This is a genomic window from Nocardiopsis alba, from assembly GCF_000710955.1.
Classification (GTDB): Bacteria; Actinomycetota; Actinomycetes; order Streptosporangiales; family Streptosporangiaceae; genus Nocardiopsis; species Nocardiopsis alba.
Window position 1 is genome coordinate 519,045 of sequence record NZ_BAZE01000003.1, and the last position, 57,671, is coordinate 576,715.

Consider the following 57,671-nt stretch of genomic DNA (forward strand, 5'->3'; position numbering starts at 1 on the left):
GCGTGGGGACTACGTCGTCGAGGTGGCCTTCCGCGACATCGGCTCCTACCACCTGCTGCCCGGGCGCATCCGTTCCCTGGGCCTGTACGACCGCACCGGACGCCCCAAGCTCTTCCCCTCACTGGCCGGCCGCCGCACCGCGCGCCGCTACCTGCCGCTGACCGGCATCACCAACCCGGCCAAGGTCGAGACCTTCATGTCCGCCGCCGGGATCCCGCCCCACCAGCGTTCCCTCTCCGGCTGATCGCCCGCCTCGAAGATCCGGGAGATCCCGCGTGCCCCCTCAGAGCCACTGAGCGAACGCGGATCGATCGGACATTCGTCCTCAATCGCCACACACACCGCGCAGGACATACCACCACAAGAGCTGTTCCTTTACGCTCAACAGTGTGAAGCAGTCCAGAATCACCGCCATCCTGACCGTAGCGGGGATGCTCGCGGCCATGTGGGTCTTCGAGATCCTCGACACCCCTCTCGGGGGCCGACTCGACCAGCAGTTCGGGGTGCGCGCATGGGACATGGGCGCACCCTGGACCGTGCTGACCGCGCCGTTCATGCACGGTAACTTCGCCCACCTGATCGGTAACTCCCTGCCCTTCCTGGTCCTGGGGTCCCTGGTGGCCTTCAGCGGCCTGGGCCGGTTCCTGCTCACCACCCTGATCGTGGCCGTCGTCAGCGGCGTCGGCGTGTGGCTGCTCACCCCCTCCGGGGTCGTCACCGTCGGAGCCAGCGGCCTCGTCTTCGGCTATTTCGGCTACACCGTCCTGCGCGGCATCATCGAACGCAGGACCGTCGACATCGTCATCATGATCTGCGTGGTCATCTTCTACGGGACCATGATCTGGGGCGTCCTGCCCCAGCATCCCGGGGTCTCCTGGCAGGCCCACCTGTTCGGCTTCCTCGGCGGCCTCCTGGCCGCCTACGCGCTGCCCAGGCGCGAGAAGCCCGGGCGCCGGGTCGACCAGTGGAACACCGGGGCCCAGGGCGGCTACTACGCCCCCTGATACCGACCGCGCCTTCGAACACACGACGGGGCCCTCTCCAGAGCGGAGAGGGCCCCGTTCCCGTTCATCGAGGTCCCCTAGAACTCCAGGCCCTCGGCGTCCTCGCCCAGGGTGCGCTCCAGGAACAGGGGGTTCTCCGCCAGCCAGGCGCGGGCGCCCTGCTCCGGATCGGTGACGTCGGGGCCGACCGTGAACGCCTCCAGCGAGGCCAGCTCGTCGTCGGTCATCGTCCAGTCCTCGATCCAACCCGACAGCTCCGGATAGTCCGCGCCGAAGCCCTCACGTCCGAGCGCGTGCAGGCTCTCCACCCCGCCCATCAGCCCCTGGGGGTCCTCCAGGTCCTTCAGGCCGTACTGGGCGTAGGCCGGATGCGGACGCCACAACGTCACCACGATCGGCTCACGCTCCGCGATCGCCGCGTCCAGTTCGGCCATCATTCCGGCGCCCGAGGAGGTGACCAGTTCGAAGTCCTCGTCCAGGCCGTAGCCCGGCATGGTCTCCTCTCGGGTGACACGGGTCAGACCGGCGCCCGGGTCGATACCGACGATCCGGTTGCCCAGCTCGTCGGCGATCCCCGGGAGGTCGTCGATGGAGTACACGTCCTCCATGTAGTCGGGGACCGTGAGGGTGAGCACGGCGTTCTCGTACCAGGAGCCGAGGCTCTCGGTCCGGTCCCGGATCTGTTCCATGTACTCGTGATGGGTGACCGGAAGCCAGACGTCCAGGTAGAGGTCGCTGTCCCCCTCGGCCACGCCCTCGAAGGCCGTCTCGACGTCGACGTCGGTGACGGTGACGTCGTAGCCCTTCTCCTCCAGGATCGCCCGCCACATGTGGGTGACCGCGACGTCCTCTTCCCAGGCGATCATCGCGATCTCGATCTCGTCGAGGTCCTCGGCCCCCGAGCCGAGGCCGCCGATGAGGTTCCCGTCCCCACCCGCGCAGGCGGTCAGCAGGAGCAGACCGGTCAGACCGGCGGCGACCGGACCGACCACACTCTTACGGCCGTACATCGTGGGTTCTTCCTTCCCTCGTGCTTGTGTGGCACCGGCCCATGCCGAGGGACGACCCCGGGCCCACGGACACGTGACGACGGCCGTAGTCAATTCATCCTAATCCGGACGAAAAACCCAAAAATCCTGAGAACACACGGCTTCCGCCACCCCAGGGCGAAACCGTTCCCCCGAACACGACCACCCGATATCCGATGGCCTCGGCCTCTCGTCCGGAACCCCCGTCCGTGACCTCGAACGATGCGCGAAGCCTCCCAGGACCGCCCCCCCGAACCTCCCCGCCCTCGATCCGCCCGACCGTGCGCAAGAGCACGCCGGGGCGTGCCGACCTCCACTCCGATCGACGCGCCCCGGCGAGAGGTCGTCCAGAACTCCAGGCCCTCGCCCAGAGTGCTTCCCACACGAAAGCCGGGGTGTGCCGGCGTCCGCCACGCCCTGGAACCTCACGGCTCCAGGTACGGCGGACACGATCGGCACACCCCGGCGAGAGGTGATGGATCGGGCGACCGCGGCCGCTCCGGGAGAGGCGATCACCCGATCCGAGGAGGGAAGGTCCTAGAACTCCAGGCCCTCGGCGTCGTCGCCCAGGACGCGCTCCAGGAACTCGGGGTTCTCCGAGAGCCACACGCGAGCACCCTCCTGGGTGTCGTCGGCGTACTCCTCCAGGGCGAGCGCCTCCAGCGAGGCCAGCTCGTCGTCGGTCATCGTCCAGTTCTCGAGCCAGGCGGACAGCTCCGGGTAGTCCGCGCCGAAGCCGTCACGACCGACCGCGTGGATGGTCTCCGCGTCGCCCATCAGGCCCTCGGGGTCCTCGAGGTCCTTCAGGTCGTGCTTGGCGTAGGCCGGGTGCGGACGCCACAGCGTCACGACGATCGGCTCCTCCTCCGCGATGGCGGAGTCGAGCTCGGCCAGCATCGCGGCGGTGGAGGACTCCACCAGCTCGAAGTCGTCCAGGCCGTAGCCCGGCATGGCCTCTTCCTTGGTGACGCGGGTCAGACCGGCGCCCGGGTCGATGCCGATGATCTGGTTGTTCAGCTCGTCCGCGTACTCGGGGAGGTCCGCGATGCTGTTCACGTCCTCCATGTACTCGGGGACGGTGATGGTCAGCACCGCGTTGTCGTACCAGGAGCCGAGGTCCTCGAGCTGGTCCCCGTAGTCCTCCCAGTAGTCGGCGTGGGTGGTCGGCAGCCAGGTGTCCAGGAACAGGTCCACGTCGCCGTTGGCGGCGCCCTGGTACATCGGGGCCACGTCGACGTCGGTGACGGTGACGTCGTAGCCCTTCTCCTCCAGGATGACCTCCCACATGGCGGTGGTGGCGATGGCCTCCTCCCAGGCGATCAGCGCGATGTTGATCTCCTTGTTGTCCTCACCGCCGCCCTCGGAACCGCCGGTCAGGTCCTCACCGTTGCCTCCGCACGCGGTCAGCAGGAGCACACCGCTCATGCCGGCGGCGGCCAGGCCCGTCATTCGCTTACGGCTGTACATCGTGGGATTCCCTTCCCTAGTGCTTCTGTGGAACCGGCCTGCCTCGGGATCAAGCACCGACGCGGGCCTGCGGGCTGTTACGGGTGACGGCGGCGGTGAGGCGGTCCAGGAAGATCGCCAGGATGACCACGGCGATACCGGCCTCGAAACCGAGCGCACCGTCGTTGCGGGTGATGCCCTGGTAGACCTGGCTGCCCAGACCGCCCGCGCCGACCATGCCCGCGATGACGACCATGGACAGGCCCAGCATGATGACCTGGTTGACACCGGCCATGATCGTGGGCAGGGCGAGCGGCAGCTGGATACCGGTCAGGATCTTGTGCCTGGGGGCACCGAAGGACTCGCCCGCCTCCACCAGCTCCTTGTCGATCCCGCGGATGCCGAGCTCCGTCAGACGCACGCCCGGGGGCATCGCGAACACGATGGTCGCGACCACACCGGGCACCGTGCCGATGGAGAAGAAGAAGATCGCGGGGATCAGGTAGACGAACGCCGGCAGCGTCTGCATCAGGTCCAGGACCGGCTTGACGATCTTGCTGAGAACGTCGTTGTAGGCGGCCAGGATGCCGATCGGGATCGCGATGACCACGGCGATGAGGCTGGCCACCAGGACCAGACCCAGGGTGTCCATCGCGTTGGACCACTGGCCCACCGAGGCGACGACGGTCAGGGCGATCAGCCCGAAGAGACCCATGCGCCAACCGGCCACCGAGAGCGCGAGCAGGCTCAGCACCAGGATCATCAGCAGGGACATCGGGTTGGTGACCAGCATCGGCAGGAACAGCCAGCCGAGCAGCACCAGGACCAGCCAGCCACCGGCGACGATCCCCGTACGGACGCGGTTCGCGCGGTCCACGAACCCGAGCGCGGTCACCGCGATCAGGAAGACCAGGGAGATCACGAAGTAGGGCTCGACCGTGGTGTCGAACAGGTCCATCGCCCACAGGAACAGCATCGGAACGCTGTTGATGATGGTGGTCGCGAGCTCGAACTGCGCCTGACAGATGTACAGGACGGAGACCACACCGATGATCACCATCAGCGGGATACGGCGTGAGCGCACCAGCGGAACCGCGATGATCACGGCGGCGATGAAGGCGAGCTGGCCGGCCGCCGGGTCCACGAAGAACCCGGACAGGACGGAGACCGCCCAGCGGATGAAGTCACCGGTCAGCTCGAAGAACAGACCGAAGTTGGACTTGAGCCAGGCGTTGAACGCCTCGAAACCGGCCCCCAGCGGAAGGCTCGGCGGGAAGTCGACGGGTGTCACTTGTCCTCCTCCCCGTTCGCGGTGGCGCCGAGAGCGGCGAGCACGGATTCACGGGTCACCATGCCGAGGGCCTCGTTCTCCTCGGTGACCACGCGGAGGCGGTCGGCCGAGGAGATGCTCGGGTACAGGTCGGCGACCAACGTGTCCGCGGTGACCGCGGGCGCTCCGGAGTCGACGGCGAGGTCGGCGTCGATGACCGACGAGGCGGTGAGCACCCGTGTGCGGTCGACGTCCTCGACGAAACGCTCGACGTACTCGTTGGCCGGAGCGTTCAGGATCTCCTCGGCGGCGCCGATCTGGGCGACACGGCCGTCACGGAGCACGCAGATCCGGTCGCCGAGGCGCATGGCCTCGTTCAGGTCGTGCGTGATGAAGATGATCGTCTTGCCCAGGCTCTTCTGGAGCTCCAGGAGCTGGGTCTGCATGTCGCGGCGGATCAGCGGGTCGAGCGCGCTGAAGGCCTCGTCCATGAGGATGATGTCGGTGTCGGCCGCCAGGGCGCGGGCCAGACCCACGCGCTGCTGCATGCCACCGGAAAGCTGCTGTGGGAGCTTGTCCTCCCATCCCTCCAGCCCCACCAGGGCGAGGGTCTCCTTGGCCTTCTCGAAGCGCTCGGCGCGCGGGAGGCCGCGCAGCTCGAGGCCGTAGGCCGCGTTCTCCAGCACCGTGCGGTGCGGAAGCAGGGCGAAGTGCTGGAAGACCATGCTGATCTTCTCGCCCCGCAGCTTGAGCAGGTTCTTCCTGTTCAGGGCGGTGATGTCCACCCCGTCGACCTCGACCGTACCCGCGGTGGGTTCCAGGAGGCCGTTGAGCATACGGATCAGGGTCGATTTACCCGATCCGGAGAGTCCCATGACGACGAAGATCTCGCCGGGTCGGACCTCGAAGGACACGTCGATGACCGCCGCGGTCACGTCGAGGTCGGCGATGGTGTCGCGGTGACTTCCGTCGGCGAGCCGTTCCACGGCCGCCTTCGACTGTCTACCGAACACCTTGTACAGATGGTCTGCGCGTACTGCTGGCACGGTCTCCTCTACGGGGCTTTCCCAGCCGCTAAGGCGCGCTGGGGAAGTTCGCCCCCACCGTCTGCCTGGCGGTTCCCACAGGTGAGTGGTCCGCGCAGAGCCCCCCGTGCGCGCCCAGAACGGGCTAAACCACCACCTGGTTCACGTCGGGAGGCAACCTTACCGAGATATGAACGCACAGCTCGGACCGCATGTCACTAGCAGATAACATGTTTAAGCAAGGTAAAACGTGTCTTCCGACCTATGACACGGGTTGCAGAGTCTGCAAAACCTCGCAATGTGATCTATGCCACAGCACTTTCTCGGGCGACAAGGGTCACAATCGGATGACAGGCATGATATGCCACAGAAAGTGTCAGTCCATGACCGTACCGTAAGGCCTTCTCGGGGGCCGGGCCGCCCCCGATCCGGCTTCGATCAGGCGTTCTCGCCGTTGACCTTCGTCCGCACGAAGTTCTGGAACGAACGCGACGGCGTGGGGCCGCGTTGCCCCTGGTACCGGGACCCGTAGGCGGCGGAGCCGTAGGGGCGCTCCGCCGGAGACGTCAGCTGGAACATGCAGAGCTGTCCGATCTTCATCCCCGGATAGAGCTTGATCGGCAGCGTCGCCACGTTGGACAGCTCCAAGGTGACGTGCCCGGAGAAACCCGGGTCGATGAAACCCGCCGTGGAGTGGGTGAGCAGCCCCAGGCGCCCCAGGGAGCTCTTCCCCTCCAAACGACTCGCGATGTCGTCCGGCAGGGTCACCACCTCGTAGGTGGAGGCGAGCACGAACTCCCCCGGGTGCAGGATGAAGGCCTCGTCCCCGTCGGTCTCCACCAGTCGGGTCAGGTCCGGCTGTTCCGCCGAGGGGTCGATGTGCGGGTACTTGTGGTTCTCGAAGACCCGGAAGAACCGGTCGAGCCGAACATCGATACTCGACGGCTGGATCAGAGAAGGGTCGAAGGGATCGATCCGGACCCGTCCGGCGTCGATCTGCTTGTTGAGGTCACGATCGGAGAGCAACACGCTCCGAACCTACCGCCTGCGAGAACAGCCGGGACGGGCTTCGCCCACGGCCACCGTCTCGCGCCGACTTGCCCAGCCGCCCCGAAGTTGGGCTAGGATAGCCATCGTTGGCCGCCACACCCCCGGCGCGACCCACGCGGATGTAGTTCAATGGTAGAACTTCAGCTTCCCAAGCTGATAACGCGGGTTCGATTCCCGTCATCCGCTCCACGACACACAAGGCCAGGTAGTTCGAGGCGACTCGGACCCTGGCCTTTCGCGTTCCCGAGGCACCATGGGTCCCACGAGCCCTTCGGCCCGAGCCGCCCTACCGGCGAGGACCGGGCCTCACCACATCCCCCGGAAGGACGCCGCCGTGCCCGGACCAGAGCGAATCCGACGTCCCAAGCTGAAGATCAAAGCCCTCCAGATGGGCGGGCTCTGCCTGCTCTGGTTCGCTGTGTCCGCGGCCCTGCTCTTCTCCTTCGGTCAGGGCTGGAGGGCACTCGCCGTGGTGAGCCTGCCCATCCTCGGTCTCTTCGGCACGTCCCTTCTGGCGCTGTACTTCGGTCCCTTCGCGAAGGAGACTCGAGAAGCCCCCTCGAACGAAGGCCCACAAGAGCCCACCACGTAGCCCGCGATCACGGCGATGTCGTGCCGTTAGAAGAAGCCACGACGACGACCCGAACGAGACACTCTCCAGCCGACATCGGTGCCACACCTGACCACAGAGCGGGAGCCCCCACCTCATGTCTTTCTCGTGGGCGTCACGACCTTGGTTTCTGGCTGTGAGTGTCCTCCTCACCCTGGCCGGAGCCGTAATGCTCTGGCTGGATCCCGACATCATGGTGCCGTTCCAAATGTGGATGTTCACGATCGTGTGGGCGATGAACGTGGTGGGCTGGGTCGCCCTGTACGTGCTCCATCGAGTTCGTTCCCGGGATCGTCAGCAGGTCTCGTCTTCCAGCGAAGAGCCTGATCTGTAGCCCTCGGCCATGGCGGTGTCATCGATGCCCGACGGGGTCGTGACGAACGTCTGGACGAGTTGCTCTCCGGACGTGTTCCGGCCGCCCTGCCGGCGAAGCCGAGTGGATCACGAACGACGCTCCCCCTTCGTCGGCCGTGGGCACGGAAGGGAGCGAACCCGGGAGGGGGTCGGCGGCCGGGGCGGGCGGGGTCGGTGGAGAACCGCCGGCGGAGGGAATCGAAAATCTGCATCGGCCACAGTAGACATAGCCCTGTGGCCCCGGTATATTTTCTGTCGTAGCCGCAGAGATACACGGCTGGACCACCGGATACGCCGGTGGAGAGCAGGACGGCTCGACGGTGTGCACGTGCTTCAAGACACCGGGGGTCGGCAGTACAGCAGTCAGTGGTACCGGTCTCTCGCTCGCACAGGGGGGACCACGGCAGGAGAAGTACGCGGTAGGGCTCGACCGACGCATGGTTGTTCGGTGTCGGGAGCCGGTAGGACCGCAGTCGAAGGTAACGCGCGAAGTGAGAAACGAGAGGAGTAGATGCCATCAGGATCGCCCGAGCGAGGAAAGGTTCCGCTCGGGTACCGCAGGCCCCTGATTCGAAAGAAGGTGGTCCACGGTCACACAACCGCGATCCCCGCGATCCCGTTTCGGCTTTACCTCGGGAAGCGGAAGACCGGCAGTCGCCGGTAGGTGGTATTGAACTCTCGGGCCCCGGTGCCGTACGGCACCGGGGCCCTCGATGTGCGTTCAGGAGAAGAAGGACACGCACTTGCCTCATCCCGAGACCGGCAATCGGTTCGACGATGACGACTATCCCGCTTACACCGTGGGCGCGGCGGCGGAGATGATCGGCGCCACGCCGGCCTTCCTACGCGCCCTGGGACAGGCCAAACTGATCGAGCCCTTGCGTTCGGAGGGCGGCCATCGCCGCTACTCCCGCTACCAGCTCAAGATCGCCGCCCGTGCCCGCGAACTCGTGGACGAGGGCACGCCGATCGAATCCGCCTGCCGCATCATCATCCTCGAGGACCAGCTGGAGGAGGCCCTGCGCATCAACGAGGAGTTGCGCGCCGGCGACCCGCCCCAGAGCTGAGGCCGAATCGACGCCTGTGATGGAGCGGGACTCGCGTAGGTGTCCGCCTGGGGAGATCGCGCCATATGCCCTGGTATGGGACGTTCAGGCGCGGCTTCGGGGGGAACAACCGTGGAAGAGACCACGCTGGTGAGTTCTTCGGGAAGGAGGGCCACGCCATGACCCTCTCCATCACCGCATACGTCGGATACAGCCACCTCTTCCCCGGGGCCCGGTTGTGGCTCGAGACCTCCGGAGGGAGGATCGAACACGTGCCAGAGGTGTTCGCCTTGGAGTTCTCCGACGGCTCCTGGTCGAGCGCGCACCTGTTCCACGAGCCGGGAGACGGCTCCTGGGAACTCGTCGTGGAGGGTTACTCCACGAAGCGAGGAACCCCGGTCGACGAACGGGTCTGGACCGTCACGGAGGCAGAGGCCCTCGAAGGAGGCATCGAGTTGAAACTCGGCTCCCGTCTCCCTTCGGGGTGATCGCCCACTACGACTCGACCCCGACCGGTTCTCCGGCGGGGTCGAGCCGTGTGAACAGCCAGGACATGAACGCGCGGTAGTCGGCGGACGCGCTGACGCGCACCGGGGTCCCCCGGTCTGCCTCGGTGGTGCGACCGATGTCGTCCACGGCCAAGGGCATGGGGGTGAAGTCCACGAAGGGCTCCCCCAAGGCGACGCTCAGGGTCAGGGCGTCGTGCTGCCTGGTGGACGGATGGAACCCGGCGAACCATCGGTCGAGGTGGGCGACCAGCAGGGACGCCCATGCGGGGGCGTTCGGTTCGCTCAGCGCACGGTACAGAGGGTGGTCGACGGCGATCTCGGTGTCGGGGACGAACGTGATCTCGGAGGTGACGAACTCCGGGGGCTCCAGGCGTCCATCGGCGATGGCCTCGAAGACCGTGTGGACCGCGGCCACGTCGAGCCGGAAGTTGTGCTCGGCGCGTTCGGGCGCGCGGTAGCGCAGGGCTCCGCCCATCTGGGTGACCCTCAGTCTCGGGACGACGTCGGGGGCCCGTTCGAGCAGGAGGGCGAGGTTGCTCAGAGGCCCCATGCCCACCCAGTGGATCGGCCCGGGGCGGGTCGCCGCGATCGCGCGGACCGCGGCCACGACGTCGCTGTCCTGGGACGGGATCGTGTCGGGGACGAGGTCTCCGACGCAGTGGTAGCGGGTGGGCGAGAGCGCGGCCCCGGCGACGACCGGAACGTCGGCTCTACCGATCTCGTTCAGCAGGTGGCGGGCGAACCGCGCCCGGCCTCCCTCCCCCTGATCCCCCATGGTCTCGTCCGAGGTGAGGATCAAGGCCAGGTCGGGGACGTGGCGGGCCGCCGCCGCGACCGCGATGGCGTCATCGGCGTCACCCCCGATGTCGGTGTCGATGATCAGGGCACCTCGTCGAGACCCCATCGTGTTCTCCTTCACCCGGTCCCTCCTCATGGTCGCTACGTCGTTCTCCGGTCGGGACGGGCTCAGGCGATGGAGTCCATGATCTCCTCGGCGACCTTGAGCGCGCCCCCCATCATCTCGTCGCGGTCGGGGTCGCCCATGCCTCCGTAGGCCACCTCCACGAACACCTGCCCGTCCACCACGTCGACCCCGGCACCGTTGCCGCCCATCCCGTCACCGGTGACGGCGAAGTCGCCGAGGTCGACCTCGGGGTCGGCGTCCTCCTCGCTGTAAGAGGCGAAGGTGCTGTCGACGTAGAGGCCTTCGTGGACCTCCATCGAGAAGTGGAGGGTGAGGCCCGCGGCCGACACGAGCATGCAGCGCATCTGGAGACTGTCGAGTTCCTCCAGGTCACCGGGGTCGGGCCTACCACCACTCGTGTCCCCGGGGTCGCTACGCAGGTCCTCCTCGCCGAGGAGTTCGTCCAACGTCTCCTCCGAGAGCACGGTGCACAGGTCGTCGGGCGCGATCTCCATGGGGTCGACCAATTCGACCTCGGGCCGGTCGTCCTCTCGCTCCTGCGTCTCGGGAGCCTCCGCGGCCGCGCTCTCCTGGTCGGCCGGTTCGGAGGTGCCGCCGCAGGCGCTCAGCGTCAGGGCGAGGACGAGTCCTCCGGCGAGGGTCACGGTCGTGTGGATGGGCTGGGGCACGGGGGCCTCTCACGTCGGGGGTGTGGTCCGTGGTCACCCTAGAACCCGGAGCGCCGCGCGGGGCGGGCGGGGTTCGCGACCCCGGGCACCCTTCACGCTCACCGGAGAATCGGCTGGTCACGAACACGCGAAGCGACCCGTCCGCCACCGCACCTCGTTCACCAGCGCAAACGCCGTAACCCCAGTTGAGCGGCGTTTCGCGCGGGGAGCCGGGGGCAGAGAAGGTCGCAGGAGGTACCCCTCGTGGAGACCCAGACCGTCATCATCGTCGTGATATCCCTCCTGATCGTCCTCGTCGGAGGCGCCGCGTTCCTCCTCGCGCGCAGGCTCCTTCCGGCACGGCGGACCGCACGGCTCAGGGAACGCTTCGGCGCGGAGTACGACCACGCCCTTCGAACCCACGGGGATCTCGCGGAGGCCGAGCGCGACCTCTCCGCCCGTCTGGAGCGGGGGCGGGGGTTCTCTCCACGACCCCTCTCCGACGAGGAGAGACGGGACCACGGGGACACCTGGTCCGTGATCCAGCAGGGTTTCGTGGACGATCCGGTCGGCGCCGTGCACGACGCCCGAGGGCTGGTCGAGACCATCATGACGGACCTCGGATACCCGGGCACCCCCTCCGGAACCGATGACGACGAGGGGTTCGAACGCCTGGCCAGAGCCTTGTCCGTGGACCATCCGGAGGCCGTGGCCGCCCTCCGGCGAGCCCACGCGGCCGGGCGTCCGACCATGGCCGGCCGGGAGCACACCGAGAACCTGCGTGAGGCGCTGGTCGCCTACCGGGGGCTGGCCGACGCCCTGCTCGGCGGCTTGCCGACCACCGGAGACACACCGCGTAGGGAGCGGATCGAGGAGGCGGATTGAGCGGTTTCGACGATACCGATCAGGCGGCGCCGGAGCGGCGTGAGGTCCGTTGGACCCTGCGCGCTCGGGAACCTCGGGTGCCCGGGCAGAGGACGGACCCTTCCGCTCCGCCCGAGGGTCGAGGGCCGCGGGACACCGGAGTGGAGCGGGAGGCGGAAGCGGTGGAGCGACCCACGCGTGCGGAGCGGGACGACGAGGGCCCTCGTCCCGGACGGAAGGAGGCGTCCCGTCCTCATGACGGTGGACGGGCCGACGACCGGAGAACCCCGGTACCCTCACCCGGCTCCCCCGGTTCCCGGCCCCTCCGCCCGCACGGGATGGACGCGGCCGAGGTCCGGGAGCGTTGGCGGGAGATCCAGGGCGGCTTCGTCGACGGTCCCGGAGAGTCCGTGCTGGAGGCCGACGCTCTGGCGACGGAGATCACCGAGGCCCTGGTCACCACGTTGGAGCGGCGGCGAGCGGCGCTCCGTGCCGCCTGGGACGGCGACGAGAGGGCCGACACCGAGACGCTTCGGCTGGCCCTGCGCGAATACCGCTCCTTCATCCAACGACTGAACGGCGACGAGGGCTGACCTCTCTCGGTCGGAGGGCCCGTGCCTTGGAGCGCGCGGGCCCTCCGACCGTCGCCCGCCTCCTCTTTCCGGTGTGAGGGCCCGTGCGCCCGCCCGGTATCTCGGGTGGGTGATCGTCCTCCTCCCCGGGGCCGATGGAGGCCTTCCGCGCGTGCCGCTCCGACCGGCCGCACCCGCCCCGAAATTCCTATTTTCGCGGCAATCAACCCCTTTTCGTTCCCCGCTTTTACCTTGAACACGAACCCGATTTTTGATTCTGGCCGCATGCGGCCAGAAAAGAGAAGAAGCGAAAATCCGTGGCAAGACTGGTTTTCAAGGAAGGACGAGAAGGGGTCCTCATCTTCGGGACCCCTTTCACGCCCTCCCGCACGATTCCACAGGAGACCACCACGGAAGGAAGACCACCATGAGGAGGAATCTCCTCGGAGGGTCGATCACGGCCCTCCTCGCCACCGGAGTCCTCACCGGCACCATGGGCGCCGCCCTCGCCGCCACCTCCATCGGAGGCGGAACCTGGCACCACGGCGTCACGGAGACCAGCGTCTACTCGAACTATCACCACCCGTACAACTGCCACGGCTCCACCGCCGTGGGCACCTACACGGACCGTTCCCGGAACACCGAGCCCGGGCGCACCTCCCACGCGGGAGCCCCCAAGGCCTGGACCAATAACCAGTCGTACTACCGCAACGGTTGTTGAACCTGAAAGGGAATCGGTGAAAACCCTAGAGAACCCCTTCCTCGTTCTCCTTCTCTCCATCGGAATCCTCACGGGGGCCTCCGGAACCGCCCACGCCGCCTATTCCCTCATCGGAGGCGGAGAATGGAGCCGCGGGGTCACCGGAGCCCCCGGCGCGGGCACGGTCTACTCCCGCTATCTCCACGGCACCGCCTGCCACGGGGCCACCGCCGTGGGCACCCGTACCGTCCGCGTGGACGAACAACCCGGCCGCTGGGCGCACGCCGTCGCCCCCAGGGCCAACGCCAACAACCAGACCTACTGGCGTAACCACTGCTGACCAGCGAAGGGGTACCTCCGTGTCCATCCTCGAACGTCTCGCCGTCGCCGTACTCGTCACCGCGGGGATCACCGCGGGCTCCGTGGGCACCGCGCACGCGGCGCGCTCCCATGTCGGGGGCGGGGTGTGGGAGCGCAGTCTCACCGGCGTCCCCGGCCAGGGCCTGGTCCGCTCGCACTACCACCATCCGAAGAACTGCCATGGGGCCACCGCCGTGGGCACCCACACCGAACGTGTCGGGGCCCCGGCCGGCACCTGGGCCCGGGCCGAGGCCTCCCGTGCCCTGGCCAACAATCAGCAGTACTGGCGTAACGGCTGCTGATCACGGAAGCACCCGCGGCCCTCGGTCGTGTTTTTCAGATCATTCCTCCCACCCGTCACCCGCCACCACCCTCAACGGACACCTACGGCGCAGCCCGGACCCCACGTCACCCACCACCACCCTCAACGGACGCGCTGACGCGCGCGGTACTTCACACGGAGCCGGGCCTCCTCTCACGGCGCCGCCCTCTCCAAGCAAGCACGGACGAGGACAGCCGAACCCGGACGGGCCCCCGCTGTGCGACACCGCGGAGCCCGCGTAACAGGGCACAGTAGGGGCACCCTCGCTCGTCGTCCGGCGAGAAATCGCCTGGCTGCCGCTCGCCACGGACCGGCTCCGCCGATACCGAGCGAAAGCATCCGAAAAACACTCCCTCGACCCCTCCCGCCCCCATGGACAGGACCGCCAGGTGCCCGACCGGACCCTCTCCTTCGCCTACACGGCGTGCGTCGTGTTCGCCGTACTCGTCGCCTTCCTCCTGGCCGCCACCGCCGAGCGGACCATCTACGTCCTCGACGACGCCGAACTGATCTGGATCACCGAGAACGACGGCACCCACGCGACGGACGAGGTCGCGCGGGCCGTCCAGGAGGTCGCCGACGCCCACGGGGCCGCGATCGGCTACAGCGTCCTCGACGTGGACGAACCCTCCTCGAAGGCCCACATGTACCTGGCCGTCTCCGACCCCGACTCCCGCTACGCCGACTGGCTGCGCGACGGCTACCCGTCCTTCGGCCGAGGCTTCACCGTCCAGACCCACCCCATCACCGACTTCGGTCGGGTCGGCCCCAACGGCTACTACCTGTTGTTCGGAGCCCCTGAGGCCGAGCCGGCCCTGCGTGCGGCCTTGGCCGAGCACGGTCTCCACGAGGCCCCGGGCACCCGGACGACCCGGCTGTGGCACTTCTTCGCCGGCGGCCCCCTGCTCCACCTCGTGGTGATCGCCCTGCTCGGCACCATGACGGCCACCGGCGCCGGGGTGCTGCTCGGCTCTCGTGAGCACGCCGTCAAACGGTTGCACGGGTGGTCGCGAACGCGCGTGCTGCTCTCCGAACTGCTCGGGATCGCCCGCCTGTGGGCCGTCGTCCTGCCGGCGACGGCCGCCCTCACCCTGATCCTGTTGTGGTTCTACAACGGGGGGAACCAGCTCGGTTTCCACGCCCGCCTCACCGCGCTGTTCCTCGTCGTGTTCACCCTGCCGTGCCTGGTGGTGCACGCCTGTGCGCTCGCCCTGTCGCGGACGGTCGGGATCCTGCCCGCTCTGGAGGGGAGGCTCCCCGTCCTCGGCGCCCTCGTGGCGATCAACGCGGTACGGATCCCCGCCCTGGTGTTGACGCTGGTCGTCCTGGGCACCGTGGTCTCGACCGCGCAGAGCGTCCGTGACCAGCGGTCGGGACTGGAGGTCTACGAGCGGTACGGCGACACCTCGCGCCCCGCCCTCAGCGCCGACTACGGCTGGGCCGACGCGGACGCGGTCGACGGGTTGCTCGGCCCGTGGCTGCGGCGGGTCGACGTCTCCGGCGACATGGTGTTGTCCGTGCTCCTCTCCCCGGGGGAGTTCCTCCCCGTCGGGGCGGACCCTCCCGTCATGAACACCCCGATCCTCGTGGTCAACGACGGCTACCTGCGCGCGGAGGAGGTCCTGTCCCCCACCGGAGAACGTTATGGTCCGGACGAGAACGTGCGACTGCTCCTGCCCGGTCCGGCTATCGAACACGAGGCGGACCTGAGCCGAGGGGCGGCCGGTTGGCTCGCCATGAACGGCGAGGAGGGTCGGGAACCGCCCAGGATCGAGACGGCGCCCCTCGCCGGGGATCGGAGCGTGTTCGTCTACGGGGCGCAGGAACGCCTCGGTGGTACGAGCCCCCTGGTGGAGGACCCGGTCCTCCTCGTCCTACCCGCCGGAAGGGTGCTCTCCGACAGCGGCTACGTCGATCACATGTCCGCCCGGCAGACGATCTTCCCCGACCCGGACGTGGTGGAGACGTTCCGTTCCGAGGACCCCTGGGCGGCCCGCTACATCTCCATGGTCGAGACGCTGGCCACCAGCGCGCACAGGACGTACGACCTCACGTCGGGGATCCTGCGCGACTCCCTGCTCAACCTGGTCGGAGCGGGCGCGATCCTGCTGTTGACCGCCATGGCCGCGTGCGTCGTCCACGTCCGTGTCCACGCGCAGAGGATCTTCGCCCGGCACCTCTGCGGCCGCTCCTTCCTCGCCACGCACCGACGCCTGTTGGCGGTCGAAGCGGCGATCGCGCTGGGTTTCGTGGGCTGGACCGTCCTCGACGCCCTCCGTCCCGGGGCCGGACCGCACGACCTCGCGCCTCTCTCGGCACACGACGGGGGCGCCGGACCGCTCCACGCGGTGGGCATCGTCCTGCTCTCGCTCGCCCTCACCCTGGGCGCGCTCCTCCTCTTCCATCGACGCATCGTCCGCGAAGGCTCATCCCAGGCCTGACCCGACCCGAGGGAACGACATGATCACCTTGGAAGCTCTCAGCAGGTCCCACGGTTCCCGTGTCCTGTGGAAGGACCTGGACCTCGCCGTCGAGACGGGGCGAACGCTCGCCCTGGTCGGCGCCAGCGGGTCGGGCAAGACCACCCTGCTCAACTGCATGGGGCTGCTGGACGAACCCGACTCCGGACGGATCCTGTTCGAGGGCACCGACCTGACCCGCGCCGGGCCCGGACGGCGGCGCCGGTTCCGCCGCGACCACCTCGGCTACCTGTTCCAGGACTACGCCCTGATCGAGAACGCCACCGTCCGCGCCAATCTCGACATCGCCCGCGGGCGAGGGTCGGGCCTGGATCACGAGCGGGCACTGGAACGGGTCGGTATGGCCGGACGCGCACGGGAACGGACACACCATCTGTCCGGAGGCGAGCGTCAACGCGTCGCCCTGGCCCGCCTCCTGGTCAAGGATCCGTCCCTGGTCCTGGCGGACGAACCGACCGGGGCACTGGACGAGGGCAACACCGACGCGGTCGTGGAGCTTCTCCACCGGATGAGCCGAGAGGGCCGCGCGGTGGTCATCGCCACGCACGACGAACGCGTGCGCGACGCCTGCGACACCGTCCTCGATCTGGGTCCGTCGCGAAACACCGTCGTCGGGGCCGATTCCGGCAAGTCCCTGAAAGGTGGGGATCACGACTCGGAGGGGTAGCATCGGGGACGATTCTCCCCCGTCCGCGTGCCCCCGGCCTCCGGAGCCGGCGAGAGCCGTGCGACGGATCGACCCCGGGACACGGAAACGGACGGCATGGACGCTGAAGAGACCCAGGTCATGGCCAGGACCGCTGAGTTCACCATCACCACGAGTTGGGAGACCCAGGTCCGGGGGCGTGTGGCCGCCGCCGTCGACCGGTTCCGCGGTCCTCTCACGGAGCTGGCGGAACGCGACGCCAACGACGGTGACACGCGACTACTCGTCGCCGACTTCTTCGATGTCGGGCTGAACTTCAGCAAATACCAGGACCTGACCACCGAGTTCCGCACCAGCGGCGACTCGATCGACTACGCGATCGTCCTGGAGGGCGAGCTCTTCGCCCCCATCGACGTTCGTCGGATCGGGCAGGAGCTGGACCTGCGCAACATCCAGATGTCTCGGCGCCTGGCGGCCGAGCGGGGCGCGGAGTGGGTCTTCCTGACCAACGGTCGGGTCTGGCGGGCCTACCACCTGCGCCCCGACGGAGACGGGCACACCCCGATCCCGATCATCGACGTCGACATCCTCGACGAGGAGGGCTACGACCGCGCCGTGGACGGGCTGTTCCACATGACACGCGAGTCGGTGGAGCACGAACGTCTGGAGGCGCTGCGCCGTTGGCGGGAGGCGGTCGAGGCCGCGCCCTTGGCCGAATCCCTGGTGAGCGACGAGGTCGTGGCCGCGATCCGCTCCCGGCTGCGGGAGGACTCCGGGCACCGCGGCCACCTGGGCGAGGACGAGGAGATCCGACGCGTCCTCACCGAGGAGGTCGTCTCACGCGGCCTGCTCTGACCTCGCCGCCCTTCGGTCTCCGCCTCACTCCAGGGGAACTCCCAGGACACGGTCGTCGCCCTCGGCGGGCGTGCCTCGGGAGTCCCGATTGCTGGTGGTCACCCACAGGCCGTCGCCCTCGGGAGTGGCCACGACGGTGCGCAGCCGTCCGTACTCCCCGACGAAGTGGTCCCGGGGTTCGCCGACCGTCCCGTCTCCGGTGAGGGGCACCTCCCAGAGGCGTTGACCGCGCAGGGCCGCGACCCAGAGCGAGTCGCCGGCGACCGCCGCTCCGCTCGGAGAGGCCTCGGACGGTTCCCAGGTGAGCAGCGGGTCGGTGTACTCGTCACCGCCCCCGGGGCCCTCGACCACCGGCCAGCCGTAGTTGTTCCCCGGCTCGATCAGGTTGACCTCGTCCAGGGTGTCCTGGCCGAACTCGATCGCGTACAGGTTCTCCTCGTCGTCCCAGGCCAGGCCTTGGACGTTCCGGTGCCCGTAGGTGTACACGAGGTCGTCGAACGGGTTCCCGGGGGCGGCCTCCCCGTCCGTGGTGATCCGCAGGATCTTGCCGGCGAGCGAACCGGTGTCCTGCGCCGACTCCCGGTCCTGGGCGTCGCCGGTGGCGACGTACAGGTGACCGTCGGGACCGAAGGCGATCCGTCCCCCGTTGTGGGTGGAGGCCGCCGGGACGCCGTCGAGGATCACCTCGGCCTCGCCGAGTCTCCCGGTGCCCTCGTCGTAGTCGATCCGGGCGACCCGGTTGTCGGAGTCGGCGGTGTAGTACACGTAGACATGGGGGTTCTCGGGGAAGTCCGGATCCACGGCCAGCCCGAGCAGTCCGCCCTCGCCTCGAGGGGAGACCCCTTCGACCGTTCCCGCCTCGGAGCGTTCCCCCTCCCGGTCGATCAGGGCGACCTCGGCGGAGTCGCGTTGGGCGATCAGGGCCGAACCGTCGGGGAGGAAGTCGATCCCCCACGGCACTTCGAGGTCGGTGACCAGGTCTCGCGGTTCACCGAGCGAGACGGTCCCGCCTTCGGCGTCCTCCCCCGTGCCCGTCGTGACCGCCTCGTCGGTGGAGCAGGCGGTGAGCAGGAGAAGAGAGCCCAGAACGGCGAGGGGGCCGGTCGTACTTCGGTTCGTCCGGATGCGCGTTCCTATGCGTGTCATGTCGCAGATCTGCCCACTCCGTGCGCGCGTACCCTCACTCGAGGTCGCCGCGTTCTCCCTCTCGAGTGGTGTTCTCGTACCCCTGGTGGAGCTCCTCCAACAGACGTTCGGTATCGGTGAGCAGGGCGCTGTACACGGGCCAGCAGGCGTCGTCCCACCTCTCGCGCACCTGTTCACGGTTCTCGTCCACACCACGCAGTGTGTCCTCGATCAGGGACCGCAGTTCATCGGAGACGACCCGACGCTCCGGCTCCTCCTGATCGTGGACCAGCCGGAAGATCTCGGAGGCCCGCTCCAACAGAGGCGCGAGCTCACGGAGGAAGGCGTCGTCGGGCGCGGGGAAGCGGGAGCCCTCGCGCACCGTGGTGCGCAGTGTCCGCACCAGCGACTGCACGTGACGAGAGGACCTGCTCAGCGCCTGGATCCAGTCCCGGTAGACGTCCAGGCCTCCGTCCGGGATCCGCCGGGGGGCCACGAGGCGTCGTGGGTTGAGCCGGAACCGGTCCTCCTGCCTGCGTACGGATTCCAACGCGTTGCTCACGACCCCGTCGAGCCCGTCGGCGGCGTCGCTCCATTGGTCCAGGTCCAGCCCGTCCTTGCCCTTGGACAGACCGTCGGCGATCTCGCCCGTGAGGGAACGTAGGCTCGACGCGAAGTCCAGCACGGCGTTCTCGGCGTCCTTGAACCTGATCGCCGGGGCCAAGAAGACGTTGGTGAGCAGGGCGCAGACCGCGCCCACGCAGACCATCGACAGGAGGGAGCCCAGATCCTGGGCATCGGTGGCGGTGCCGCCGGCCAGGGCGAAGGCCGCGACCACCGGGATCTGGGTCCCCTGTTCACCGAAGAACCGCACCTGCCCGAAGGCCAGCGCCACCAGGACGACCAGGGCGAACGACCAGACGGTGGCACCGACGGTGAGGCCGGTGAGCCCGGCGACCAGGGCGCCCGCGAACACCGCGGCCACGTACCGACCGGACTGGAGCACCGACCCGTACACACTGGGCCGGACGACCAGGAGAGCGGTGAAGGGCGCGAAGCCGATCTGCGTGGACGCGCCCAGAAGGTAGGCCACCACGTAGGCGAGCGTCGCGGCCACCGCCGACTTGAGGATGATGACCGCGGTCTCGCGCTCGAACCCGCGTCTGCTGTAGACACGGTCGAGCCCGCGCCGCAACCTCCGCAATCGTGTGTCGATCATGCCTCTCCCGACCGCACTCGGATCCGGGCGGGAGGACCCGCCCGGTACGCTCACGAACGTTCGAAGGCGTTACTTCCGGACCATGACCAGCACGCCGCAGGACCAGCCGAGCAGTGGCAGACGCTCCCAGCCGGCGCGGGACTCCAGGTTCTCCAAGAGCCCCTCCACCGCCAGACAGTGGTCCTCGGGCTCTGAGGTGCGCTCGGGCTGCCGGGCGAGATCGTCCACCACGTAGAAGCCGCCCCGGTCGACCAGGGAGAGTGCCTCGTCCAGGTGGGTGAACTTGCCCGGGCCGGTGTTGGCGAACACCATGTCGTATCCGGGTCCGTCGTCGGTGGCCCGGTCGGAGAGCCAGGTTCCGCCGTCGGCCTCGAAGATCGTCACGCGAGGATCGGCGGTGTGGTGGCGGCGCGCCACGCCCAGGCATTCGGGGTCGTTGTCCAGGGTGTCCAGCCGGGCCCGCTCGTCCATCCCGGCCAGAAGCCACGCGGTGCCCACACCGGTTCCGGTCCCCAGTTCGAGCACCCGGCCCCCGGGTTTGGAGGAGACGAGGGCCCTCAGGAGGTGACCGACGGCCTCCTCGCAGGACATCCCCAGGCCGAGACCCTCGGTGTCGACCTCGATGGCGTCCAGGGTGCGGGGGCGCGGAACGGACTGTGTCATGGACACGAGGCACTCCCTGGTCGGTGCGTGCAGGTCCGTCCAGGCTAAGCCCGACGAGCCCGATGATCCAGGAGGTGGGGGTCGCCGGAATGGTGCCGTCCTCACCACTCCGGCGACCGTCACCACTCGGATCCCCCGGGTAAGCGACGCCGGAGGACTGAGCGCTACCCGAACGGGGGTGAGAGGTCGGGCATGGTGCCCGAAAGCATTGTGCCCGGTTCGGCGGCGGGAAACCACCGACCAGTCCGCAATTCGGACATGAGTGCCCCGGGCCCTCACGCGTTCTCGTAGACCCCGTTCAGCCTCTCCATGTCCACGATCACGACATTGCGATAACTCGACACCAGCAGCCCCTCGGAACGGAACCGACGGATCGCGTTGCCGACGGCGTCGGTACGGGCTCCGATGAGCTTGCCCAGATCCGTGTGCGAGAGCCGAACGCCCAGGTCGGTGCCGAGCGGGGTGGTCGTGCCGTGCCGCTCGGCCAGATCGACCAGCACCCGGGCCAACCGGGCCTCCACCTCATAGCCCACGAATTCGGCCCGATGCCGGTCCGCCCACTCCAGGCGCTCCCCCACCATCGCCAACAACGCCCGCCAGGCCTCCGGATGCTCCTCCAGGAACGACTCGAACACCGGGTGCGAGAAGACCCGGACCGACAGGGCCGAGCACGAGGTGACCGTCGCGATGGCCGGGGTGTCGCGGAACATGCTCAGCTCACCGACCAGGTCGCCGCGCAACCGGATCCCGAACATCGCCTCCGTACCGTTGCGCAGCACCGAGGTGACCTTCACGCAGGCCGCGTCTCCGGGCTCGTCCTCAGGAGGGCCCAACAACATGACCTGTTCGTCCTCGTCGCCCTGGGCGATGAGGACCTGGTTCGCGGGCAGGTGGCGCGGTGGTGCCAGTGAGAGCAGTCGGGAGGCCGCGAGGTCCCCGATCCTGGACATGAAGGTGCCCGCGGGCCAGTCGGTCATGCGTCCTCCCCTCGATCCCCCCTTCATCATGCCCGTGTGTCCCCCGAAGCCACGGGAGGGCGCGGAAAACACGAGAACTCATGACTTTGGTCCGGAATCCCCAGGTCAGGACTTCACGTCGTCCATCGGGGAGAAAGGGGCGGCCCGTGGGAACAAGGCGAGGACACCTTCACCGGTCCCTCTCGGCCGCGAACGACGCGGAAGCCGGCCGAGCCCCGAGAGTCGTAGGCTTCCCTCGTCCCCCAGCCGACGAGGTTCCCACATGCGTTTCCTCCCCTTCCGCCCGCGGCCGCGGAACACCGCTCCATCGTCCGTTCCGTCCCCACCGCCTCCCCCCGAACCGTCGCAGGGGAATCTGCCCCGGTACCACGACCACGTGGTGCGTATCGGAGTGGAGGTGGAGCCTCAGGACGAGGCGAACTTCCTGGCGACGGTGGGCGACCGGCCTTGGCGGTTCCAGCGGCGGGGCGAAGGCCGGTACGACGTGCACATCGGGGTCTCCGGTGCGGCGTTGGGTTCCACCGGGGCGGCCCTGGCCGAGATCCACCACGTGCTGGCCCGGTCCGGCGTGAGCGCCCGGGTCGTGTTCGCGACCCGCCTGCGCCCCCGTCCGTCGCCGTTCCGCCGGTACCGGATCCTGCCCCGTGGCCGGATGCCCGCGCGGGAGTGGCTCGCGGCCCCGGTCAGGGGACTGATGTCCTGGAGATCCAAAGGCACGCTCCAGGCCACGTCGCTCGCGGAGGCCCGATCTCGGCTGGCCGACTTCGTGGCGCGCAACCCGCAGGTCGGACGAGCCGACCGTCTCATGGTGGCCGGCCCACCGGATCCTCTCGGTACGACCCCTTCGAGCGCCGACCAGGAGGAGGATCCTCTGGACGGCCCGCTCCTCCCCTTGATCATCGTTCTTCTGGTCGGGGCCGGAGCGGCGTTCATCGGCCTGTACGTGGCCTTGTGGCTGCCGGAGGAGATCCCCACCCGGCACGCCGTCGCGTTCCTGATCTCCCTCCCCTGCCTGTTCGGGGTGTGGCAGATGTTCCGCCGGATACCCGAAGGGCGCATCAATACCTGGCTCCCCTTGGGACTGACCGCCTTGGCCGCCCCGTTGACGATCGGCCTGAGCAACTTCAGCCGGGACGTCTACCTCCAGGCGTTCGGGATCTCCCCCGGAGAGGTCCCGCCCACCGGCCAGGGCCGACTCTTCGCCGTGGCCGACACCTTGCCGCTGGTCACGTTCGCCCTCCTCCTCTCCCTGGGGGTGTTCGGGCTCCTCCAGTACTTCCACTTCACCGTTCGTGGCGACCTTCGGCTGCTCCAGTGGCTGATGGCCCTCATCGTCGTCCTCGTCTACGGACTGACCTCCGTGACGGTCCTCCTGGAACGGGACGCCCGGCGAGGCCTGGAGCACGTCGCCCGATACCAGGCCGAGGGCGGACCCGCCCGAGGGCATACCGGTGTCACCCCGTCCGTGGTGTGCGTGGAGACCGGCACCGACCCGGTCCAACGGATCGGACCGCCGCTCACCACCGATCGCCCGGTGTTGTACTTCGACGGGGAGAACGGCGTCGATCTCCTCTGGGACCGTGAACACGGCCTGACCAAGGTCACCCGCTTCTCGGTGAATCTCACACCGGTGCCCGATCTGAACGCGGACTGTCCCGAGCCGGAATCCGTCCGCGACTGATCGCCGTGGAGGGCGGGCGGGGCCGCGGAGGATTCGGCCCCGCCCTGGAGCGGTCTACTCGTCGAGGTGCTTGTCGACCCAGGCGTCGAGGGGGCGGCCCTGGATGGCCGCCGCCATGAGCTCCGGGAACATGTCCGGGGTGCAGGCGAACGCCGGCACGCCCAGCTCCGCGAGGGCCGCCGCGTTGCGGCGGTCGTAGAACGGTGCACCCTCGTCGGACAGCGCCAGCAGGACCACCACCTGCACGCCCGCGGACTTCATGGCCGAGACCCGTTTCAGCATCTCCGCGCGGACCCCGCCCTCGTAGAGGTCGCTGATCAGGACGAAGATCGAGTCCTGGGGTCGGTCGATCAACCCCTGGCTGTAGGCGATCGCCTTGTTGATGTTGGTCCCGCCGCCCAGCTGGGTGCCGAACAGCACCTCCACGGGATCGGTGAGCTGGTCGGTCAGGTCGACGACGGCGGTGTCGAAGACGACCAGGGAGGTCTTGAGCGTGCGCATCGAGGCGAGTACCGCGCCGAAGACGCTCGCGTAGACCACCGAGGAGGCCATGGAGCCGCTCTGGTCGATGGCCAGCACCACGTCCTTCCGCACCCCTCGGCTACGGCGCCCGTGACCGATGAGGGTCTGCGGGATCACCGTGCGGTGCTCGGGCAGGTAGTGCGCGAGGTTGCGACGGATCGTGGCGTTCCAGTCGATGTCGGAGACGCGACGCGGCCGGTGGGTCCTGGTCGAGCGGTCGATCGCCCCGCCGATCTCCGAGCGGGTCTTCTGCGCCACCCGCTTCTCCAGGTCCTCGACGACCTCGCGCACGATCCCCCGGGCGGTCTCACGCGCCTCGGCCGGCATCACACGGTTGAGGGCGAGCAGGGTGCCGACCAGGTGCACGTCGGGTTCGACGGCCTCCATCATCTCGGGTTCGAGCAACAGTTGGCCGAGCCCCAGCCGTTCCATGGCGTCGGTCTGCATCACCCGGACGACGGACGTGGGGAAGTACTCGCGGATGTCGCCCAGCCAGCGGGCCACGCGAGGCGCGGACCCGCCGAGGTCGGCGCCCCGTTCGCCGTCGCCCACCCCGCTGCCGGTGGTCCGGGAACCGCGGTTGTACAGGGCCGCGAGGGTCGAGTCCATCGCCCGGTCGCTCCCGCTCAGGGTGGCGCAGTCGGCGTCCCCGCCCAGGACCAGACGCCAGCGGCGGGCCCGTTCGGTGTGGCCGGTCTCGGTGATGGCGTTCACGCGCCGCTCCTTTCGAGCAGTCCCAGTACGGCGGCGACCGCGGGGGCGGCCCGTCTCTCGTCCACGGGTCGTCGTTCCCGGATTCGATCACCGCCACCGGTGTCGAGTCTGGTCACCGCGGTGCCGATCTCCTGACGTTCGCCTCCGCCGAAGGCCCCGAAGGTACGGCGCAGCAGCGGCAGGATCGCGACGAACCGCTCCTCGGAGAGCCCTAGGAGCCAGGTGTCGATCAGACCCAGCAGTCGGTCGTCGTGCACCAGGATCAGCCCGCTTCCCTGAAGGAAGCCCTCCAGCCAGGCGACCGCCCGGGTGGGTTCGACACCCGGGGACATCACCAGCCCCAGGCGTCGACGCAGTTCCTCGGCGTCGACCCGCCCGGCGTCGGTGAGGATGCGGTTGACCCGACCGGCGATCCGCCCGGGCACGTTCTCCCGTACGGCCAGGTCGGCGAGGGTGTCGAGCCATTCGGTCAGGTCGTCGCCGAGCAGGGTGGCGGCGCCGTTGGTCTCGTCGATCGCCTGGACGAAGCGGCCCGCGGCGTCGTCGTCCAGTCCGCGTACCGCGCCGACCAGACCGATCCGTACACGGGTCAGGATCTCGCGGGCGACGGAGCGCAGGTGGCCGCCGTCGGTTCCGCGCACGTCGCCGTAGCGGGTGGAGCGGGCCAGCGGAGGCAGCGCCGACATCAGGTGGGTGATGTCGGCGTCGGTGGCCGCCCGATCGGTGAGCCGGGCGAGCACCTCCGGCAGGGCCTCGCCGAGATCGGCGAACAGGCACTGTTCGGTGAGCTTGGTGAGGGTGGGCAGTTCGGCCGCCTCGGCGATCTCCACCGTGCGCGCGACCGCAGCGGAGGAGACGGTGGTGCCCCACCGCGCGGCCTCGATGAGGGCGACGTCCATCTCGGGGTGCCAGCGCAGTCGCCAGCTCTCCCGGAAGGTGCCCCGGCCTCCGCCTCCGTGCGGGGTCGGGATCCCCCACTCGACCCCGAGCAGGCGGAGTCGGTGCAGCAGCACGCTACGTGCTCGGTGGCTCTCCTTGCGCAGGTCCAGGTCGAGGTCGCGTTCGAAGGCCTCGGGCTTGAGGCGCAGCCTCTTCTGTTCGGCGATGAGGTCGCGCTGGAGCGGCACCATCGGGGTCTCCGGCGGCACCGACCCGAGTCGTTCCCCGATCGCCATCCGGCCGTGCACCAGGGCGGCGCGTGTCCCCTCGCCCTCGCACAGGACCGCGGTGACCGCCTCGGAGACCTCGTCGAGTCCGGCGAGCGGGCGCCCGCGCAGCACGGAGAGGGTCTCGGCCAGCCGCACGCCCTCGATGACGTGGGAGGAGGACACCTGCTGCCCCTCCTCCCTCAGCAGCCGGGCGGCCTCGGTCAGCCACCGGTGCACCGGACGATCCGGAGCGGTGAACAGGTGGTGGTACCAGCCCGGGGAGGTCACCCCGGCCCCGTATCCGCCGGCGGACGCCAGACGTCCGTGGGTCCACGGCACCCAGGTCGCCGCCGTCTTCACCTTGGGCAGCCCCTTGAGCAGGGCGACGTCGTCCTTGACCTTGTAGTCCGCCAGGTCGCGCAGGGCCGGGGCGTGCCAGGCTCCGCAGACCACGGCGATCCGCTCGTGCCCCTGTCGGAGCGCGGCGCGCAGGGTCTGACGCATGTGGGCCTCGCGGCGCGCCTCACGGCCGGTGGCGGGCCCGGCCTCGGCCCGGACGGCCGCCATGGCGTCGGCGATCGCGGGGAAGGGAGAGGGCTCCCCGTCTCCACGCTGTTCGACGACGTCGTCCCACCAGCGTTCGGCGTCGTCGTAGCCGGCCGCCGCGGCGAGCACTCCGAGGGGGTCGATCCGTTCCCGTGGGGGTTCGGTCTCCTCCTGTTCCTCTTCCTCGCCGTCGGTCGTCTCGGCCGCGGCGAGCCGTTCGGCGAGGGTGTGGGAGGCGGGCAGGTCGCAGAAACGCACCGGCACGCCGTTCTCGTGGGCGTGGCGCAGGGCCGCCCACTCGGGCGAGAAGCTCGCGAACGGCCAGAACGCCCATCCGTCCGTGGAGCGTCGGCGCGCGGCCTCGGCCGCCTCGGCGTCCCGTTCGGCGTCCTTGCCCTTCGCCTTGGGCGTGTCGGCCAGGTGCACCAGCAGTGCCACCGGCGGTTCGAGGCCGCCGACCAGGGAGGTCAGGGCGTCGGCCTCGGGCGGTCCCTCGATCAGGACCAGGTCGGGCTCGATCTCGTCCAGGGCGGCCACCACGGCCCGGGCCGAACCCGGACCGTGGTGGCGGACTCCCAGGACACTCACCTTGGAGGTGTCCGTACGGGACGATCCCATCAGGCGCCCACCTCACGGCAGGCACGGTAGAAGTCGGTCCAACCCTCGCGCTCGCGGGCGACGGTCTCCAGGTACTCGCGCCACACGACCCCGTCGGCGACCCGGTCCTGGACGACGGCGCCCTGAATGCCGGCGGCGACATCGGCCGGTCGCAGGATCCCGTCGCCGAAGTGCGCGGCCAGGGCGATCCCGTTGGTGATCACCGAGATCGCCTCGGCGGTGCTCAGGGTGCCGCTGGGGGACTTGAGCTTCGTGCCGTTGTCCTCGGTGACTCCGGAGCGCAGCTCGCGGAAGACGGTCACGACGCGCTGGATCTCGGTGAGGCTGGTCGGCACCTCGGGCAGTTCCAGGGAACGGCCGAGCTGCTCGACCCGCTGGGTGACGATGCGCACCTCGTCCTCGGCGCTGTCCGGCACCGGCAGCACCACGGTGTTGAAGCGGCGGCGCAGCGCGCTGGACAGGTCGTTGACGCCCCGGTCGCGGTCGTTCGCGGTGGCGATGATGTTGAAGCCACGCTGTGCCTGGACCTCGATGCCGAGCTCGGCGACGGGCAGGGCCTTCTCCGACAGGACGGTGATGAGTCCGTCCTGCACGTCGGAGGGCATGCGGGTGAGCTCCTCGATGCGCCCGATGGACCCGCGGGCCATCGCGGTCATGACGGGGCTGGGCACGAGGGCGGCCTCGGAGGGGCCCTCGGCGAGCAGCCGGGCGTAGTTCCACCCGTACCGGACCGCCTCCTCGGAGGTACCGGCGGTGCCCTGGACGAGCAGGGTGGAGTCACCGGCGATGGCGGCGGCCAGGTGCTCGGACAGCCAGGTCTTGGCGGTTCCGGGGACACCGATGAGCAGCAGGGCGCGGTCGGTGGCCAGGGTGGCGACGGCGACCTCCACGACCCGGCGCGAGCCGATGTACTTGGGGGTGATCTCGGTGCCGTCGTCGAGGGTGGCGCCCAGCAGGTACCGCGTGACCGCCCACGGGGACAGCTTCCAGCCCGGGGGACGCGTGCGGTCGTCGACCTCGGCCAACGCCTTCAGTTCGGCGGCGTAGGTCTGTTCGGCGTGGGGGCGCAGAGCGGTACCGGCCCGGGCGGCGGACTCGGTGCCGGCGGGGGAGGCTTCGATGGTGGTCAACTAGAGCTCCTTGTGCATGTCTTGGCGAAGGCGGAGGGTCTCGCGGAGGCGGAAGTAGACGTCGGCCTCCTTCTCGTACGGCGCCTGCTCCGGGAGGAGCGCCAGGTGTTCGGGGGGCATGTGGGCGGCGATGGTCTCGTAGAGCAGCCGGTGGCCGCGTACTCGGCGCCGTTCGGTGGTCCGGGCCGTCCATCGGGCCACGCCCTCGGACAGCCCGGGTGTCCAGGGGGCGTCGATGGCGAGGAGCAGCCGGCCCAGGGCCTCGGGGTAGGTGATCCCTTCCAGAAGGGCGAGGACCCGGTCGCAGCGTTCGACCGCCGGGAGCGGAGCGAAGAGCACGCGCAGACGCTGCCGTCCCCGTCCGTCGGCGTCGTCGCCCGCCACGGCGGCCAGGCCGATCTCGGGGTCGTCGAGTACCGCGCGGGACCAGTCGGCGTCCCCTCGCAGACAGACGGCGTCGACGAGCGCGTCCCTCGTCTCGGGGTGGGCCGCGGCCAGGGCCAGGACCCCCGCCGGGTCGGTGTCGAGCCGTTCGGTCCACACGTCCAAGGGGGTGTGGACGATCAGGACCTGGACGCGTTCCCGGCGCTCTCTCGGGCTCTCCTTCGTCTCCGTCGGCACGGCCAGGGCGAGGTCGCGGAACAACCCGGTCTCCGAGGCCTCCGGGGTGTCGACCTCGAACACCCACGAGGTGTCGCGATCGACTCTCAGCCGACGCCGCAGATGGTCGCGGAGCCGATGGGCGTGGGCGCTGTCGGGCAGGCGGGAGAGGAGGGCCAGGGCGCGGCCTCGGACACCGGCGCCGCGGTCGTCCAGCGCCGTCTCCAGCAGAGGTTCGTCGTCCGGCCCGAGATGGGGTTCGAGGGCGTCGAGGAGGGCCTGCCGGACCTCGGCCTTGGACTCTCCGGGCCAGGCCTCGGCGAGCAGGGTCCCGGCCGTGGCCGGGTCCCGGGCCCTCAGCGCGAGCAGGGTCCTGCGACGCTCTTCCGGCCCACCGGCCTTCCAGGTCTCCTCGTCGAAGGTGTCGCCCGGCAGGGGTTCGGCCGTCACGAACGACCAGACCGGGTTGAGTCCGGCCAGCCAGGCGCCCCGGGGGCCTGCGGCGGCGGCCACCGCGGGGCGCAGAACCGCGGTGCGGTAGGCGCGGTCGAGCAGGTCGGGAAGCCGCTCGTAGGGGACGCCTCGTCCGGAGCGGGCCGCCAGCTCCAACCATTCGGGCAGAAGGTCGGGGTGGGAGGACAGGACGAGGTCGAGGAGTCGGGCCGCCGTGTCGCCGACCCTGGGCCGAGGGTCGGGCGCGTCGGGAGCGATGGGGGTGGCGGCGTGCGCCGTGTACCCGGCCTGCCGGCGGATCGTGTCCAGGGCGGCCAGGTCGAGCAGGGCCTCGGCGTCCTCGTCGCTAGCGGGCATGCCGGCCACGGTGGCGACCGAGCGTCGGGTGGTGCCGATCAGGGCGGTGGAGACCAGGTGTTCCCAGTCGGGGGTCTCGGGAGCGGGGTTCACAGGACGGTCGCCTTTCCGTCTTCGTCCCACAGGGTCATGGGGGTCAATCCGGTCCTGGGGGACCATTCGGCGGCCACGGTGGCGGGACGCCCTCCGGTGACCGCGAGGTGGCTCCACAACGTGGCGGTGTCCATGGGCAGCGCGGCCCCGTTCCGATCCGCCAGATACCAGCGCTCCTCTCGGGCGGGCGCGGCGGCCTCCAGCACGACCGGCCACGCCTCCAGCCACGGATCCGCGGCCAGGGCGAGGGCGTAGGAGTCCAGAGCGGCCTCCACGTCCCCTCCCTCGGGGCACGAGACGGGGCGCTCGGTCATGGCGTCGGTCCGGACCGCTCGGAGACCGTCGGGGTGGAAGGCGAGCTCTCCCTCGACCTCGATACCCCCTCGGAAGGGGGGCTCCGGGCTCTCCCCGGGACGGAAGAAGGTGAGGGTCAGGGCCCACCGGTCGCTCTCCGCCCCGCGCAGCCAGGTCCGGAGAAGACGCATGCCGTCGGGGGTGAGCCCCTCGCGGTGACCCAGGACCCGCCAGGTGTCCTTCACCCGCTCACCGGATGACAGGACCTCCTCGGTACGGGTGCTGATACCCACGCGTGAGCGCAGCACCGCCCGGGTCCGCTCGTCGACGCCGTCCCTGGAGAGGTAGCCGTCGACCAGCAGGTGGAGCAGGCCGAGTCGTTCCAGCACACGGTCGGGCCAGTGCTCGCCGCCGCCCCGCTGGGGCAGCATGGTGACCAGACCGGCCGCGCCTCCGGCCTTGGCGTCCACCAGCCGTTTGGCCATCCGGTCCCAGTGGCCGTACTCCAGTCGGGGCACCTCGGCCAGGCCGCTGTCGACCTGGTCGTTCAGCCACACGCGCAGTTCCTCGATCCCCGCGGCGACCGTCTCCTCCCTGGCCCGCAGGGTGGCGGCGGCCTTCTCCGGGTCGACGGGGGTGGCCGCGGCCACGGCCGCGCGCTGTTTCCGCGCCGCCCTTCCGGAGAGCCAGGAGTTGACCCATTCGGGCTTTTCGTCCCTCTTTTCGACCTCTCCTCCACTCCACAGAGCGAGGAGGGCCAGAACGTGTTTGCAGGGAATCTTCCGGCTGGGGCAACTGCATTTATAGGCGGGCCCCTCACCGCCGTCCAGATGTACGGCTGCCAGGTACGGTTTGGACCCGCTCCCTTTACACTCACCCCACACGGCGGAGGTCCCGCCGCCGTCGGCGGCGACCGTTCCGCACTCGGGCCAGGAACCGGGCCGGGCCACCTTGAGTGCCGCCTTGTGTGATGAGGAATCCGGGGCCAGAGCCCACACCTCGTCGGTAGTCCATCGATCGCTCACACAGACGACACTAGAGGGCACCACCGACATTCCGGCGGTTCGCGGACCGCCCCCGCACACCTCTTCCGACGACCTTTCGCGGGCGCTCCGACCGGCGAGGTCTCGACGTCCGCACCACCCGCCCCGTCCCGCCCGGTACGCCGTACGCCGCCCGTCACCGTCCGTGGGCGTCGAAGCGTCGGACGTCACGGCCGCCCCCGATCGTCCCGGAAAACGGAGATATCACCACAGAGGCCGAGAAGAACATACTTGTAACACGGCGACCCATAATGCAATCACGATAAATGAATGTCTGAATTGCTGAACGACCCTCATTAACTTAGAATGAGCCACCCTCGGCCGCATATCCCTACACGAACGCACAACCGAACATCAGAGGCCGGTTCAACCCCGTTTCCCCCTTCACATCACCATGGCATCACCTCGTCTTCTCGAAGGGAGCGAAGCGGACCACGAATCCTCATTCCGGTAGTCCGCGCACCCGTATGACCACCACCCGAAACGACGGCGAGACCCCCGCGTCCGTCTCCGGTTGCCCCGCCGACATCACCCGCCTGTACGGGAACTCTCCGCCCGGCGGCCGCGACGACCTGTGGAAGCGCCTGCGCGAACGACACGGCCCCGTCGCACCGGTCGAACTCGAACCCGGTGTTCGCGCCTGGCTGCTGCTCGACTACCAGGAGAACCTCACCCTCCTCCAACAGCCGCACCTGTTCTCCCGGGACACCCGCCGTTGGCGCGAGGCCATCGAAGGCCGCGTCGATCTGGCCAAGACCCTCCCGATGATGTCCTGGCTCCCCAACGCCCTCTACGCGGACGGCGCCGAGCACACTCGACTGCGCGCCCCGATCATGGACGGCCTGGCCAAGGTCGACATGACCGCGACGGCCCGCATGGTGCGCCAGATCGCCGACGAACTGGTCGACGCGTTCGTGGCCCGGGGCAGCGCCGACCTGATCGGCGAATACGCCTCCCCACTGCCGACCCTGGTGATCAACCGGCTCTTCGGCCTGCCCGACAGCTACGGGCACATGCTCGGCGACCTCACCACCTCCGTGTTCGGCGAGGACGCCGAACGCGCCGAGGAAGCGGTCGCCCGCATGCAGCAGTACTTCGCCGGTCTGGTGGCGCGCAAGGCCGACAAGCCCGGGCCCGACCTGGCGAGCCGAATGCTCGAACACCCGTCGGGCCTGTCCCCGAACGAGGTCGCCTACCAGGCGGCTCTCATCATCAGCGCGGGCCACATGCCCACCACCCACCTCGTCGGCAACGCCATGCGCACCCTGCTCACCGACGAGGTCATCCGCGCCGCCCACGCCGACGCGCGTCTGCCCACGCACGATCTCCTGGACCACGTGATGTGGACCAACACCCCGCTCCAGGTCCTGGCGGGGCGGATCGCGCTCCGGGACGTGCGGATCGGCGAGACCCAGATCCGCGCGGGCGACGCCCTGCTGCTGGCGATCGACGCGGCGCACCGCGACCTGACCCTGCGACGCGGGCAGACCGCGCCCGACACCGGCCTGGCCGCCGGAAGCCGCGCCCACCTGGCGTTCGGCGCGGGTCCGCACAGCTGCCCCTCGCGCGACCTGGCCAGAATGATGGCCTCGATCGGGGTCTCCGTACTCCAGGAGCGCCTGCACGGCCTGCGGTCGGCGGTGCCCCCGGAGGAGCTGCGCCTGATGCCCTCCCCGTTCCTGAGGGGACTGCGCGAGCTTCCGGTCACCTTCCAGCCCGACACACCGAAGGGCGCTCCCGGGCCCCTGACCCAGGAGATGGAGCCGGTCCAGGCCGTGGCGGAGGAGGAGACCCCTCCGGAGGACCTGCTCGGACGACTGTTGAGCTGGTGGCGCGGCCTGCGCGGCTGACCCCGGCGCCCACCGGCCCTTGAGGACCGGTGCTCACGACGAACACCCCCGTACCGGGGCCGTGTTCGCGATACGAACGGGGCGAACCGGAAGGATCCCGGTCCCCCGACACCGAACCCTCCTTCGACGAGGGCCCTGACCCACGACGGCCGCGCCGTCCGTGGACCACCGCCGTCCGAGCCGGAGGAAGACCCCGCTCCGAAACCCTCTTCCCCTCCCGTTCCCCGCCGCCGACCGGACATCGAGGACCAGGGTCGACAGACGGGCGCGCACTCGCCGCCCGGGGAGAAGGGAAGAGGGGCCTTTCGGAAGGCCCCACGTGCTCGCCCTGGTGAACGAGGACCCTTGTGAGAGAGGGGAGAATTCGAAAGCCCGGTGTGGAAGGCGTTCCCTTCGGTCTGGAACACGTCCCCGAAGAAACGTGATGACGATCACCACCGCTTTCCCATCCTCCTCCGATCCGCCTTTCGTCACCCCTTTTCCGGAGGATCACGCTCCGACGCTGCACCGACACCTCATCGATGAATGCGGCAAACGCGACATACAACTCTCTGGATAGCTTTTTCTTCTCTTCTGGACACTGTCGTGGCCTCTCGGCACGGGATATCCAGTGCGGGACACCCCAGGACGGAACGGCAGAGAGGACCCGCATGAAGAACCACTCCCTGACCGCGGTCGACCACCGTGCCCCGGTCGAGGCCGCGGACCGACCCCTCACCTTCGGTGTGGAGGAGGAGTTCTTCGTCGTCGATCCGCGCACCCGCCGGATCCTGTCCCGAGCCCCCGACGTCCTGGCCCGTGCACGCGGCCTCACCGACCGGCTGTGCGGGGAGTTCACCGACGCCCAGGTCGAGGCCAACAGCCCCGTGTGCGCCACCGCGGAGGACGCCCGCGACTTCCTGACCGCCGCCCGCGAGGAGCTGCGTCGGGCGGCCGACGAGGTCGGGCTGGCCGTGGCCGCCACCGGAACACCGATCCTCGGCGACCCCGCGTCGGCCCGGGTCAGCAAGGGCAGGAGGTACTCCGACATCTCCGCCCGCTTCGGCACCCTGCGCGAATCCCACGTGGTGTGCGGCTGTCATGTTCACGTGGGCATCCCCGACCGGTCCACGGCCGTGTCCGTCAGCGATCACCTGCGCCGTTGGCTCCCGTTCCTGGTGGCGCTCTCCGCCAACTCCCCCTTCCACGACGGCCACGACAGCGGCCACGCCAGCTGGCGAACGGTCACCTGGAACCGGCTCCCCTCGGCCGGACCGCCCCCGCTGTTGCGTTCTCTGAGCGAGCACGAACGGGCGGTCCACGAACTGTCCGACACCGGGGCGATTCTCGACCGCCACATGGTCTACTGGGACATCCGCCTCTCCGACCACCTGCCCACTCTGGAGATCCGGGTCGGCGACGTGGCAGCGACCGCAGAGGAGGCCCTGCTCTTCGCCACCCTCACCCGCGGTCTGGTCGGCCGGGCCCTGATCGAGGTCGGGGACGGTGCCCCGGCCCCCGATATCTCGGGTCAGACCCTGCGCGCCGCCGTCTGGCGGGCCGCCAGGGACGGGCTGGAGGGGTTGATCCCCGACCCGTTGACCGGCGAGACCCTCCCCGCCGCCACCGCGATGGAGCGGCTGCGCCGGGCCGCCTTACCCGGTTTGGCGCTCACCGGGGACACCGACCTCGTCTCCGAACTGCTCGAACGGGTTCTGGCCGTGGGTTCGGGCGCCGCCCGCCAGCGTGCCGTGTACGCCGAACGGGGGCGGATGAGCGACGTCGTGGACCATGTGCTCGCCCAGACCCGGGAAGGGCTGGCGGCCGCCCCCCGTCGCGGACGTCCCCTCCTCTGAGACTCGGTACGCCCGAGGGCCGAAGACCCGCCGGCCCCGGGCTTCGAGGGTCGTCGGCGGCCCGACCCGGGGCGGGCGTCCTCCGCGCCCGCCCCGGGTCCGTCCCTAGGAGGCGACGCCGTTCTCCGAGAGAGCGGCGTCCAGCTCCGCACGAGTGGGCGGGTCGGCCCCTTCACGGGTGACCGTACGCGCCGCCGCCGTGGCGGCGTGGGTCAGCAGGGAGACCAGATCGCCCTCGGTCAGCCCCGAGAGCCGTGCGCGCGGGTCCTCCCCCAGACGTCCGTCCAGGTCGAGGCGGTGCAGCAGGGCGCCCATGAACGAATCGCCGGCGCCCACCGTGTCCACCACGTCCACCACGGGAGCGGGCACCGAGGCCGACACCCCGTGCGAGAGGGCGAAGGCGCCCTTTCCGCCCAGGGTGACCACGACCAGAGCCGGACCCAGGGCCGCCAAGGCCTCGGCCGCCTTCTCCGGGGAGCGGTCCGGGTAGAGGAAGTCCAGGTCCTCGTCGCTGGCCTTGACCACATGCGCCCGGGCGACGTGCCGCAGGACCAGGGACCTGGCGGTCTCCGGATCGCCGATCACCTCACGCCGGATGTTGGGGTCGAGGGAGACCGTCACCCGTCCCCGAGAGTGCTCCCGGCCCAACAGCCCCTCGATGAGGGCCGCGCCCGGCTCCCGGAACAGGGCGATCGAGGCCGCGTGCAGGGCCACGACCTCGGCGTCCAGTTCCCTCGGCAGTTCTTCGGCGCGCCAACGCCAGTCGGCGGCGTCGTCCATGCGGAAGTCGTACACGGCGGCCCCGTCCGCGCCCAGGGTCGCCAACGCCAACGCCGAGGGCTCCTCGGCGTCGATCAGACCGGCCGGGTCCAGCCCCTCGGACAGCAGTCGCTCACGGATCATGGCGCCGAACCCGTCGGAGCCGATCCGGGCGAGCAGCCGGGTGGGGATCCCCAAGCGGGCCGTGGCGACCGCCGTGTTCGCCGGCCCCCCGCCGGGAGAGGCCTTGAGGGTGCCCGGACCCCGCCCCGCGGGCAGCAGGTCCATGACGTTCTCCCCGATCACCACGAGGCGGGGCGAGGCCCCCTGTCGGTCGCTCATGTGTGCTTCCTGTTCCGTCCGTCGGCCGGCAGCGCGGCCGCGATCGAGGTGGACAGGCCGATCTGCGGCAGGAGAACGGCCTGATAGGGGTGGTAGACGTCGGGTTTGCCCGCCCACACCGAGGCGGCCGGGCTCCCGTCCGGATCCAGTTCGTGTCGCCAGCCGCCGTGTTCACGGTCGACGTGGAACCGGTCGGCGTAGGCCCACCAGCGTTCCAGATGTTCGCTGTAGGAGGCCTTCCCGGTCCTCTGGCCCAGGGTCCAGGCGGTCATGGCGGCCTCGGCGATCACCCAGTGCATGCGCTGACGCACCACCGGACGGTCCTCCCAGTCCAGGGTGTAGACGAAGCCGTCGGTGCCGTCGGTGGCCCACCCGCGCCGTACGGCGTTGTCGAAGAGGAGTTCGGCGTCGGTGAGCGCCCAACCCGGCACCGGCTCCCCCGCTCGCTCCAACGCCTTCTCCAGATGGACGAGCAGACGGGCCCATTCCAGCAGGTGGCCGGTGGTGCTGCCGAACGGCCGGAAGGGGTGGTCCGGACGATCGCGGTTGTAGTCCGGAAGCGGTTCCCAGCCGGGGGTGAAGTGCTCGGGAAGCCGCCAGTCGTGGGCGGCGGCGACACCATGGATCAGACGCTCCGCGATGGCGGCGGCCCTGCGGACCCACCGTGTGTCACCGGTGACGTCGGCCGCGGCGAGGAAGGCCTCCACACAGTGCATGGCGCTGTTGGCCCCGCGGTAGGACTCGGTGGTGGTCCAGTCGGCGTCCCAGCTCTCGCGGACGCAGTCGGCCGAGGGCTCCCAGAAGTACTCCTCGATCACCCCGAGGGCCTCGTCGAGCAGCTCCCGGGCCCCCGGGCGCCCCGCGTGCGCGGCGCTCGCCGCCGCGAGGACCACGAAGGAATGCGGGTAGGCGGCCTTCCCCGGAAGGGTTCCGGAGCGCTCTCGTACGCTCGCGGCCCCGCCCTCGGGGACCTCGTCGAACCAGCCCCCCGCCTCGGCGTCGCGTAGCGGCCCGGTCAGGGCGGCCACCCCGTGGTCCGCCAGAGCCGCCGCGTCCGCGTCTCCTCGCAGATGCGCCAGCGAGAACACATGCGTCATCCGAGCGGTGATCCAGGTGGCGGTCGGCCTCCCCGACTCCACCCCGCCCCGCGCGTCCAAGTGGCCGAACCCGTCGGGGACCACGGACCCGGCGGCGAAGCGGACCAGACTCCGCTCCTGCTCCTCCAACCATGCGGCCCCACCCGGAACCGGGCGTGTCGATGCGCTCAAACCAGTGCCTCCTCGGGGGTCGTTCAGCGCGTAACGCTATCCCCCGCCGGCCTCCCCGGGAAAGCCCTCATGGCGCCGTCTCGGATCCCGATCGGGTACACCCTCGAAAAACCGGTCGCCCGCCACCGACCGGGCCGGCAGGATCCTTGCGACCGAGCGGCGCGAACCGAGGAGACCACATGACCCAGCAGGAACGGCCGGACCGGGAGGACACCGCGGCCGCCCCGCCGCTCGCGCGGGATCCGCTCCCCCTTCGAGGGAGGACGGCGCTCGTCACCGGCGCGGGACGGCGCGGCGGTATCGGCTACGCGGTGGCGCGGCGACTGGCCGCCTACGGGGCCTCCGTCATGCTCCACCACTTCCGCCCGCACGACGAGGCACAACCCTGGGGCGGGGACGACATCGACGCGGTGGTCGAGGGGGTACGTTCGGTCCTGGCCTGCCCCGAGACCGGGGTGGAGCAGATCGAGGCCGACATGGCCGACCCCCGGACCCCCGAACGGGTGGTCGAGGCGACCATCGCCGAGTTCGGGCACCTGGACATCCTGGTCGCCAACCACGCGCGCAGCGGAGGGGACGGCTCTCTGGCCGAGGTCACCGCCGAGATGCTCGACGGACACTGGGCCGTGGACGCCCGATCGCCGCTGCTCCTGGCCAAGGCCTTCGCCGAACACCACGACGGTCGCCCGGGTGGTCGGGTGCTGTTCATGACGTCGGGACAGTCGCACGGCCCCATGCCCGGCGAGGTCGCCTACGCCTCCGCCAAGGGCGCTCTGGCGCAGATCACCCCCACCATCGCCGCCGAGTTGGGGCCGAGGGGCATCACCGTCAACACGGTCAACCCCGGACCGGTGCAGACCGGCTACATCGAGGGCGACCTGCTGGAACGGGTGGTGCCCATGTTCGCTCTGGGACGTTTGGGAGAGCCGGACGATCCGGCTCGTCTGCTGTCCTGGCTGGCCACCGACGAGGCCGCGTGGATCACCGGTCAGGTGATCAGCTCCGAGGGCGGCTTCCGGTTCACCTGAGCGGTCGGAGCCACGGGTGTTCGTGCGGTCCCCGATCGGCGGCGTTGCAGGTCCACCGGATGTGCTCGGCCACGGTGAGGGGGTCGTCCGCCATCGGGATGTGACCGACCCCCAACATCGACACCATGCGCGCGTTGGGCACGCGCTGATGGGCGTGTTCGGCGCTGGAGGGCAACAGGGTCCGGTCGCGGTCGCCCCAGGCGATCGTGACCGGACAGCCGATCGGGCGGGCGGAGAAGTCGTAGTCGGCGATCTTGGGCACCATGCGCACGTACGGGGCTCCGGGTTCGAGCCCCTGGACACCGAAACGGGTCGCCTTGGCCTCGGGCGAGGAGGGGTCCCCCCGCAACGCGATCCGGGCCGCCGCGCGCGCCGGCGGTGTGTCGGCCAGACGCTCCTTGAGCGGCATGGGAAGCCGGGTCGCCAGGTTGGCGACCATCCCCACGGTGCGCATGCCCCAGCGGGCGAGGGTGTCGGAGAAACCGGCCGGGGAGAAGACCGTGACCGATCCGGCCACCCCTTGGACGCCCAGTTCCAGCGCGATCGAGCCGCCCAGGGAGTTGCCCGCCAGGTGGGGGCGCTCGATGCCGTGCAGTTCGCAGAAGTCGCGCACGACCCGCACGAGGCTGTACACGTCGTAGTGCTCCTTGGGCCCGGGGGCCGGGGACTCCCCGAACCCCGGCAGGTCGAGGGAGAACACCTCGTAGTCGTCGACCAGCCGGGGCGATACCGACCGCCAGCTCTGTCTCCGATCACCGAGCCCGTGCAGCAGAACGACCGGGCGGCCGTTGCCGTGCCGCTCGAAGGCGATGCGTCCGGGGTCCATCAACCCTGTCTACCCCCTGCCGTCCGCAACGCCACTCGACGTTGGGACGAAACTGAACAAAAGGTGACCTTCGCTTGACCCGGGATCACACTCCGAGCGGAACCCGGGCTCGTCGCCGAGGCGCCGCCGTCAGCAGCAGACCCACCACGATGGCCGACAGACCGAACACCGGCGCGGAACCGAAGCCGAGCCCGGTCACCGTCAGGGTCAGCAGTCCCCCGCCGAGCAGCGCGGCCGCGATCAGCACCCTCGGCAGACCCGGGTCCCCGCTGAGCACCCGAGGCGGTTCCTCGAAGCGCACGGCCCAGTGGGCCAGCGGAAGGATCAGGGGCACCAGGACCACCAGTCCCAGCACTCCCCACAGCAGCCACAGGCCGGTCATCGGCTCAGGGGTATCGATACCCAGTCCGAACACCACCACACCGGCGACCACGCTGATCGGCAGCATGTGCCACAGGTACACCGTCATCAACTGAGGACACACACGGTCCAGCATCCGGGCCGGTCCGGGACGATTCGACCAGGCGACGATCAGGTCGCGGAGCAGCACCGCCACCCCGATCTGCACCGCTCCCAAAGCCGCGAGGACCAGGGTCGGCGGGGCCACGTTCGAGGTCTCGGCCGCGAACACCCCGGTCATGTTCAACGAGTAGGGGCCGAACGCGGCCAGGGCCAGAGCGGCCACGGCCCCGGTCGCCGCGAGACCGAGCGCGTGCGGGCGCCCGATCGCACCCGTCACGTAACGGAGACCCAACTGGTGCACGCCCAGCCAGACGAAGGCGATGTTCAGGTAGCCGAACCACTCCACACCGAAGTTGAAGCGGACCGTGTCCACGACCACGGCCCCCGCGAGCAGCGCCGCCGGAACCCACCAACCGAACCGTTCCTGCGCGGCGACCAACAGCGGGGTCGCCATGACCACCAGCACGTACACCGCCAGGAACCACAGCACCATGCCCGCCGCGCCCGCGCCGACCAGGACCGGCTGGGCCGGGGCACCGCCCAGGACCGCCAGGTGACAGGCGAGGATCCACACCACCGCCAGGGGCACGACCGGCCAGGCCAGCCGGCGCAACCGCTTGGCCCACCAGATCCGGGCCGGAACCCCCCGCTTCGAGGCCGCCCGCCAACTGATCAGATTGGCCGCGCCGCCCACGAAGAAGATCAACGGCATGACCTGGGAGATCCAGGTCAACGCGAACCCGCCGTCGGAGCTGAGCACACTGCCCGCGGCCAGTTCGCCCTGGGTCTGCACGCTCAACACCGGCAACCACCAGTGCTGGACGACCACCAAGGCCATGACGAACAGGCGGAGCACGTCGAGGAAACGGTCCCGAGCGGGCTTCGAGTGGGCGGCGGGCTCCACGGCCGGGGCCGCGGAGGAGGTGGGCGGCCGGTCTCCCACGGGGTCGACGGTCACGGTCATCGGCGGTCGCTCCTTGGTCATCCCGAGAGCGAACGGCCGCGCGAGGGCGCCTTCGGTCACTCCGAACGGGAACAGAAGTGTCGACACGTCCCCGTGTTCCCCGGGGATCGGGACCACGAGTGGCAATCGATGACGCGTCGTCGATCATGACCCTAGGCGTGACGGCCGTTCGGCCGCGATGGCGCAGGATCCCCTCCCGAAGGGTGGCCGGCCCACCTTGGTGGGGTAGTGCCGGCACCACCATCTACTCGGAGGGGCGAGTGACGGGAGGGCTTGGTGTGCAAGGTACCGGATGCGGTACTCCCCCCGGGACCGGGAAGCCGGCACACCCGGTCTCCCACAGCGGCCCCGGGGGTGTGACGGGTGCGCGGTCTCCTACTCCGGCCACGGGGGGGTTGCCCGTTCGGGCGCCGGCGGGGTTCTGGAGGTGCCGCAGGTGGGGTCGCGAGGAACGAGTGACCCCACCGAAGGTGCCGAAGGTTCCCGCCTCCCTTGGCGCCCGAACACGCGCCGAAGCGAAGCGGAGGCGCAAAGCAAACACTTTCGGACCCCGACCACAGCAGGGAGTAACCCGCACCCGCCATCCCACCTCAACCCCCAGGGGGTGCCCGAACCGCTCAGGGCGCGGTGGGCAGGGCCCGCTTGTGGGCGGTGACGCGGTAGCGGTCGATGAGCGCTCGGGCGACCTCGTCGTCGACGGGGCGACCCTCCAGGAAGGCGTCGATCTGGTCGTAGGTGACGCCGAGGGCCTCCTCGTCCGGCTTCTGGGGGCTGAGCGTCTCCAGGTCGGCGGTGGGCACCTTGTTCACCAGGTCGTCCGGGGCGCCCAGGGTGGCGGCGACGGCCCGCACCCTGCCCTTGGTGAGGCCGCTCAACGGGATGACGTCCACGCCTCCGTCGCCGTACTTGGTGAAGAAGCCGGTGATCGCCTCGGCGGCGTGGTCGGTGCCGACCACCAGCCCGCGGAACCCGCCGGAGACCGCGTACTGGGCGATCATCCGCTGGCGGGCCTTGACGTTGCCGATGACGAAGTCCTCGGCGGCGTGGTCGGTGTAGGTCATGCCGCCCTCGGTCAGGGCGGCCGCCATGGCGTCGGTGGCGGGGCGCACGTCGACGGTCAGGCACCGGTCGGGGGCGACGAAGTCGACGGAGCGGGCGGCGTCCTCCTCGTCCTTCTGTGTCCCATAGGGCAGGCGCATGGCCACGAACTCGGCCTCGTATCCGGCCTCGCGGGCCCGGTCGACGGCCAGGCGGCACAGGCGTCCCGCCGTGAGCGAGTCGACGCCGCCGCTGATGCCCAGGACCAGGGCACGGGACCGGGAGGCGACGAGCTGATCGGTGAGGAAGGAGACGCGACGCTCGATCTCCGCGGCGACGTCGAAGTCGGCGGTCACACCGAGGTCCCGGATGATCTCATCGCGGGCCCGGCTCTGTTCGGTGTCGCTCACGTGCGCTCCCTCTGTGTACTGCGTGTGCCCCTCCGATTATCGCCTGCCCTGGTCGGTGGGGTGCTACGGCCGTGTGAACTCTACGCTCCCGCCCCGCCGTCGTCCCGCTCAGGGGTCGGGGCTCCAGCGTCGGACGAAACGTTCGTAGTCGACCACCACCCCGTCCCCGTCGACGGAGATCCGGTACTCGCCGTGGAGGGGGTCGCGGTAGGTGTACAGCTCCAGCCCGTTCTCGGCGTGATGGCGGGTGTAGCGCTGACGGACCCGGCGGATCCTCAATGAGGGGATGTCGATCCACACCACCGCGATATCGCGGTGTTCGCCGGGGCGAAGGCCCAGACGGCGGATGGGGAGGGTGTTGGTGAGGGGGGTGGCGGCGATGTCGACGTCGAGGCAGCCGACCAGCTCTCTCAGTTCGCCGCCCTTCCCGTCGCTCCAGTGGCCGCCCTGGGCTTGGAGGGTGACCGTCTCGGTGCCCGCCGCGGACAGCACCTCGGCGTGGACCCGTGTGGTCGCCCAGGCCAGGTCGGTCCACACGGTGAAGCGGGTGAGGAAGCGTTCCTCCCGTGCGAAGACGGTCTCCCCCGCCTCCAGCCGGAAACCGTCCGGTTCGGGAAGGAGCGTGCCGATCCCCATCCCTTCCGGAACGTCCGTGCGGGCCCACGCTGTCGGGTGTTGCGGCGGTGACGACATGTCACCGTTCTACCGCTACGGGGCGTGCGGGCGCCAGAACGCCTTCCGGGCCCGTGCGTTGACACGCACGGGCCCGGAAGGCGTTGAGCGGCGGGGAGAGGGATTTCTCCCCACCGACGGGGTCAGACGGCGGCGGTGGGCTTCTCGTCGTGTCCACCGGACTTGAGCTCGGCCTCGACACGGTCGAAGTCGGCCTCCATCTGCTCGCTGACCTTGCCCAGGCCGTTGAAGAGCAGGATGGACAGGAAGCTCAGGGCGACCGCCGGGACCATCGCGTACAGGCCGGTGCCGAGGTAGGCGCTGTCGAGGATGTCCCAGAGGATGGCGGACGAGCCGCCGACGATCATGCCGGCGAGAGCGCCCGCCCAGGTCATGCGCTTCCAGAAGAGGGCGAGCAGCAGGACCGGACCGAAGCCCGCGCCGAAGCCGGCCCAGGCGTAGCCGACCAGGTCCATGACCGAGCTGTTGCCGTACAGCGCGACGAGGGCCGCGATGATGGCGACGGCGACGACGGTGCCGCGGCTGATCCACAGCAGCGAGCGGGGCGAGGCCTTCTCATCGACGAAGGCCTTGTAGCCGTCCTCGGTGAGCGCGGAGGCCGCGACCAGGAGCTGGGAGTCGGCGGTGCTCATCACGGCGGCGAGGATCGCCGCCAGCAGGACGCCCGCGACCAACGGGTTGGTCAGGGACGCGATGAGGCTGGGGAAGACCTGCTCGGGGTCGCCGAGCGGGGTGTCGAAGTAGGCGATGCCGATGAAGCCGACCAGGACCGCGAGGATCATGGCGCTGACCGCCCAGGCGACGCTGATACCGGCGGCCTTGGGGATGTCCTTCACGGAACGGATGCCCATGTAGCGGGCGAGGATGTGCGGCTGGCCGAAGTAGCCGAAGCCCCAGGCCAGACCGGAGACGATGACGACCGCGCCGAGGGTCTCGGTGGTGATCCAGGCGCCGGTGTCGGCGTCGAGGGAGGTACCGCCGAACGCCGACATCAGCCCTTCGGCCTTGTCGGTCACACCGTCGGTGAGGCCGCCGAAGCCGCCGAGCACGCTGATCGCCATGATGGGCACCACGAGCAGCGCGATCCACATCATCATCGCCTGCACCACGTCGGTGTAGGAGACGGCGAGGAACCCGCCGAGCACGGTGTAGAGCACCACGATGGCCACGCCGATGGCGATGGCCGGCGCCGGGTCGAGCCCGAAGACCATGTCGAAGAGCGAGGCCATCGCCACGAGGCCGGAGGCCACGTAGAAGAAGTAGAAGACGATGATGAGGATCGCGGACACGGCGCGCAGCAGGCGCGTGCGGTCGTTGAAACGGTTCTCCAGGAAGGAGGACAGGGTGAGGGAGTCGGATTCGGCTCCGGTGCGGGAGTCGGTGACACGCTCGGTGTAGACGCGCAGGCGCGGGGCGATGATGAGCCAGCTGCCCGCGAAGCCGGAGGCCAGACCGACCGCGATCCAGGCCTCTCCCAGACCCGACACGTAGATGGCGCCGGGAAGCCCCAGCAACAGCCAACCGCTGAAGTCGCTGGCGTTGGCGCTCAGACCGCTCACCCAGCTGTTGAGGCTACGACCACCGAGTACGAAGTCGGCCTGCGAGACGGTGCGCTTGTAGACCCAGAGCCCGATACCGACCATGCCGGCGAGATATACGCCGAAGATCACGATCGACCCGATCGAGGAGTCTTCCACCCGTCACTCTCCCTTCCCTGACAAGCGCATTCCTGACTCAACGCGCTCTTTACGAACTTTGACCGCGATCATGGAGCCTTGTAGCACCGGACACAATGCCTTGTGTGCGGAACAACATCTGTTCGAGACCCCACCGAGTCATTGACCAGGCATGATTGTTCGGATGGCCAGCGCCTTACACTCCTCTTTGTCGTATCGGACATAAGAGGAGCGGATCGTGACGAGGCGTACGCTCCGCGACAGATCGCGTTCTCGCGCCGGACACCTCCACCGCGCACCCGCCACGCTCCCCGGAACACCCGGCTCCGGACGGCGACGAGAGGGAGCCGAGGATCGATCCACCGCGACGATCCGTACGAGTAGTGGGAAGGGCCCGACCGGGCTACCGTGGCCGCATGGACGCACAACCCGCCGCCATCCGCGCCCGCAGCATCGGCCCCTCGGGGATCTGTCCCCGGGGCGAGCACGACTGGAAGCCCTCCGCCCCCGGCTCGGCCCGCCACCTGTGCACGAAGTGCAATTCGATGATGACCCGCAACTACGAACCCGAGGTCGCCGAACCCGCCGCGGACTGACGGCGTTCGTCGCCCGGCCGATCCACACGGGCACGGCGGAGACGTGTACGCCCCTCCCGGCTCCGCCGCCCCGTTCCTCCCTCGGCCCTACGCCACGAGCGGTGCCGCCACGGGCCCCGACTCGGAGACGGCCACCCGACCCGCGAGTCGCTCGGACCACTGGCCCCGGTCCACGCCCAACGCCGCCTCGCCCAGCCTGAGCAGCTGCACGTCCGAGGTGCCCGCCGGGGCGAAGATGTGGTGGGCGTCGCGCAGATAGCGCTCGATCGGACGATCCGTGTACAATCCGCGGGCCGCGTGGATCTCCATGGCGTTGCGCGCCGTGTCCAAGGCGTACTCGACGTTGACGAGTTTGGCGTTGATCAGCTCGTGGTCACAGGCCGCGCCCCGGTCAAGCAGGGACACCGCGTGGTACAGCGACAGCGTCGCCATCATCAGTCGGGACTGCATCTGCCCCAGTTTCAACTTCACCGAGGGCACCTCGCACAAGGGCCTGCCGTAGCGGTGCTGTTCGGAGGCGTAGGCGCAGGTCTCCTCCACCAGGGCCCGATGGATGCCCAAGGCCACCGCGGCCAGGTTGGCCCTGCCGTACAGCACGCTGGACGAGTAGGCCACCGCCAGCCCGTCCCCCTCCTCCCCGAGCATGTTGGCGGCGGGGACACGGCAGTCCTCGAAGATCAACTCCCCGAAGCTGAACCCGTGCAACCCCATCGTGCCCTCGTGCGGGCCCAGGGAGAAGCCGGGCCGATCCGACTCGACCAGGAACGCGGACAACCCCCGCGACCCCTCCCCGGTCCGGACCACCACACCGTGCAGATCGCCGACGTGGCTGTTGCCCACGAAGACCTTCCGCCCGTTGAGCACGTAGTCGTCACCATCGCGAACGGCGCTGCCGGTCATCCCCAGGACGTGCCCGCCGGAGCCGTACTCGGTCACCGCGATCGTGGGCAGACACCGCCCCGCCGCGACCCTCGGCAGCCAGGCCGCGCGCTGGGCCGCGTTCCCGAAGTGCACGATCTTGGCCACCCCCAACTGGGAGGCCTGGACCATCGCGCCCATCGCCCCGCTGACACGGGACATCTCCTCGATGATGATCGTCTTGGCCAGATGCCCCGCGCCCATACCGCCGTAGGCCGGGTCCACGGTCACACCGATCCACCCCTGCTCCGCGATGAGCCGGGACAGTTCGTGGTCCACATGGCGGCGCCGCTCCATCTCGGGGATGCGGGGGGCCACCTCGTGCTCGGCGAACTCACGTACTTCAGCACGCAGTCGCCGGTGCCGCTCGTCTCCGAAAACGTGATCCATTGCGGGTTCTCCCTCGGTATGGGGGGACTACCTGGTCGCACCCTGGTCCGATGCCTTCGGAGGGGATTCGTTCACGCTCTGGCCTGCCCCGGCCATGACCTGGCCGGAAGCGGTCGGCACCCCGATATCCATGCGACGGAGGAGTCGGGGGTGGCCGAACGCGAAAGAGGCCCGGGGCGCGCGCCGCCCCGGGCCCCGGCAAGGGAGAGAAGGAGGAAGAGGATCCGTCCTACGGATCACGGCGGAGGCGCCGAACGCCCCCGAAAGGTCAGTCCCAGTCCAGACCGCCACCGGTCTGGTACTCGATCACCCTCGTCTCGAAGAAGTTCTTCTCCTTCTGGAGGTCCATCATCTCCGACATCCACGGGAACGGGTTCTCCGTCTCACCGAAGATCGGGGCCAGACCGATCTGCTCGGCGCGGCGGTCGGTGATGAAGCGCATGTACTGCTCGCACAGGTCGGCGTTGAGCCCCAGGACCCCGCGCGGCATGGTCTCGCGGCCGTAGGCCACCTCCAGCTCGCAGGCCTCCGTCAGCATCCGCCGGACCTCCGCCTGGAACTCCTCGCTCCACAGATGCGGGTTCTCGATCTTGATCTGGTTGATCACGTCGATGCCGAAGTTCAGGTGGATCGACTCGTCGCGCAGGATGTACTGGTACTGCTCGGCGATACCGACCATCTTGTTGCGACGACCCAGCGACAGGATCTGCGCGAAGCCGGTGTAGAACCACATGCCCTCGAAGATCACGTAGAACGCGACCAGGTCCCGGAGGAAGGCCTGGTCGGCCTCGGGCGTGCCGGTGCTGAAGTCCGGGTCCTCCAGGTTCTGGGTGTACTTGAGGGCCCAGGCGTCCTTCGCCGTGATCGAGGGGACCTCCCGGTACATGTTGAACAGCTCGCCCTCGTCCAGGCCGAGGCTCTCGCAGATGTACTGGAAGGTGTGGGTGTGCACGGCCTCCTCGAAGGCCTGACGCAGCAGGTACTGGCGGCACTCGGGGTTGGTGAGCTGACGGTAGACGGCCAGGACGATGTTGTTCGCGACCAGCGACTCCGCCGTCGCGAAGAAACCGAGGTTGCGCTTGAGCATGAGCCGCTCGTCCTCGGTCAGCCCGTCCTTGGACTTCCACAGGGCGATGTCCGCCTGCATGGCCACCTCGGTGGGCATCCAGTGGTTGTTGCAGCCGGCGAGGTACTTCTCCCACGCCCAGGTGTACTTGAGGGGAAGAAGCTGGTTGACGTCCGCGCGGGCGTTGATCATCGCCTTGTCGTCGACGTTCACACGGGCGGCGTCGCGCTCGATCTCGCCGAGGCCGGTCGTGTCGTTGTTCTCGGAAACCGTGGTCATGCTCGGTACTGGTCCGTTCTCCGGTCGAGCCGGGTCTTCTCTGCGGGGGCGGAGTGCGAGGAAGGAGGGGCGTCCGCGTCCGCGCGCGGACGCCCCCGACCGGATTACTGGCAGGCCTCGCACTCGGGGTCGTCGATGGAGCACGCCTGGTCCTCGACGATCTCGAACTCCTCCTCGGCCGCCGTGGGCTCGGCCACCGGCACCGGGGCGGGACTCGGAGAGGGAGCGGGCGCGGGGGCCGGAGCGGGCGCCGGGGTCGCCGACACCGCGTTCAGCCGGCCGTCGGTGCCCTTGAGCGTGCTCTTCTCCACGTGCGTGGCGCTCTGCGCGCGCAGGTAGTACGTGGTCTTGAGCCCCGAACGCCAGGCCTTCCGGTACAGGGCGTCCAGCTTCCTGCCGCTGGGGGCCGCCATGTACAGGTTCAGCGACTGGGCCTGGTCGATCCACTTCTGACGACGCGAACCGGCCTCCACCAGCCAGGACGGGTCGACCTCGAACGAGGTGGCGTACAGGTCCTTCAGGTCGTCCGGCACCCGGTCGATCTCCCCCAGGCTGCCGTCGTGACGCTTCAGCTCCGCGACCATCTCCTCGTCCCACAGGCCGCGCTCCTTGAGGTCGCGGACCAGGTGGTCGTTGACCACGGTGAAGTCGCCGGACATGTTCGACTTGACGTACAGGTTCCGGTAGACCGGCTCGATCGACTGGTTGACGCCCGTGATGTTGGCGATGGTCGCGGTGGGGGCGATCGCCATGACGTTGGAGTTGCGCATCCCCGTGGTGCGCACCCGCTCGCGCAGCGAGTCCCAGTCCAGCGTCTCACCGCGGTCCATGTCCAGGTCGCCGCCGCGGGCCTCGGCCAGCAGCCGCAACGAGTCGATCGGCAGGACGCCGCGGCTCCACAGGGAGCCCTCGAAGGTCTCGTAGGAACCGCGCTCGGCGGCCAGCTCCATGGACGCCTCGATCGCGTAGTAGCCGATCAGCTCCATGCTCTCGTCGGCGAAGCTCACCGCGCCTTCGGAACCGTAGGGCGTGCGGAGCTCGAACAGGGCGTCCTGGAACCCCATGAGCCCCAGCCCGACGGGACGGTGACGCATGTTCGCGCGTCGGGCCTCGGGGATCGTGTAGAAGTTCACGTCGATGACGTTGTCGAGCATGCGCACGGCGGTGCGGACGGTACGGCGCAGCCGCTCGACGTCGATGCCCTCGGCGCTCACGTGGCGGGCCAGGTTGACCGAGCCGAGGTTGCAGACCGCGACCTCGTCCTTGTCGGTGTTCAGCGTGATCTCGGTGCACAGGTTGGAGGAGTGCACCACACCGACGTGCTGCTGCGGCGAACGCAGGTTGGACGGGTCCTTGAAGGTGATCCAGGGGTGGCCGGTCTCGAACAGCATGGTGAGCATGCGACGCCACAGGTCGACGGCGGGCAGCGTCCGGTGGACCTTGATCCGCCCGGCCCGCGCCTCGGCCTCGTAGCGCTCGTAGGCCTCGACGAACTCCAGACCGTACTTGTCGTGGAGGTCGGGGACCTCGTCCGGGGAGAACAGGGTCCAGCTCCCCTGCTCCTCCACACGCTTCATGAACAGGTCCGGAACCCAGTTCGCGGTGTTCATGTCGTGGGTGCGGCGGCGCTCGTCGCCGGTGTTCTTGCGAAGGTCGAGGAACTCCTCGATGTCGATGTGCCAGGTCTCCAGGTAGGCACAGACCGCGCCCTTGCGCTTCCCGCCGTTGTGCACCAGACCGGCCGCGGTCATGTACGTCTCATCGGTCTCCACCTTGAGGTCGAAGACGGTCGGGACGATCTCCGTCTCTCCGACCTCACGGACACGGGTGAACACCATGCCCTTGTGTTCGATCCAGTTCCGCTTGGTCAGGGGACGACAGCCCACCAGCTCGGCGATGCCCTCGACCGCGGGAACCCGGATGTCGAACGCCTTGGCGGTTCCATCGAACCGGATCTCGGTGCCGTCCGAGCGGCGTCCGGTGTGCGACTGTTCACGCTCTCGGTACTGTCCGGCGGCCGGAACCCCCAGGCGGAGCAGCTGGTAGCGCACTCCCAGAGCCAGAGGACGCGAAGTGCTGGTGAAGTAGATCTCCACCCCGCGGGAGACGCCGCCGTCGGTCTCGAGCAGCCCCTGGAGCAGAGCCCTGGTCTGGGCGTGCGGGAGGTGGGAGAACCGACGGGAGATCCTCTTGTCCTTTCGAGCGTCGTAGACGTCCTCGAAGGTGAAGGGGAGGGTCGGCTCGCCCGCGCCGGTGATACGACCGGTCCGTTCGTCACGAACCGCGCCCCGGCCGAAGGACCAGTGGATCTGGAGGTAGGTCTCGTCGCGCCCCGTCTCCCAGTAGTGGATGCCCCGGCTCTCCAGGTAGTGCCGGACGAACTCCAGGTGGGTGTCGAGTTCGGGGTTGCCGGAGACCCCCCACTGCTGCCCGCCCTTCGACAGGTGGCCGTCACCGAGCAGGATCCCGTAGAGACGGGCGTCATCCTCGGTGAACCCCTCGACCGGAACGATCTCCCGGGGAACGACCTGGGCGACGTAGTCGCCCTTCTCCAACCGGCCGGCGTCGACCCACTCGGCACGGACCTTGTCGTCCTCGAGCCAGGCCAGGGTCCGGCTGTTCGACTGACCCAGCGGGACACCCTGGATCGCGTAGAAGGGGTGTCCGGAGGTGACCTCGATGTCCTCGATCGAATGCTTGATCTTCACCCGCACCATGGGATCGACCTGGTCGTACATCATGACGTCGGTGACCTCGCGGTAGACACCGCTGTGCCCCAGGACCAGATCGCCGACCTCGATCTCGGAGATGGCCTTGCTCCCGTCCGCCGTATAGACGGGTGTGTCGGGCGCGAAGCACTGGTTGACCGCGACGGCGGTGTCGTTGGCGATCTTCAGGAAGGGGACGACGCCCTGGCTCTTGCCGTTGGTGCCCTTGATGTGGGAGCCCAGGCCGCGGACCGGGGTCCAGTCGTTGCCCAGACCGCCCGAGTACTTCGACAGCATCGCGTTGTTGCCGATGCCGTGGAAGATCTCCTGGAGGTCGTCACCGATCGTGGTGAGGAAGCAGGAGGAGAGCTGCGCGCGGACCGTGCCCGCGTTGAACAGGGTGGGCGTGGAGGCCATGAAGTCGAACGAGGACAGCAGCTCGTAGAACTCGATCGCGCGGGCCTCACGGTCGTCCTCGTTGAGGGCCAGGCCCATGGCGACGCGCATGAAGAAGGCCTGCGGCAGCTCGTAGCGGACGTCGTCGCTGTGCAGGAAGTAGCGGTCGTAGAGGGTCTGGAGGCCCAGGAAGGTGAACTGCTCGTCGCGATCGGCGTGCAGGGCCCGCCCCAGCACGTCCAGGTCGAACCCGGCCAGGGCGGGGTCGAGCTGGCCGAGCTCGACGCCCCGGCGCACGTAGGCCGCCAGGTAGCCGGCGTAGCGGTCGCCCATCTCGGTCTGCCCGGCGGTCTCGTGGGCGTCGAAGACGAAGCTCAGCGCCTCGGTGCGGAGCTTGTCGAGCAGCAGACGCGCGGCCACGTAGGAGTAGTCCGGGTCGACCTCGACGAAGCTGCGGGCGGCCATGACCAGGGCGAGCTCGACCTCGGAGTCGGCGATGCCGGGGTAGAAGCCGCGCCGCGCCTCGTCGAGGACCTTCTCCGCCGAAACACCGGTGAGACCGGCGCAGGCCTCGGCCACCACGTGTTCGATCCGGTCGATGGCGGTGCCAGGGCCACCCTCGTGGGTCTGCGTGGGCCGAACGGATACGGGCGCGGCCTCGACGTCAAGGGTCATAAAGCGGCTCCAACCTCGGTAGAAGAGTCCCCGGGGGCACACGAGTGAGCACGCGGCACGCAGCAGTGGAGGTGTACGTCGAACCTGTACGGTCCACCGGTGGGTCGCGGCGGCTCTCCCTCGAAGCCCCGTCGTCGTACGCACCTGAGGTGCGTGCGGGTGGCAGGTCTTCGGACTCGTGGGCTTCCTACTCCACCGTCGCTTCCCAGGGCCTGAACGGCTCCCAGTGCCTATGACGGCTTTCGTTCCCACTCACCGCTGCGGGGCAGTCCCGGATTCGCACCGGGTTCCCTCTTGCCTCACCCGCCCCGGAGGGCCGGTGAACCACCAGCGGGAGCGATACTACATCTAGGGGATGGTGGGTTGGTACACCGCAAGATGATGGCGTGTCGCGGGTTCTTCGGACGTATCGACCGTGGCCGGATCCCGCCGCCGAACATGGTATGAGGGGGCGAGACGGCCCCGCCCGGGGTCGCTCTCACCCGGCGGGATCGATGCTCCCACAGGGTGCGGGGCGGTCGGGACCACGCCCGAGAACCCGCCGCAGGCCCCCTCCTCCCCCTCGCGTCGCTCGGGGCGGGGAAGGAAAGCTCACACGAAGCCGGCCGCCTCCGGTCGCGGGCCCGGGGTCGTCGACGCTCCGGGCCGCGGATCGGCCGGGGTCACACCTCGTCGAGGATGAGGTCCAGGTCGTCCTCGGGCCTGCCGAGGTCGGATCGGATACGGAACCGGATTCTCAGCAGTTCGAGGAAGAGGTCCTCGACGTAGGGGCTCCGCGAGCATCCGGCGTGGAAGCGCGCGCCCGCGGTGGCCCAGCGTTCGGCCCCCTCCAGGTCGTCGTGCGCGTACAGCGCCTCGGCGACGTGGATGAGGGTGGGCAGCCCGGCGGGACCGCCCGACTCCAGGCGTTCCAGGTGGTATTCGGCCTGGCGGCGTTCGTCCAGTTGCAGGAGGGCGCCCGCGCTCAGGGCGTGCGGGTCGATCACGGTGACGCCGCCGTCGTCGATCGCCCGCTGGTAGGCCGAGCAGGCACGCTCGAACTCTTGGGCGATCTCCCACTGTTCGCCCGCGCGCACGAACAGTTCGGCGCGGCCGACCTCGCTTCCCGCGTCGACCCGGTTGGCCAGGTCCAGTAGTTGGGCGGCGATCCGACCGTGCTCACCCGACCGGACGGCGTGGAATTCCAACCGGTCGAGTTCTGCCGTCGTCACGTGGGTCAACCGCATCGCCCCCATCCCCTACTCGCACTCCCGCGCGCCGATCAGGTCCTGGCACGCTCCAGGGCCTGCCAGAACCCTTGGCGCAGTCCGTCACGGACCTCGTCGCGCAACAGGTGGTCGATCGGGAGCGAGGAGCCCTGAAGCAGGCGGGCCTCCAGGTCGGAGGGCATTCGTGGCCGTCTGGCCAGAACCGCCTCCACCCATAGGGCCGGAGCCTCGCGTGCGATCGACTCCGCGAAGTCGTTCCCTTCCCTGTGCGCGACATGCACCGCTTCATCAACGGTATGCGGGGCGGGGCCCGTCTGCTGGGCATATCCAGGACTGGGGGCGGATTCCTGGTGTCCCCTGGGGCCGAATCGGTCGTCGTACTCGGGACCAGTAGGCCGCCGCTCCCCGAAACGGGGGTCGGCGCCACCGCGGCGTGCGGCGTCAGCTTCCGTACTGGTCCCATAGGTAGGGTTTGGGTCCGACCCACCTCCGAAACCCTGGTCCTCGCCGGGTCCGCCCCCGTATCTGGGGTCGGGTGCGGGTGGGGTTCTGCGGGGCGGAGGTCCCTGGGGGGCGTCGGTGGCGAAGGAGACCTGCGGGCCCGTTCCGGGGTCGAAGGCGGCCTGGGGGCCGGTACCTCCGAAGGCCGGTTGGGGTCCGGTGCCACCACCGAACCCGGGCTGGGGTCCGGTGCTGTCGTAGCCGGCAGGGCCCGTACCGAGGCCGGGGGCCGTGCCGTTCGGGGGCGCCGAGGGAAGGCCGTAGCCGTTCGGTTCGGCGCCGCGCATCGACTGGTGGGCGCCGGTGCTCGGGGGCGGGTAGGGGGTCTGGCCGTTCTGGCCCGCGGGGGAGCCCGGGTAGGCGGCGGCGCCGTTGACCGGTTGTCCCCCGGTGGGGAAGCCGTTGGCGTCGATGCCCCCGGAGGCCCTGTTCTCTCCGCCGGAGCCGGCCAGGTGGTCGCCGCGTTGCTGGGCGAGGGAGCGTCGCATGGCGCGCAGTTGCTCCATGGCGCTGCCCTGGGGGACGGACTGTCCGCCGGTGCCGGCGAACATGGCCTCCAGTCCGCCGGTGGAGGTGTCGGCGGGCTGTTCGGGCTGGGCGCGACGCCCTCGTTCCGCGGAGCGGGGGCGGGCGGGCGCCTGTTCGGGGACCGGTGTGGCGCGCCCGTTGGCGAAGGGGGTGGTCGTCTTGGCGGCGTTCTCCTGGGTGGATCCGCCGCCGGAGAGCAGTTCGACGTGGGGGCGCAGGTGGCCCGCGCCGATCTCGATGAGGTCGTCGCACTCCTGGCGCAGGGACCGGGAGATGGTCCAGTTGCCCTCCACCGAGATGTGCACGACGGTGACGCGCACGCCCATCTCCTGGACGTCGGCGACCACCGGGGCCATGTCCTCGTCCCCGCTGACCAGGACCGCGTCGCACAGGACACCGGTCCGGGCGAGTGTGGTCAGGTCGCGTTGGACGTAGCTCTCCACGCCCTCGCGGCGCCCCGGGCGGATCCGGGCGGCTCTGAACTTGATGCCGGGGATGTCGGCGATGCCGTCCTGTTCCTGGGTCCTCCGGTCGTCGGCGATCGCCTCGTACCAGTAGCAGCGCAGGAGCGGCAGCCCCGTGCGGTCTCGCGCGACCTCGTTGAGGAACTGGACGAGACCGGAATAGTCCCAGGCGACGGAATCCCGGTTACGGGTTCCGTGTACGGCCATCGCGCCGTCGGCGAGAAGGTATCCCGCGTCGACGAACAACGCGCAACGGTCCACGTGACACCGCCCCCTTCCCTGTCGATCTCTGGGGCCATATCCATGACCGGGGCACAGCCTAGCCAAATCCGTCTGGTTTTGCGTTCCGCCTGTGAATACCCACGGTTATGGTCTTGCTACTCAACGGCGATTCCCCTGGATGTCCGTGGTTTTCCGAGCGCTGTGAACAGCGCCTCGATAACCGGGATCAGGTGCGCATAGGGGCCGCGAGTGCGATGACCCCCACCAGTAGCGCGTCCTGTTCGGAGAGGATTCGGATTTCCGATTCCCTGCCGAGCACCGCGTCGAATCGCGTCACGTCGGTACCGAAGGTCATCGGATCCCCGTCCGCTCCACGCGCGGAACCCACGAAGGCGTTGTCGACGGTTCCCGGCCCTTCGGAAGGGGCGTGGGGGACACCGTCGATCAGGACACGGTCGCCGCCCAATTCGGCGTCCCCTTCCCAGGCGACCACGTCGACCCCGGTCCGGACCGCCGTCGGGAGCAGCCCCGAGACCGGGAAGGCCGCTCCGTTCGAGTCCTGGAAGACCGCCGAGGTCTCGTCCAGGACCATCGCCTGCTGGTACCCCTCCACGGCGGGGTCCTCCAGGACCAGGACCAGGCTCCAGCCCGCGTAGACGCCGCGCCCCTCTTGGGCGGGGACGTCGGCGACCCACCACTGCCCGCCACCGGAGGCGCGCACCAGGTCGGTGACGTCGGCGAACGACTGGTAGGCCGAGTAGGCGGGCAGGTCGGCGGAGCGGGTCTCGGTGGCGGTGACGGTGGTGTAGGCGGCCATGCCCGGCCCCTTCACCCGCGCGGTCGGCACGCCCGGGTCCCCGGAGGCGGAGAAGTACAGCCCGGCCCAGCGGACCGAACCGCCCTCGGGAAGGGACCAGGTGGCGGAGCTGGAGGAGGTGGTCGTGGGGTCCTGGTCGCGGTCGAGCGGGGCCATCACCCAGTTGTCGTTGTCGATGCCCTCCCCGGAGCGGGCGCGGGCCTGGGCGCAGTCGCCCTCCTCGTGCTCCTCCGGTTCGTCCTCGTCCCGGTGGTCTTCGCCCGGGTCGGTGGGTTCGACGGTCTCCCCGGGAAGCTCGGGGAGTTCGGGTGTCAGGGGAGGTCCGGTCGGAGCGGGGTCCTCGTCCTCGAGGGACGGCGCCTCCGGGGTCGGGTATCCGGGCGGTCCGTCGGGTGTCCCTTCCTCACCTCCGCCGAGCAGGTCGTCGAGGGCCTCGCCCGCGTCCTCGGGAGAGACGTGGTCGGCGGGGGCCCGCCCGAGGTCGGCGTCCTCCTGTTCGGGGAGCGGGAGGGTGGGCCCGGGGTCCTCCGTCGGGGCGGGAGGGGTCGGCCCGGGAAGGGCCTCGGGGGTCTCCGGGGTCCCGGGGGTGCCCCACCAGGGCCACGGCCAGGTGGGCTTCTTCGACTCCTCGGGTTCGGTACAGGTCATGAGGGAGTTGCCGACGGCCTCCGTGCGTACCTGCCCCGCCGTGGCGTACCGGGCGGGGATCCCTTCGGAGGTGACCCCGCGTTCGCCGGTGGCCCGATGGCTCACGTTCCCAGAGGAGATCACGACCCCGGCGGGCACGTCCACGTCGGCGTCGGGGGCCACCCGAACGTCGAGGAAGTGGGTGCTGCTCTCTCCCGCGGCCATGCCCGAACGCACGCATTCACCGCCGCCGCTCCCGGCCGAACAGCCCCAGTCACCGTTACCGGAGGCCATCGGGACCGCGTTGCCGGCTCCGCCGGAGGAGATCATCTCCACTCCGGGAGGGAGGGTGATCTGGGCGAGGACGTCCTCGGCCGTGTCCTGCCCGGTGTTGAGCACGTCGAGGACCATGATCCCCTCGCTGCCCGGCACGAGCGACCCGACCGGGTCGATGCCCACGGCGAACTCGGGCAGCGGTTCCTCGGGGGCCGGTTCGGGTTCGGGCTCCTCGGGGGCGGGCGGCGGGTCCTCCTGGGGGTCCTCCGGTGCCGGATCCTCCGGTGCCGGGGCGTCCGGTTCCTGGGGCGCGGGCGGGTCCGGAACCTCCTCCGGGGGAACGTCGGCGGGCGGGGCCGGTACCGGAGCGGGCTCGTCCGGCGTGGCGGGCGGCGGGTCGTCGGGGGTGTCCTGGGCCGGGGGCGGCGGGTCCTCGGCGGGGGCGTCGATCGGCGGTGCCGCGGCCGGGGACGGCTCCTCGGGGATCGGTGTGTCCCCGCCGACCAGGGCGAAGGCGACGGCGACCGCCATGCCGGCGGCCGCCGCGGCTCCGGCCGTGGCCTGCTGCCCTCTTCGGGACATCCGATTCCACCAGGCGCCGCCGGCCGTCGCGCCGGGGACGGAGGCCAGGTAGCCCGTGGCGCCGAAGCCGACCACCAGGGGCAGCATGACCCCGCGCAGTCCGACGTTGACGTCCATCAGCTCCGCGTACACCTCACGGCACTCGCCGCAGTCGTCCATGTGCCGGTCGACCTTGGTGGTGTCGCGTTTGGACAGACCTCCGCGCACGTAGGCGCCCAGAAGGCCGATGGTGGGACGGCAGGCCTCCGCGGTCCCACTGCCCGCCAGGTGCATCTGGAGGTAGGCCTGGCGCAGCCCCTCGCGGGCGCGGTAGGCCAGGGCCGCCACCCCGTTGGGGTTCATGCCGAGGATGGTCGCCGCCTCGGCGGGTTTGACCCCTTCGATCTCGGTGTGCCACAGGACCGACTGCCAACGTTCGGGCAGGGAGAGGAAGGCGCGCGCGATCAGCGAACGTTCCAGCCCCTCCAGTGCCGGGTCGACGAAGGGCTCTCCGGCGTCGAAGCTCTCCATGTCGTCCGTGACGACCTGGCGCTTCTCGCCTCTCCCCCGGTCGTAGGCGGCGTTGCGCACCGCCGTGAGCAGGTAGGGGCGGAAGGCGTCGGTGGGCCCTCCCCCTCGCTGTATGACGCTGAGCACCTTGGTGAACGCCTCGGCGACGGCGTCCTCGACCTCGGCCTCGCCTCTCAGGAGCTGTCTGGCCAGCCCTCGGGCCGCTCCGGCGTGACGCTCGTAGAGGGTTCCGAAGGCCGCGTTGTCACCGGCTTTGACCTGTCGGATGATCTCGGCGTCCCCGAGAAGCGTCTCTGTGTACTCCCCATCGGCGTCGGTCACCCCGCGGCGCCCTTTCAACTCTTGGGCCGCCCCCGCCACACGCCGGAACCGGGTTCGGGGGGCGGGGGTTATCGGCGTCCGAAAACACGTGCTCGAAAAAATATCCCGTATCCGCGTCATGGGCGCCACCGATCTCCGTGATTAGGGGTGAGGGCGAACGGAGACGGCCCGTCGCGGGGGCGCGGGCCGACTTCGTTCACCTGGGAGAACGACGACCGGGAGCGGAAGCAATGGGCGAGACCGAGGTGGGTTCCGGAGCGCGGGACCGAATGCTCCATCGTGCCCGGGAGCTGCGTGCGCCGTGGAGACGTCGATCACGTGAGGTGGGTTGGGGCCGGTTCGAGGACTGGTGGACGCCTTCGGTGGACGCCCTGTGCACGGCTCATGTGGCCGGTGACGACCTGTCCGGTCCCTGCGCCCGTCTCGGAGAGGCGCGGGCCCGGGCGGGGTTCGGTATCGGTCCGTCCTTGGAGGATCTCGACGCCTTCGCCCGGGCCGTCGGCTGGGAGCAGGTGCCGCTCCCCCTGGCCCGTTCGCTGG

The 57,671-nt window shown here is 69.7% G+C and carries 49 protein-coding genes, 1 tRNA gene and 1 riboswitch (2 of these 51 cut by a window edge); of the genes, 21 read left to right on the top strand and 29 right to left on the bottom strand.

The features are described from left to right. Both TR33_RS08110 and TR33_RS08115 read left to right on the top strand, forming a co-directional pair. Positions 1 to 244 carry the 3' portion of a hypothetical protein gene (locus TR33_RS08110; protein WP_014910595.1) on the top strand. 230 nt of this gene lie to the left of the window's left edge, so 244 of the gene's 474 nt are visible here — the last part of the coding sequence; its start codon lies off the left edge, out of view; the stop codon is at positions 242 to 244. A 145-nt stretch (positions 245 to 389) separates the two neighbouring features. Beyond that, a complete protein-coding gene (locus TR33_RS08115) occupies positions 390 to 1,004 on the top strand; it encodes a rhomboid family intramembrane serine protease (protein ID WP_014912491.1) in 615 nt (204 codons plus the stop codon). Between the two features lie 77 nt (positions 1,005 to 1,081). On the opposite strand, the gene TR33_RS08120 is transcribed toward TR33_RS08115, so the two are convergent. The 5 genes from TR33_RS08120 to dcd all read right to left on the bottom strand — a co-directional run bounded on the left by TR33_RS08120 (position 1,082) and on the right by dcd (position 6,802). Beyond that, positions 1,082 to 2,014 carry a glycine betaine ABC transporter substrate-binding protein gene (locus TR33_RS08120; RefSeq protein ID WP_042282463.1) on the bottom strand — a complete coding sequence of 311 codons (933 nt, stop codon included), beginning with the start codon at positions 2,012 to 2,014 and terminating at the stop codon, positions 1,082 to 1,084. Positions 2,015 to 2,569: 555 nt separating this feature from the next. Next, complete coding sequence (locus tag TR33_RS08125) at positions 2,570 to 3,499, bottom strand: glycine betaine ABC transporter substrate-binding protein (RefSeq protein WP_042282465.1); 930 nt, start codon at positions 3,497 to 3,499, stop codon at positions 2,570 to 2,572. 49 nt (positions 3,500 to 3,548) lie between these two features. Further along, complete coding sequence (locus TR33_RS08130) at positions 3,549 to 4,769, bottom strand: ABC transporter permease (protein ID WP_042282467.1); 1,221 nt, start codon at positions 4,767 to 4,769, stop codon at positions 3,549 to 3,551. Continuing rightward, complete coding sequence (locus tag TR33_RS08135; RefSeq protein ID WP_199806115.1) at positions 4,766 to 5,794, bottom strand: quaternary amine ABC transporter ATP-binding protein; 1,029 nt, start codon at positions 5,792 to 5,794, stop codon at positions 4,766 to 4,768. The genes TR33_RS08130 and TR33_RS08135 overlap by 4 nt, the downstream gene beginning before the upstream one ends. Positions 5,795 to 6,211: 417 nt before the next feature. Further along, the gene (gene dcd, locus TR33_RS08140) at positions 6,212 to 6,802 is read right to left on the bottom strand and encodes a dCTP deaminase (protein WP_014911499.1); all 591 of its coding nucleotides are present in this window, start codon (positions 6,800 to 6,802) and stop codon (positions 6,212 to 6,214) included. 136 nt (positions 6,803 to 6,938) lie between these two features. Here dcd and TR33_RS08145 point away from each other — a divergent pair. The 5 genes from TR33_RS08145 to TR33_RS08165 all read left to right on the top strand — a co-directional run bounded on the left by TR33_RS08145 (position 6,939) and on the right by TR33_RS08165 (position 9,321). Continuing rightward, a tRNA-Gly gene (locus tag TR33_RS08145) sits at positions 6,939 to 7,012 on the top strand. A 145-nt stretch (positions 7,013 to 7,157) separates the two neighbouring features. Continuing rightward, entirely contained in the window at positions 7,158 to 7,415 is a 258-nt protein-coding gene (locus TR33_RS08150; protein WP_234305779.1) for a hypothetical protein, read from the top strand. Positions 7,416 to 7,569: 154 nt separating this feature from the next. Continuing rightward, positions 7,570 to 7,767: a hypothetical protein gene (locus tag TR33_RS08155; protein ID WP_084570225.1), complete on the top strand. Its 198-nt coding sequence runs from the start codon at positions 7,570 to 7,572 to the stop codon at positions 7,765 to 7,767. 763 nt (positions 7,768 to 8,530) lie between these two features. Further along, entirely contained in the window at positions 8,531 to 8,854 is a 324-nt protein-coding gene (locus tag TR33_RS08160; RefSeq protein ID WP_042282470.1) for a MerR family transcriptional regulator, read from the top strand. Positions 8,855 to 9,012: 158 nt separating this feature from the next. Then, positions 9,013 to 9,321: a hypothetical protein gene (locus tag TR33_RS08165; RefSeq protein WP_234305780.1), complete on the top strand. Its 309-nt coding sequence runs from the start codon at positions 9,013 to 9,015 to the stop codon at positions 9,319 to 9,321. Between the two features lie 7 nt (positions 9,322 to 9,328). Here TR33_RS08165 and TR33_RS08170 read toward each other — a convergent pair whose 3' ends face one another. Continuing rightward, complete coding sequence (locus TR33_RS08170; protein ID WP_234305781.1) at positions 9,329 to 10,246, bottom strand: nucleoside hydrolase; 918 nt, start codon at positions 10,244 to 10,246, stop codon at positions 9,329 to 9,331. A gap of 62 nt (positions 10,247 to 10,308) precedes the next feature. Then, positions 10,309 to 10,935 carry a DUF3558 domain-containing protein gene (locus TR33_RS08175; RefSeq protein ID WP_042282474.1) on the bottom strand — a complete coding sequence of 209 codons (627 nt, stop codon included), beginning with the start codon at positions 10,933 to 10,935 and terminating at the stop codon, positions 10,309 to 10,311. Between the two features lie 243 nt (positions 10,936 to 11,178). Here TR33_RS08175 and TR33_RS08180 point away from each other — a divergent pair, with 243 nt between their 5' ends. From TR33_RS08180 to TR33_RS08215, 8 genes are all read left to right on the top strand, one after another. Then, positions 11,179 to 11,799 carry a hypothetical protein gene (locus TR33_RS08180; RefSeq protein WP_042282476.1) on the top strand — a complete coding sequence of 207 codons (621 nt, stop codon included), beginning with the start codon at positions 11,179 to 11,181 and terminating at the stop codon, positions 11,797 to 11,799. After that, positions 11,796 to 12,371, top strand: a complete 576-nt coding sequence (locus TR33_RS08185) for a hypothetical protein (protein WP_042282478.1) — start codon at positions 11,796 to 11,798, stop codon at positions 12,369 to 12,371. Before TR33_RS08180 ends, TR33_RS08185 begins: the two co-directional genes overlap by 4 nt. Before the next feature lie 406 nt (positions 12,372 to 12,777). Continuing rightward, positions 12,778 to 13,071 (top strand): lactococcin 972 family bacteriocin, encoded by a 294-nt coding sequence (locus tag TR33_RS08190; protein ID WP_042282480.1) that lies wholly within the window; start codon positions 12,778 to 12,780, stop codon positions 13,069 to 13,071. Between the two features lie 16 nt (positions 13,072 to 13,087). Beyond that, positions 13,088 to 13,390 carry a lactococcin 972 family bacteriocin gene (locus TR33_RS08195; RefSeq protein WP_042282482.1) on the top strand — a complete coding sequence of 101 codons (303 nt, stop codon included), beginning with the start codon at positions 13,088 to 13,090 and terminating at the stop codon, positions 13,388 to 13,390. Positions 13,391 to 13,409: 19 nt separating this feature from the next. After that, positions 13,410 to 13,712 (top strand): lactococcin 972 family bacteriocin, encoded by a 303-nt coding sequence (locus tag TR33_RS08200; RefSeq protein ID WP_042282484.1) that lies wholly within the window; start codon positions 13,410 to 13,412, stop codon positions 13,710 to 13,712. Positions 13,713 to 14,121: 409 nt separating this feature from the next. Then, entirely contained in the window at positions 14,122 to 16,173 is a 2,052-nt protein-coding gene (locus TR33_RS08205) for a bacteriocin-associated integral membrane family protein (protein WP_042282486.1), read from the top strand. Between the two features lie 19 nt (positions 16,174 to 16,192). Further along, entirely contained in the window at positions 16,193 to 16,879 is a 687-nt protein-coding gene (locus TR33_RS08210; RefSeq protein WP_042282487.1) for an ABC transporter ATP-binding protein, read from the top strand. A gap of 96 nt (positions 16,880 to 16,975) precedes the next feature. Next, entirely contained in the window at positions 16,976 to 17,713 is a 738-nt protein-coding gene (locus TR33_RS08215; RefSeq protein WP_042282488.1) for a hypothetical protein, read from the top strand. Positions 17,714 to 17,737: 24 nt separating this feature from the next. On the opposite strand, the gene TR33_RS08220 is transcribed toward TR33_RS08215, so the two are convergent. The 4 genes from TR33_RS08220 to TR33_RS08235 all read right to left on the bottom strand — a co-directional run bounded on the left by TR33_RS08220 (position 17,738) and on the right by TR33_RS08235 (position 21,697). Continuing rightward, a complete protein-coding gene (locus TR33_RS08220) occupies positions 17,738 to 18,859 on the bottom strand; it encodes a PQQ-dependent sugar dehydrogenase (protein WP_042282490.1) in 1,122 nt (373 codons plus the stop codon). Between the two features lie 34 nt (positions 18,860 to 18,893). Then, the gene (locus TR33_RS08225; RefSeq protein ID WP_042282491.1) at positions 18,894 to 20,057 is read right to left on the bottom strand and encodes an FUSC family protein; all 1,164 of its coding nucleotides are present in this window, start codon (positions 20,055 to 20,057) and stop codon (positions 18,894 to 18,896) included. Positions 20,058 to 20,126: 69 nt separating this feature from the next. Then, on the bottom strand, positions 20,127 to 20,720 hold the full coding sequence (locus TR33_RS08230) for an O-methyltransferase (protein ID WP_017534434.1): 594 nt from the start codon (positions 20,718 to 20,720) through the stop codon (positions 20,127 to 20,129). Positions 20,721 to 20,995: 275 nt separating this feature from the next. Then, the gene (locus tag TR33_RS08235; protein WP_042282492.1) at positions 20,996 to 21,697 is read right to left on the bottom strand and encodes a Crp/Fnr family transcriptional regulator; all 702 of its coding nucleotides are present in this window, start codon (positions 21,695 to 21,697) and stop codon (positions 20,996 to 20,998) included. A gap of 376 nt (positions 21,698 to 22,073) precedes the next feature. Between TR33_RS08235 and TR33_RS08240 the strand changes: the two genes are divergently transcribed. Continuing rightward, complete coding sequence (locus TR33_RS08240) at positions 22,074 to 23,378, top strand: hypothetical protein (RefSeq protein ID WP_234305782.1); 1,305 nt, start codon at positions 22,074 to 22,076, stop codon at positions 23,376 to 23,378. A gap of 54 nt (positions 23,379 to 23,432) precedes the next feature. Here TR33_RS08240 and TR33_RS08245 read toward each other — a convergent pair whose 3' ends face one another. From TR33_RS08245 to TR33_RS08265, 5 genes are read right to left on the bottom strand one after another with little or no spacing between them, the layout of a single operon-like run. Next, positions 23,433 to 24,614, bottom strand: a complete 1,182-nt coding sequence (locus TR33_RS08245; RefSeq protein WP_042282494.1) for a vWA domain-containing protein — start codon at positions 24,612 to 24,614, stop codon at positions 23,433 to 23,435. Then, a complete protein-coding gene (locus tag TR33_RS08250; RefSeq protein ID WP_042282496.1) occupies positions 24,611 to 26,926 on the bottom strand; it encodes a DUF5682 family protein in 2,316 nt (771 codons plus the stop codon). Before TR33_RS08250 ends, TR33_RS08245 begins: the two co-directional genes overlap by 4 nt. Then, positions 26,926 to 28,056 (bottom strand): ATP-binding protein, encoded by a 1,131-nt coding sequence (locus tag TR33_RS08255; RefSeq protein ID WP_017534428.1) that lies wholly within the window; start codon positions 28,054 to 28,056, stop codon positions 26,926 to 26,928. Before TR33_RS08255 ends, TR33_RS08250 begins: the two co-directional genes overlap by 1 nt. After that, positions 28,057 to 29,559, bottom strand: coding sequence for a DUF5691 domain-containing protein (locus TR33_RS08260; RefSeq protein ID WP_042282502.1), 1,503 nt, complete (start codon positions 29,557 to 29,559; stop codon positions 28,057 to 28,059). After that, entirely contained in the window at positions 29,556 to 30,803 is a 1,248-nt protein-coding gene (locus tag TR33_RS08265; protein ID WP_081536565.1) for an SWIM zinc finger family protein, read from the bottom strand. The genes TR33_RS08260 and TR33_RS08265 overlap by 4 nt, the downstream gene beginning before the upstream one ends. Before the next feature lie 560 nt (positions 30,804 to 31,363). Here TR33_RS08265 and TR33_RS08270 point away from each other — a divergent pair. Further along, positions 31,364 to 32,746, top strand: a complete 1,383-nt coding sequence (locus TR33_RS08270; protein WP_017534426.1) for a cytochrome P450 family protein — start codon at positions 31,364 to 31,366, stop codon at positions 32,744 to 32,746. Between the two features lie 650 nt (positions 32,747 to 33,396). Next, positions 33,397 to 34,581 carry a carboxylate-amine ligase gene (locus TR33_RS08275; protein WP_014908254.1) on the top strand — a complete coding sequence of 395 codons (1,185 nt, stop codon included), beginning with the start codon at positions 33,397 to 33,399 and terminating at the stop codon, positions 34,579 to 34,581. 105 nt (positions 34,582 to 34,686) lie between these two features. On the opposite strand, the gene TR33_RS08280 is transcribed toward TR33_RS08275, so the two are convergent. After that, entirely contained in the window at positions 34,687 to 35,682 is a 996-nt protein-coding gene (locus tag TR33_RS08280; RefSeq protein ID WP_042282505.1) for a PfkB family carbohydrate kinase, read from the bottom strand. Then, positions 35,679 to 36,950 (bottom strand): AGE family epimerase/isomerase, encoded by a 1,272-nt coding sequence (locus TR33_RS08285; RefSeq protein WP_042282506.1) that lies wholly within the window; start codon positions 36,948 to 36,950, stop codon positions 35,679 to 35,681. The genes TR33_RS08280 and TR33_RS08285 overlap by 4 nt, the downstream gene beginning before the upstream one ends. A gap of 179 nt (positions 36,951 to 37,129) precedes the next feature. On the opposite strand from TR33_RS08285, the gene TR33_RS08290 reads away from it, so the two are divergent. Beyond that, positions 37,130 to 37,978, top strand: a complete 849-nt coding sequence (locus TR33_RS08290; RefSeq protein ID WP_014912361.1) for an SDR family oxidoreductase — start codon at positions 37,130 to 37,132, stop codon at positions 37,976 to 37,978. Here TR33_RS08290 and TR33_RS08295 read toward each other — a convergent pair. The 5 genes from TR33_RS08295 to putP form a co-directional block, all read right to left on the bottom strand. Continuing rightward, entirely contained in the window at positions 37,971 to 38,804 is an 834-nt protein-coding gene (locus TR33_RS08295; protein ID WP_014909098.1) for an alpha/beta fold hydrolase, read from the bottom strand. The genes TR33_RS08290 and TR33_RS08295 overlap by 8 nt on opposite strands. A gap of 85 nt (positions 38,805 to 38,889) precedes the next feature. Next, the gene (locus TR33_RS08300) at positions 38,890 to 40,230 is read right to left on the bottom strand and encodes an acyltransferase family protein (RefSeq protein WP_026124986.1); all 1,341 of its coding nucleotides are present in this window, start codon (positions 40,228 to 40,230) and stop codon (positions 38,890 to 38,892) included. 617 nt (positions 40,231 to 40,847) lie between these two features. Then, the gene (gene nadE / locus TR33_RS08305; protein WP_017534421.1) at positions 40,848 to 41,678 is read right to left on the bottom strand and encodes an NAD(+) synthase; all 831 of its coding nucleotides are present in this window, start codon (positions 41,676 to 41,678) and stop codon (positions 40,848 to 40,850) included. A gap of 108 nt (positions 41,679 to 41,786) precedes the next feature. Continuing rightward, on the bottom strand, positions 41,787 to 42,371 hold the full coding sequence (locus tag TR33_RS08310; RefSeq protein ID WP_026124985.1) for a putative glycolipid-binding domain-containing protein: 585 nt from the start codon (positions 42,369 to 42,371) through the stop codon (positions 41,787 to 41,789). Positions 42,372 to 42,493: 122 nt separating this feature from the next. Next, positions 42,494 to 44,068, bottom strand: a complete 1,575-nt coding sequence (gene putP / locus TR33_RS08315) for a sodium/proline symporter PutP (protein ID WP_042282507.1) — start codon at positions 44,066 to 44,068, stop codon at positions 42,494 to 42,496. Between the two features lie 395 nt (positions 44,069 to 44,463). On the opposite strand from putP, the gene TR33_RS08320 reads away from it, so the two are divergent. Next, a complete protein-coding gene (locus TR33_RS08320) occupies positions 44,464 to 44,643 on the top strand; it encodes a hypothetical protein (RefSeq protein WP_014912394.1) in 180 nt (59 codons plus the stop codon). A gap of 87 nt (positions 44,644 to 44,730) precedes the next feature. On the opposite strand, the gene TR33_RS08325 is transcribed toward TR33_RS08320, so the two are convergent. The 6 genes from TR33_RS08325 to TR33_RS08350 form a co-directional block, all read right to left on the bottom strand. Continuing rightward, the gene (locus TR33_RS08325) at positions 44,731 to 45,951 is read right to left on the bottom strand and encodes an acyl-CoA dehydrogenase family protein (RefSeq protein ID WP_042282508.1); all 1,221 of its coding nucleotides are present in this window, start codon (positions 45,949 to 45,951) and stop codon (positions 44,731 to 44,733) included. A 268-nt stretch (positions 45,952 to 46,219) separates the two neighbouring features. Continuing rightward, positions 46,220 to 47,296 carry a ribonucleotide-diphosphate reductase subunit beta gene (locus TR33_RS08330; RefSeq protein ID WP_014908832.1) on the bottom strand — a complete coding sequence of 359 codons (1,077 nt, stop codon included), beginning with the start codon at positions 47,294 to 47,296 and terminating at the stop codon, positions 46,220 to 46,222. 104 nt (positions 47,297 to 47,400) lie between these two features. Next, positions 47,401 to 51,075, bottom strand: a complete 3,675-nt coding sequence (locus TR33_RS08335) for a ribonucleoside-diphosphate reductase subunit alpha (protein WP_084570226.1) — start codon at positions 51,073 to 51,075, stop codon at positions 47,401 to 47,403. Positions 51,076 to 51,219: 144 nt separating this feature from the next. Then, positions 51,220 to 51,419: riboswitch (cobalamin riboswitch) on the bottom strand. A gap of 318 nt (positions 51,420 to 51,737) precedes the next feature. Continuing rightward, the gene (locus tag TR33_RS08340; RefSeq protein ID WP_014908700.1) at positions 51,738 to 52,310 is read right to left on the bottom strand and encodes a hypothetical protein; all 573 of its coding nucleotides are present in this window, start codon (positions 52,308 to 52,310) and stop codon (positions 51,738 to 51,740) included. 26 nt (positions 52,311 to 52,336) lie between these two features. After that, entirely contained in the window at positions 52,337 to 54,037 is a 1,701-nt protein-coding gene (locus tag TR33_RS08345; RefSeq protein WP_017534417.1) for an NYN domain-containing protein, read from the bottom strand. Between the two features lie 187 nt (positions 54,038 to 54,224). Then, positions 54,225 to 57,131: a sigma-70 family RNA polymerase sigma factor gene (locus tag TR33_RS08350; RefSeq protein ID WP_042282509.1), complete on the bottom strand. Its 2,907-nt coding sequence runs from the start codon at positions 57,129 to 57,131 to the stop codon at positions 54,225 to 54,227. A gap of 230 nt (positions 57,132 to 57,361) precedes the next feature. Between TR33_RS08350 and TR33_RS08355 the strand changes: the two genes are divergently transcribed. After that, positions 57,362 to 57,671: the 5' end (the start) of a hypothetical protein gene (locus TR33_RS08355; protein ID WP_017534416.1), read on the top strand. 452 nt of this gene lie beyond the right edge of the window; 310 of the gene's 762 nt are visible here — the first part of the coding sequence; the start codon lies at positions 57,362 to 57,364; its stop codon lies beyond the right edge, outside the window.

Bases quoted from the DNA above. Each gene is read 5' to 3' on its own strand.
- TR33_RS08120 (WP_042282463.1), bottom strand. From the start codon at position 2,014: ATGTACGGCCGTAAGAGTGTGGTCGGTCCGGTCGCCGCCGGTCTGACC.
- TR33_RS08125 (WP_042282465.1), bottom strand. From the start codon at position 3,499: ATGTACAGCCGTAAGCGAATGACGGGCCTGGCCGCCGCCGGCATGAGC.
- TR33_RS08165 (WP_234305780.1), top strand. From the start codon at position 9,013: ATGACCCTCTCCATCACCGCATACGTCGGATACAGCCACCTCTTCCCC.
- TR33_RS08170 (WP_234305781.1), bottom strand. From the start codon at position 10,246: ATGGGGTCTCGACGAGGTGCCCTGATCATCGACACCGACATCGGGGGT.
- TR33_RS08190 (WP_042282480.1), top strand. From the start codon at position 12,778: ATGAGGAGGAATCTCCTCGGAGGGTCGATCACGGCCCTCCTCGCCACC.
- TR33_RS08210 (WP_042282487.1), top strand. From the start codon at position 16,193: ATGATCACCTTGGAAGCTCTCAGCAGGTCCCACGGTTCCCGTGTCCTG.
- TR33_RS08215 (WP_042282488.1), top strand. From the start codon at position 16,976: ATGGACGCTGAAGAGACCCAGGTCATGGCCAGGACCGCTGAGTTCACC.
- TR33_RS08220 (WP_042282490.1), bottom strand. From the start codon at position 18,859: ATGACACGCATAGGAACGCGCATCCGGACGAACCGAAGTACGACCGGC.
- TR33_RS08225 (WP_042282491.1), bottom strand. From the start codon at position 20,057: ATGATCGACACACGATTGCGGAGGTTGCGGCGCGGGCTCGACCGTGTC.
- TR33_RS08230 (WP_017534434.1), bottom strand. From the start codon at position 20,720: ATGACACAGTCCGTTCCGCGCCCCCGCACCCTGGACGCCATCGAGGTC.
- TR33_RS08235 (WP_042282492.1), bottom strand. From the start codon at position 21,697: ATGACCGACTGGCCCGCGGGCACCTTCATGTCCAGGATCGGGGACCTC.
- TR33_RS08250 (WP_042282496.1), bottom strand. From the start codon at position 26,926: ATGGGATCGTCCCGTACGGACACCTCCAAGGTGAGTGTCCTGGGAGTC.
- TR33_RS08270 (WP_017534426.1), top strand. From the start codon at position 31,364: ATGACCACCACCCGAAACGACGGCGAGACCCCCGCGTCCGTCTCCGGT.
- TR33_RS08275 (WP_014908254.1), top strand. From the start codon at position 33,397: ATGAAGAACCACTCCCTGACCGCGGTCGACCACCGTGCCCCGGTCGAG.
- TR33_RS08280 (WP_042282505.1), bottom strand. From the start codon at position 35,682: ATGAGCGACCGACAGGGGGCCTCGCCCCGCCTCGTGGTGATCGGGGAG.
- TR33_RS08290 (WP_014912361.1), top strand. From the start codon at position 37,130: ATGACCCAGCAGGAACGGCCGGACCGGGAGGACACCGCGGCCGCCCCG.
- TR33_RS08295 (WP_014909098.1), bottom strand. From the start codon at position 38,804: ATGGACCCCGGACGCATCGCCTTCGAGCGGCACGGCAACGGCCGCCCG.
- TR33_RS08300 (WP_026124986.1), bottom strand. From the start codon at position 40,230: ATGACCGTGACCGTCGACCCCGTGGGAGACCGGCCGCCCACCTCCTCC.
- TR33_RS08310 (WP_026124985.1), bottom strand. From the start codon at position 42,371: ATGTCGTCACCGCCGCAACACCCGACAGCGTGGGCCCGCACGGACGTT.
- TR33_RS08320 (WP_014912394.1), top strand. From the start codon at position 44,464: ATGGACGCACAACCCGCCGCCATCCGCGCCCGCAGCATCGGCCCCTCG.
- TR33_RS08325 (WP_042282508.1), bottom strand. From the start codon at position 45,951: ATGGATCACGTTTTCGGAGACGAGCGGCACCGGCGACTGCGTGCTGAA.
- TR33_RS08330 (WP_014908832.1), bottom strand. From the start codon at position 47,296: ATGACCACGGTTTCCGAGAACAACGACACGACCGGCCTCGGCGAGATC.
- TR33_RS08335 (WP_084570226.1), bottom strand. From the start codon at position 51,075: ATGACCCTTGACGTCGAGGCCGCGCCCGTATCCGTTCGGCCCACGCAG.
- TR33_RS08340 (WP_014908700.1), bottom strand. From the start codon at position 52,310: ATGGGGGCGATGCGGTTGACCCACGTGACGACGGCAGAACTCGACCGG.